The following is a 57,671-nucleotide window of genomic DNA, read 5'->3' on the forward strand; positions in this document are numbered from 1 at the left end:
CCCAGTACTCACAGAAAGAAGGCAAAATAGGAGCCATGACTACCCCCTCCCAGGAAGGCGATCTGATGAGCGCTGAGGAAGAGAAAGTTCGTATTGGTGTACTGACCAGCGGCGGTGACGCTCAAGGCATGAACGCCGCTGTTCGTGCAGTCGTGCGTACCGCATTAAGGCTGGGGGCTCAACCCTACGCTGTTATGGAAGGCTGGGCAGGAGCCGTAGCCGGAGGAGATGGAATCCGCCCTCTCGAATGGGACAGTGTGGGAAACGTGCTATCCAAGGGGGGAACCGTCATCGGTACCGCACGTTCCAAGGAATTCCGTGAACGTGATGGCATGCGTACCGCAGCACGCAATCTCCTCGAACACGGCATCGACCGCCTCGTAGTCATTGGCGGTGATGGTTCACTGACCGGAACCAACGAATTCCGCCAACTCTGGCCAGAATTAGTAAGCGAACTCGTTGAACGCGGAGAAATTACCCAAGACGTAGCTAATGCTCACCCCGCGCTGATGATTGCCGGCCTAGTGGGCTCCATTGATAATGATCTCGTCGGTACTGACATGACTATCGGTGCAGACTCCGCTTTGCATCGTATCGTCGAAGCCATTGATGACATCTCCTCCACCGCAGCATCTCATCAGCGTACCTTCGTCGTAGAAGTAATGGGGCGCCATTGCGGTTACCTCGCTCTCATGGCCGCTGTAGCCGGTGGTTGTGACTATGTGCTTGTTCCCGAACTTCCTCCCACGGATGGTTGGGAAGATGAAATGTGCGCCAAACTCACCGCAGGCCGTAAAGCAGGACGCCGCGAATCCATGGTCATTGTGGCTGAGGGTGCTACCGACCGTGATGGAAACCCCATCACTGTCAATGATGTCAAGGACATTCTTGCCGAACGTATGGGTGAAGACGCCCGCGTGACGATTCTTGGTCACGTCCAACGTGGCGGTAAACCCAGTGCTTACGACCGTTGGATGAGCACCCTGCTCGGTTATGCAGCTGTCCGCGAGCTTCTTGAAGCCGATCCCGAAAGCGAACCGCACATTATTGGTGTGCGTCATAACCGCATTGCCCGCCTTCCCCTCATGGAACATGTCCGCGCTACCCGGGCCGTGTCAGATTTCATTAAAGCCAAAGATTTTGAAGCAGCCGTCCAAGCTCGCGGAACATCCTTCGGAGAAATGCTCAACATCTTTGATGCGATGAGCACTCCCCCACAGTGTGACTGTGCCTGGGAAGAAGCCGACGAAGTGACAACAGAAAGTTTTGAAGATCCCACTCGTCACCTCCACGAAGGTGCTCGCGTTGCCCTCATTCATGCTGGAGGATTAGCACCTGGCATGAATACCGCTGCTCGCGCCGCGGTGCGCTTAGGTATCGATCGCGGCTACACCATGCTCGGCGTTGATGGTGGATTCCCTGGTTTACTTGATGGCAACGTCAAACCACTGACCTGGGGTGACGTTGAAGGATGGGAAGACGATGGTGGCGCCGAACTCGGTACCCGCCGTGAAATCCCCACCGTAGAGCAGTTGTACGCGCTAGGTCGTTCCATTGAAAAGCATGAAATTGATGCTCTACTCGTCATTGGCGGTTTCAATGCCTACCTCGCCGCTCATGAGTTGGTCAAAGAACGCGACCGTTACCCTGCATTCAACATTCCGATCGTGTGCGTACCCGCATCGATTGATAACAACCTGCCCGGCTCTGAGTTAAGCATCGGTACTGATACTGCACTGAACTCCGCCGTAACTGCGCTTGATGCCATCAAACAGTCTGCTTCGGCATCAAAGCGTTGCTTTGTCGCTGAAATCATGGGACGCCGTTGCGGCTATCTTTCTCTCATATCCGGTATCGCTGCTGGTGCCGAGCGAATCTACCTCAATGAAGACGGCATTAGTTTAGAGGCTCTCGCCCATGACACTGCACGAATGGTCGAATCCTTCGAAGAAGGCCGTCGCCTTTACCTGGTAATCCGCAACGAACGTGCCTCCGATCTCTACACAACGGACTTCCTGGGCCGCATCTTCGCTGAGGAGGGGCACGGCCTATACGACGTGCGACAGAACGTCATCGGCCACCTCCAGCAGGGTGGAGACCCCACTCCCTTCGACCGTCTCATGGCAACCAAGTTGGTTAAAGAAGCCATTGATGTGCTCGCTTGTGAAATCGACAGCGGTACTCACGGTGGCCACTACGTGGGCATCGTCGAAGGCAAGATGAGTTGCCGCCCGCTCGAACGGATGACCGACGAACTTGATCTGGTCAACCGCCGTCCAAAAGAACAGTGGTGGTACGCCCTGCGCGGTGTCAACGCTGTCCTGGGGCAAGAAGGTGATGAGTTGGATCCGGATTTGCTTCCTCAGTTGCGTATTAACTGATCAGTAGCTCGTAATGTTGGGGGCGGCCAGGTATTCACCTGGCCGCCCCCCCAAGTCTTTCTGTGCACACTCCCCTGTTGTCTTTTCTCCCTAAGCACACACCTTCAGCCTCCTCTTTTCCCCTGGGTCCACTCCCCCATTCTCCTTCTCCTTATTTCCCCAACGCGCACTCCGCCACTCTCATCATTTCCTCCAGGTCTTCCATTCTCGCCACTTCCTCAGCACACACCTTCAGCCTCCTCTTTTCCCCTGGGTCCACTCCCCCATCATCTTTTCCCCTGGGTCCACTCCCCCATTCTCCTTCTCCTTATTTCCCCAACGCGACTCCGCCACCTTCACCATATCCTCAGCGCACACTCCGCTACCCTCACCATTTCCTCCGGTCTTCCATTCTCGCCACTTCCTCAGCACACACCTTCAGCCTCCTCTTTTCCCCTGGGTCCACTCCCCCATCCTCCTTCTCCTTATTTCCCCAACGCGCACTCCGGAGCCCTCACCATTTCCTCCAGGTCTTCCATTCTCGCCACTTCCTCAGCGCACACTCCGCCGCCCTCATCTTTCACTCATCCTCCGCTCTCACCCTTTCCTTTGGGTAGCCCCCCTACCTCTGGGGACTTTCTCCCCCTACCCGTCTCTCCACTGCAACTGGGGGAGCTTCAGCCGCACATCCTCCTCACAGCAGTTTTGCTAAAGTTGGAGGACTAATTATGGGCCTCATCAACGACGATCAAGGAGCCCGGGATGTCCCCTCATTCTGTGACTGATTCCTCTGTTCTCCGCATGGCTAGAGCACCAGAAAGCAGCAGTATCACCATTGGTAATGCGCGATTTACCGTCCTGACAAGTCGACTTATTCGCCTCGAATACTCCCCCGACACCCAGTTCACTGATGCAGCCACACAGATCGTCATCAATCGTGACTTCCCCACCCCAAAATTCACGGTGAGTGAAGGTCCAGACCGTCTCGACATCCTCACCGAACATCTCAGCATTACCTACATCCCGTCCCTTGGATTCACGTCCGCAGGTCTGACTGTCTCTCTACGTCAAGCAGCACTGAATCCTCACGGTTCCACCTGGCACTGGGGCGATACATGGGATCCAGAAGAAAACTTCGCTACCAATCTTGGTGGCACTACCCGCACCCTCGACGAAGTCGACGGACGCACACAAGTTGAACCCGGACTCCTCTCTCGCACGGGAATCAGCACACTTGATGACAGCAACTCACTGCTTCTACGCAGCGACGGCCAAGCTCCTGGAGTTCTTCCGCGCCGTGATGGCGAAACGGGCACCCGCGGCGTCAAGCACCATGCAGAAACGAGAGAAAATCGAAAAGAAGAACACGACGTCGGCACAAAGCAGGAGCACAACGTCGACCAGAAAGACAAGCGCGTCCTCGGGCACAGTGAATACCACGACGTCTACGTCTTCGGTTACGGACTGGACTACATGCAGGCTCTCCGTGATTTCTTCACTCTCACTGGTCCCACGCCCCTTATTCCGCGAGCGCTGCTAGGCACATGGTGGTCGCGGTACCACCCCTACAGCGCGGATGAATATCGCGCACTCATGGACCGTTTCGATAGCGAGGACATTCCGATTTCGGTAGCCGTCCTGGACATGGACTGGCACCTGGTAGACATCGACCCGTCACTGGGTACGGGGTGGACCGGATACACCTGGAACCGTGAACTATTTCCCGACCCGCCGGCTTTCTTAACAGAATTGCACGAGCGCGGCATGCAAGTGGCCCTCAACGTTCACCCTGCCAGCGGCATTCGCGCGCACGAAGAGTGCTTCGAAAATGTCTGCGAAGCAATGGGTATCAACCCCGATTCCACAACAGCCATCCCGTGTGATCTGACTAATCCTGACTTTGTTCGCGCCTATCTCGAACAGGTCCATCATCCACTTGAAGATCAGGGCGTAGATCTGTGGTGGTTAGACTGGCAACAAGGCACTCACACCACCATGACGGGCCTCGATCCCCTGTGGGCGTTGAACGAGATTCACTTCAAGGACTCGGGCCGCAATGACCGACGCCAAGTAACTTTCTCGCGCTATGCCGATCCTTCAAGTCACCGCACGCCCATTGGGTTCAGTGGTGATACGTATGCGACTTGGGAGTCACTAGACTTCCAGTCGGAGTTCACGGCGATGGCTGCGAACATTGGTTACTACTGGTGGTCGCATGATGTGGGCGGACACATGTTCGGCCGGCGCGACGATGCCATGGCTGCACGCTGGGTGCAGTTGGGCTGCTTCAGCCCCATCACGCGCCTGCACTCCACGCTCAGTGAATTCAATTCCAAGGAACCGTGGCGCTATGGCCGCCAGGCTCATGACGTGATGGCACAGTTCTTGCGTTTCCGTCACCGGATGGTGCCCAGCATTTACACGTGGTCACGCCGCTGCCACGAAGAAGGTGTAGGGCTGGTCCGCCCGGTGTATCACGACCATCCTGCACAGTTGCCGGCCTACGAGTGGCCGAACACGGTAATGTTCGGTGACCTCCTCGTGGTGCCCTTTACCCATCCACTCGATCCTGAGAGTGGACTGGGCCGTGAATGCGTGTGGCTGCCCGGCGGCCAGTGGTGGGATTTAGCTACCTCTCGCCAATACTCCTCCCCCAGCGCTGATGCTCGCGTTCCCGGAAGCGGTGCAGCATTCGGCGTGAATCAGGGTGATGGACGGAGCATTGAAATGTTCCGCCCGCTTGAGCAGATCGGCGTGCTGGCCAAGGCTGGGCAGATTCTTGTTCTTGCTAGCGATCTTCATGAGGCTGCTGGTGAGAATCCGCGTGCGTTGACTGTGCTCTTGGTTCCTGGCGAAGAAGGGAGCGTTAGCGAGTTTGTTCTCGCTGAGGACGACGGCGGGCCAGACGGCAGCGCTGCTGTGTTCACTACTCTGCGCGCTTACTGGGGCAGTGATAAGGTGCGCCTCGATTGGAGGGGCGAGGGCGCAGACGGCGTGGTGCCAGAAAACCGTGACCTCACCATCGAGGTCCTTGGACATATGCCAGGCGATGTATTGATCGATTCACTGGCGAATATCGACGACTCGGACTCAAAGGCAAGTACTGACGCTAATGAGGGACTGGGACGGGCACAACACAGCACTGACACGCATCAAAGCGCTCAAGCATTCAGGACACCGAGTGATAGTAACGACTTTGTGATGGCTGCTCAGGCAACTGTGACGCGGATCGATGGCGATGGATATGTGCTTGGAGCGCGCGGCAGGGTGGAGTTCGGCTCTGTCAGCATGTTGCCTGGCGAGGGTGGAAGCATCATCCTGTCAGGGCTTACTTCGTGCGCACCAAAGCCTCTTGAGCACATTCATGACATTCTTGAGCGTGCTCAAATCGATTACCTGCTCAAGGATCGTATCTGGGCCACCTGCACCAAGGGCTTATCCCCTCTAGAAACTATCGCCGATCTGCGAACGATGGACATCCAGCCCGATCTCCTTGGCGCAATCGTGGAGGTTCTTGGCTGACCATTTCTCAAGCGAAGAATGACTTCCTTCTGGGACAAAAGATGACACCAAAAAAGGGCTAAGCGACTTATGAATGAGTCGTCACTAACTCTGTTTCGACCCCCATCTAGTTTACTGCTACTGGCGGCGGACCGGGTGGGCACCGTAGACGCCTAGAATGTGCACGTAGTCGCTGAAGAAGTCCAGTTCTTCAAGGGCACGGGCGACGGCAGCGTCGTGGGGGTGCCCGTCAATTTCAGCTAGGAACTGGGTAGAGGCAAATGCACCTTCCACCATGTAACTCTCCAGTTTGGTCATGTTCACGCCGTTAGTGGCGAATCCGCCCAATGCCTTGTAGAGGGCTGAGGGGATGTTGCGGACCTTAAATACGAAGGTGGTCACGGGATCGGGGTGATCGTCATCGACCCAACTCTGGGTAGGGCTGAGAACTACGAAACGTGTGGTGTTCGCGCTAGAGTCCTCGACGCTCTTTTCCAGCACGTTCAAGCCGTACAACTCTGCGGCTGCCGGCGGGGCAATCGCTGCCATAGTAGGCGCGCCCATCTGAGCCACTTCACGGGCTGCTCCTGCCGTATCGGCGCACACGTGAGAACGTAAGTGACGGGAGGTAATGAGGTTCTGGCACTGGCCCAGCGCATGAACGTGAGAACGTACGTCCGTAATCTCATCAATACACACACCGGGTAGTGCCATAAGGTCGAAAGTGATGGGGTGGAAGTATTCGCTGATGATGTGCATGCCGCTACCAGGCAGTAACTGATGAATATCAGCGACGCGACCGGCAAGAGAGTTATCAATGGGGATCACGGCCATATCAGCATCCCCGTTATTCACAGCAAAAAAGACGTCAGCGAAAGACACACAAGGCACGTAGGTAGCCTCAGGATAGAGGCGAGTACAAACATAATGGGAGTTGGATGCTTCCTCACCCTGGTAAGCAATACGTAGCGTCTTCTCGCTCATGGGTCCCTCTCGTGCTGGTGGCTCTTCGCCACCTACGCGATTCTCCTCGTCTCCCATTCTCGTCACGTTCTCATGAGTGACGGCGCCACACCATCCAGTCAGATGAGGCAGTACAAGAACACGACCGTGCGGCGTCGTAGAGGAGAAAACACGACGGTGGTGGTGCCGTGTTAACGTGCTACACCCTACGCCACTTGGCAAGGCGACTACACTGGCCTAGGACGTTTCGTCGCTATTCTCACCACACCATTACGGATGACTTCTTCATGACTATCGCGATTATTGCCAGCATCATTGCCCTAGGGGCTGTGATTCAGCGCGTCGCGGGCACAGGCTTTGGCCTCATTGCCGTGCCGGTTCTGGCCCTCTTTATGGGGCCGAAGGTGGCGATCCCGTTTGCCATCATTATTGGCACGGTGAATGTGCTTATCGTATTGGCTCAAACATGGCGCTACACCTCAGTTAAACGTGCGGCCATCATGTCGATTGCCTCGCTGATTGGCATTATTCCGGGTGTCATGCTGGTGCATGCCGTGTCGTCGGCGATTCTTAATATATGGATCGGTGCGCTCATTCTTCTGGCGCTGACCATCACCATGTCCACACCGAAGGCGCAATTACCTGACACTCCTCCCCTGTGGGGCATCACTGGCGTACTCATGGGCCTAACGAACTCCACCGCGGGTATGGGCGGGCCAGCCATCATCGTATATTCAGCAGCAGCTCGTTGGCCTCACAAAATGTTCGTGGCCACTAGTCAGGTTATTTTTACTGTCGCTGGCTTGGCTTCTCTTGCTGGTCTCGGTGTGCAGGGGGTCCACAGTTCTGAGCTCATTGCTGGCTTTAGTGGTTTGGCTGTGGGCGCGTGGCTTGGAGCTCGACTAGCAAAGAAAATACCGGATCATTGGGGTCGGAAAGCGACTATTACTTTGGCCGCATTGGGTGCTGTAAGCACAATTATTCGCGGCGTCATATCCCTATAGATTCTGAGAAGTAAGGGCCCATTGCATCCCAAAGAGGATCAGGTGCCCCCGTTTTCATTCCTCTGCAATAACAGAGTTTTTAGTTCACAAGAGCAATATATACATCGATCAATACCCATCTTTTCCATAGCAATTTTTCCTAGACGGCTTCCCCTATAAGTTCTCAATCACTACTGTGCCGCCACAAATTTAAGTAAGTATTCCCCTTGATTAAGTTCATACCTTTGCATTTGTTACATGAGAATACTTCTCATGAGTTGTTCATTCCTCTTTTCTTCATGTCATCAGCCATTAATTCGTTAAGAATTAAATCCGTCCCAACCGCAAATGCCACATTGCCATACACCTTGTTTCTATCCGTGAGGACAGATACTCTCAACAGTGATCACCATCACCAGTCCACCTATACGTCAGGACACCCATGAAACGATCACTGTCCCAATCCATGCTGGGAATTGGCGCTCTAGCAGCACTGATTTTCTCCCCGATTTCCGCCGCAGCCTTCGCCACTGACAATGCGGCTGAGGCTCAGCCCACCGAATCTGCTCAGGCCACTGCTCCAGAAGGAACTGGCGAAGCAGCCACCGAGGATGACCAAAATCTTGTCACCTTGAATCTTTACAACCTCACCGACGTTCACGGCCACATTTCTCAGGTCACTGATCGCAAGGACAAGACCAAAATTAAGGAAGCCGGCCTTGCCGCAGTGGGCTGCTACCTCAATGAAGCACGTAAGGCGAACCCGAACTCTGCGTTCACCCTCCTGGGTGACAACGTGGGAGCCTCCCCCTACACCTCTGGGGTTCTTTACGACAACCCCACCATTGCCGCCCTAAATCTGCTCAATCCTGTGGCATCCACCCTAGGTAACCATGAGTTAGATCTTGGCCAAGATGCATTCAAGGCACGTATTGACGGCACGTCCACAACAATCAATGGACAAGAAGTACAGTTCACCAAGGTAGGTTTCCCCTATCTTGCAGCAAACGTCACCGGGATGGGTGATTATCTCAAGTCTGACGTGATCTGGACCTCTCCCAGCGGCGTCAAGGTCGCCTACATTGGAGCTATCGCCCAAGATGTTCCCTACAAGCTCAGCCCCGGCACCACGGCAGGTCTAGAGTTCCTTAATCCCATCGCGATTGCTGATGAACGCGCTAAGGAACTAAAAGAAAGCGGTCAGGCTGACGTTGTCATTCTCATGCTTGATGATGATGTGAAGAACAATTATCCCCTCGTTGGCCCTCACATCGATGGCCTCATGGGCGGTGACACCCACGTTCCTTACTCCTTCTCTTGGGTCCAGGGCGCTGCAGGTACCTACCTATCAGCTGATGCTTCTGGCTCTTACACGGATAACCTGGCCAACCTCGTCATTACCTATGACCGTATTGCCAAGAAAGTTGTTCATTCTGAGGTCCAGTTGATTCCTGCTGGAACCGTCGCTGAGTGTGGTCAAGATCCAGCAATCGCCAAGATTGTTGCTGATGCAGAAGAAGAAGCCAAAATTGCCGGTGAAAAGGTTGTGGCCACCGGCTATGACCAGCCCTTCAACCGCGGTATCTTCGGCGATGCTGGCCCTGGTTCTAACCGTGGTACCGAATCCACCCTAGGCGATCTTGCTGCTGATGCCATGCGCGCCAGGATTCTTGGCCCCGATCACCAGCCCGTGGACATCGGCGTCATCAATGCTGGTGGTCTACGTGAGGATTTGATTCCTAACACTGATGGTTCCCTTACCTACGCCCAGACCTACCAGGTTATGCCTTTCTCCAACGAACTGGGCTATGTGAGCATCACCGGTTCCCAGTTCAAGGAAGCTCTCGAACAGCAGTGGAAGACTGATCTGAACTCTCAGAACTCCCGCCCTATGCTCAAGTTGGGCCTGTCCTCGAATGTTCGTTACACCTACGATCCTGCCCTGCCCCTGGGTGAGCGTATTACCTCCGTCATGGTCAACGATGAGCCTCTGGATATGGATCGCACCTACACCGTCGGTTCTGTCACCTTCCTGCTTGATGGTGGCGATGGTTTCACTGCGCTGACCGCTAATGGTCCTGCCGTCACCAACGGCGATCTGGACCGCGATGCTTTCAATGCTTACCTGGCTACCTTAGATAATCACGAGCCTCGCACCCTCAAGGCTTCTGTGGGCGTCACCTTGCCTGAGGGCACTGTTCCTACCGACGGCGAGTTCGCCGTTGCTCTGCGCGGCCTGTCCTTCACTGAAGGGCCCGGTCAGGCAGAAACAGTAACCCTGACTCTGGGCAACGCCATCACGAAGGCTGATGTGGACAACTCCATTGCTGACGATAATGCCAACAATGAGAACGCCATCATCACCACCGATGGCGCCGGTCAGGCTCAGTTCACCCTGAATACGAGGCAGGTTTGTGGCACGGATACCGGTAGTCAGACCTACAAGGTTCACGTCGCCAACAAGTTTGGTGAACTGGTGACCGCTGATCAGGGTTTGACTGTCACGGTCGAATGTCCCGCCCCGCTTTCTGGGCCCATCGCTGCTCCGACCGCTGAACCCACTCAGAGCGCTGCTCCTGCCCCTGGCGACAACGGGAAAGATAGCAAGAGTGACAAGAATAAGAAGAAGACTAGTAGGGGCTCTCAGAATCTCGCCACCACTGGTGCTCCGGCGGACACAGCATTGCTGCTCAGCCTGTCCATTCTCAGCGTAGGTGGCACGATAATTGCTGTTTCTCGCAAGTGCAGCAGCGTCTGATGCGCTGTATGCACTCGTCAGTCACAGCGCCCATTTGGGCACTCCTCCTCAATAGTTAATGAGGTAAGCAAACACTGACGGCAGTGACTATAAGAGGGGGAGAAGATCCGCAAGATCTTCTCCCCCCTCTTAGGCTCGTGTCAACTTGCGGGCGCTTCGTCACTCGCAGCATTCCGCCATGGCGCCCCTGCGTTCGCGCTGCGACCTAGATGCGTACTTTGGTCTCTTAATGTTCGGGCCGTCATGCTGATGCCTCGCTATTAACGGTGTCAATCACCATGCCCCTGTACTCCCACTGCGATCTCATTGCTCGCGCATCGCACGGCCATCTCGCATTTAAAGTTTAGGAAACCTTGGAAACTGGGGCGTAACGCAGCATGATGCGTTTGACTGAGCCATCATCGAATTGAATCTTGGAAATGGTGGAAGCCCCACTTCCTTCAAGGTCCACCACTGTGCCTTGGCCGTAGGTCTCGTGCTTAATGCGGTCACCGATGTGGAGGGCAACAGCATTCTTGCCTTGGCCGATGGTGGGGCCTGCGCCATTATCCCTCTTGACCCCAAGCTTCTTGGGGACTGAGGTGTTCTTGTCACCAAGTTTGGTGGGTTTCCCTGAGCGGTGGCCACCACCGATGGGCGTGCCAAAGTCATCGTCATCGTGGGAGCGGCGGTTTCCACCTGAGCCGTATGAGCCACCGGAACCGTATCCGCGGTTGCTTCGGCTAGTGGCCCCAGAGTAGTTACCCCATCCGTCATTGTCGATGGAATCGTCGTATCCGCGATAAGAATCCATAGCGGAGAATTCACGTTCCCAACGCATGGTCTCTTTTGGAATATCACTGAGGAATCGTGAGGCTCCCATTGAGTTGGGGGCACCGTAGAGGTTACGGACGGCTGCCCGAGTCACGTAGAGGCGTTCACGAGCACGCGTGAGTGCCACATAGGCCAGGCGGCGTTCTTCAGCCATTTCCTGTTCATCGCTCATGGAACGTGAGTGGGGGAAAGTGCCATCTTCCATGCCGGTGACGAATACGACCGGGAATTCCAAGCCCTTGGCCGTGTGCACAGTCATCAGAGTAATTTGCCCCTGCGCACGTGCTTCTGCGGCTTCCTGGGCAATCATTGCTTGCTGACTCTGACCAGACGCTTGCGCTCCGTCCGTTCCAGCGCTCTCAGCCTCATCACCGACAGGAAAACCTGCTGCGGCACTCCCCTGCCCAGAACCCACGATCTGAGGTTTGGAGGGTGGTAACTGGTCAGAGTCGGCCACAAGGCTGACGCGTTCAAGAAAGTCCATGAGGGTGGCATCAGGTGCAGTGGCGTTGAAGTCCGCTGCCACGGAGTGCAGTTCGGCAAGGTTTTCCACGCGGGTGGCATCCTGCGGATCGTCACTGGCTTGGAGGGATGCCACGTAGCCGGATTCGTCCAGGACCGTATCGAGAATTCCAGCGACTGATTCGCCTTCATCACGCATGGTGCGCAGACGAACGAGCATGTCCCAGAAGTTGGCGATCTTCTTTTTGGCTGCCGCCGTGATCCCCACGACTTCTCGCTCATCGGTGAAGCAGTCTTCGAGGGCTTGACCGAACGAGATGTTATACGCGGCAGCGTGATTGACGAGCGCTTCTTCAGCTTTGTCTCCGATTCCGCGCTTAGGGGTGTTGAGAATACGGCGCAGGCTCACTGCGTCATCGGGGTTGTCGATAGCGCGGAGATAGGCCAGCGCATCCTTGATTTCTTTGCGCTCATAGAAGCGGGTTCCGCCCACCACGCGATAGGGCTGGCCTGCCATGATAAGTGCTTCTTCAAGGGCACGCGATTGAGCGTTAGTGCGGTAGAAGATGGCTACGTCACCGGGGGTCACGCCGTGTTCGTCGATGAGTCGATCGATTTCTGTGTTGATCCAGCGTGCTTCATCTCGATCGGAATCGGCGACATAGCCGACGATTTGTTCACCGTCCCCACTATCCGTCCAGAGGTTCTTGGGGCGGCGACCACCATTACGCGAAATGACGGCATTCGCGGCGGACAGGATATTCTGAGTAGAGCGGTAGTTTTGCTCCAGCACAATGGTGCGCGCTTGAGGGTAGTCCTGTTCAAATTCTTCGATATTACGAATGGTTGCGCCACGGAATGCGTAGATGGACTGGTCCGAGTCACCCACTACCGTAAGTTCCCCCATCGGAAGTTTTCCGGATCCGACGCCGGATGCCTGGCTTCCAGCAGCCCCTCCCGCAGTGCTGTCCCAACTATTGGCGACGCCTGCGGGTGCTGCTCCAACGAGTTCGCGAACTAAAACATACTGGGCATGGTTGGTGTCCTGGTATTCATCCACGAGGATGTGGCGAAAGCGCCTCTGATACATCTCCGCAATATCCGGGTGGCGGCGGAGAAGCTGAACGGTCCGCATGATGATGTCATCAAAGTCCAAGGCGTTGGCCTGTTCGAGGCGCTGCTGGTAGAGGCGATAGACCTCCACACAGTGGCGTTCCACGGGGTTTGCGGTTTGGGCAGTTTCAGCGAACTCTTCTGGGGTAATGAGTTCATTTTTCAAGTCACTGATACGCCGGGCGAAGGTCTTGGGGCTAAAGCGTTTGTGATCAATACCGAGTTCTTTGACCACCAGGGTGATCAAACGCGAAGAATCCTGTGCGTCATAGATCGAGAAGGTGGAGCGAAGGCCCGCTGCCTGGTACTCGCGGCGCAAGATACGCACACATGCGGAGTGGAAAGTAAACACCCACATGTTTTTAGCTTGAGCATGCCCCACCAATGCGGCCACACGTTCACGCATTTCTGCTGCTGCTTTATTGGTGAAGGTGATAGCAAGGATCTGACTGGAATGTGCCCGCCCTGTGGCTAGGAGAAATGCGATGCGGTGGGTCAGGACGCGGGTTTTTCCTGAACCTGCACCAGCGATGATGAGCAGCGGTGCGCCATGGTGAACCACTGCAGCATGCTGAGCCTCATTGAGGCCTTCGAGGAGAGCCTCAGGATCCAGAGGTTCATGGTCCCAGGTATTAATGATGGCGGCGCTGAAGCGACCAGAGGATTGCCACTCCCCTTCCCCTTGAGGAACGCGAGCCTCGAAAGTCTCTGGAATCTGGGCGGGCGCACCATCAATTTTCGCAGCAGTACCACCAAAGTTGGCAAAGAGATCATCACCACCGCCGCTGCCTCCGGCTGCCGGATCGATGAATGCGTCATACATATCGCCGGGAATGCTTTCCACGGCAGCGTACGGGTCATCAGCAGGCTCGGCTTGTCCAACCTGCGCCATCATGGCATCAAACCAGCCATCATCAGCGATGGATGAGACACCAGTGAGCAGACTATGTGCGCTGACCGATTGAGAATCGGAGCCTACTGAGGAGGAATATGGGGCGGAGGGCTGGCTGAATGTATTCATGGCCCCACCAGAGTACGTGAGAGCGCTGACATTAACATCCAGCCAGCACGTTCCCTCAGACTAGACCGTCAAGAACAGCCTGAGAAGCACTCAGTCCCAGACGGTTTGCGCCTGCCTCGATCATGGCGGTAGCAGTTGCAGCATCACGGATACCACCGGAAGCCTTTACACCGAGACGATCACCCACAGTAGCGCGCATGAGTTCTACAGCATGGACGCTGGCTCCTCCAGCAGGGTGGAATCCAGTGGAAGTTTTAACAAAATCGGCACCTGCGGCTTCAGAAGCCTTGCAGCAGGCCACGATTTCTTCATCGGTCAGGGCAGCAGACTCGATAATAACCTTGAGAAGTTTATCTCCACAGGCTTCCTTAACAGCACGGATGTCAGCCTCCACGGCGTCATAATCGCCTTCCTTAACGAGTTTGAGGTTGACGACCATGTCCACTTCGTCAGCGCCGTTGGCCACAGCGGTACGGGCTTCTTCAGCCTTAACGTTTGAGGCGTGAGCACCGGAGGGAAAACCGCAGACGGTGGCAACGGCCAGGCCTTCAGGAACCTCAACGGGCAACTGGTTGGGGCTGACACATACGGAGAAGGTTCCCAGTTTTTCTGCCTGAGCGATGAGTGCGCGCACATCATCAGCAGTGGCCTCAGGCTTAAGAAGAGTGTGGTCAATCATCTGAGCAACATCAGTACGGTTCATAATGGTCCTTTCGTCTGTTATTTTCCGGCTGGGTCAGGGTAAATGACCCAGTGAATACGCTGCCAGTTTCCTAATGCGGCAACCGGTAAGTCCGATTGCTCAAGGAGGTTGTGGCGATGAATCCTGCCAGTGGATGGGTCATAAATAGTGACCCATGCACACTGGGATGAGGCCCCATCGTTGAAGGGGGTAGGGACGCAGCCTAATATGGCCGATTCCTTGGTAGTGGTGGTCTCGTCCTCACCGTCCACGGTGTACTTATCGAGGCGTTCAGGTTTGAGCCAGCCATCAGGGATCGTCATCACGTAATGACGGGGCACAGCACTAGATAATCCCGATCCCGACTCACCACCCACACCCACCACCAGGGGCACACTAGTCGCTGCTTGAGCAAGCAAATGCGCTAGGTGCGGCCAAGTCTCAGAGCGATCATCAATGGGCCGAGACAGGGCGCCACCAGTGATGGATTCCATTGTTTGGGCAATCGTCCACGGAGGTGTTCCTACCTGTGTGGGCCAGGAAGCAATACCCAGGGCGCTGCGATTGAGATGCCTGTGAAACGAGGTGACCATGTGAGCGTAACGGTCCGGTTCGGCGTCGAGAAGACGAGCAAGTCCGCGAGCGCGCTGAGGGTCCGCGTTGAGGGTGCCCACGAGTGCACACATGACTCCACAAGTAGTCTCATCGGGTTGGCGCATACGCTGGCCGGCCAGCGTCAGATAGCCCTCACGTACTTCCAGCCCTGGGGGTAATGGAAGTGCGTACTGGCACAGGGTGACGATGGCATTATCGTCCTCCTGCGGTGCATCGGTAAAAGAAGGATCATCGATGACTATGCTGGTCAGGCTATGGCTGGTGCATAAGGCACGGAAGGAGCGGTTGAGTGCTCTTTCTTTGTCCCACATCCAGCTAAGTGCTGTGGAGAGGGTAGCGTGTTCAGGAAGTTTCACGCTGTAATCCGCTCCAGCACCACGCCGCGTTGCGCCTTATCACGAGCGCTCTGCCCTTCCTCACTATCCGTATCAACAAGGCTCCAGGCTCCCTCAAGGGCTTCGATGGCACGGTCGAAACGTTCGGGGGTGGCGGTGTGGAGAGTAAGTAGGGGTGCTCCTGCGGACACTTCATCACCGGGCTTGACGTGCATCTGCACGCCGGCCACGGCCTGGACGGGATCTTCTTTGCGTGCGCGACCTGCACCCAAACGCCATGCGGCTACGCCTACGGCTAAGGCGTCGAGACTTCCAAGAGTGCCTGCACGGGGTGCGGTGATGGTGTGCTGGTGTTCAGCAACGGGCAGGGGTGCATCCGGGTCACCGTTCTGTGCGCTGATCATGCGGCGCCACACATCCATGGCTCGGCCATCCTTAAGGGCTGCTTCCACGTCGCAGTCCGTCTTACCTGCTGCATCGAGCATTTCGCGGGCCAGTGCCACGGTGAGGTCCACGACGTCCTTGGGGCCACCACCAGCAAGTACGTCAAGGCTTTCTTGGACTTCCAGGGCGTTGCCGGCGGTCAGGCCCAGCGGGGTGGACATGTCAGTCAGCAAAGCGCGGGTTTCAACACCCGCGTCAGTACCGAGAGCAACCATAGTCTGTGCCAGTTCGGTGGCTTGGTCGAAGGTCTTCATGAAAGCGCCGCTGCCAACCTTCACATCGAGAACTAAGGCGCTGGTTCCTTCAGCAATTTTTTTGCTCATGATGGAAGAAGCAATGAGCGGAACGCAACTGACGGTGGAGGTAATGTCACGTAACGCGTAAAGCTTTTTATCGGCGGGGGCCAAGCCACTGCCTGCTGCGCAGATGACTGCCCCGGGGCCTTCACTACCGAGCATGTCGAGAATCTGTTGGTTCGAGATATTGGCCTGCCAGCCGGGAATAGCTTCGAGTTTATCCAGGGTGCCGCCGGTATGACCCAGTCCACGGCCGGACAGCTGGGGAACACTGACGCCAAACACTGCTACAAGAGGGGCCAAGGGGAGAGTAATTTTGTCTCCCACACCGCCGGTGGAGTGTTTGTCCGCAGTGGGGCGGTCAATGGAAGAAAAGTCCATACGTTCGCCGGAACGAATCATGGCATCAGTCCAGCGTGCTATCTCTCGACGGTTCATTCCGTTGAGGTAGATCGCCATGGCCAGGGCACTCATTTGTTCATCAGCGACGACGCCGCGAGTGTAGGCATCGATGACCCAGTCGATTTGTGCGTCGGTAAGTTCTTCACGGTCGCGTTTGGTGGCGATAATGTCTACGGCATCGAACTGTTCTGACATCTGGTGGGGTCCTTTCGTTGCTTGCGGTCTATCTGGGCGTCGGGACGTCAGTGTCCGTTAGCCAGTTGCGCTGAAGCATTAACGGCCAGTGGGGTGGTCATATGGCTTCGCTGAGGCTTGAGCAGTGATGAACGCCAGGTGTGCCGTGTCACCACTACAAGCACAGTTATTCGGTTGTATTGATTACAGATTGGCTATCCACCACGTCATGAATATTAGAGGCGCCGAATCGTCCGGGAAGGACCTCATCGATACTCATGTGTCCTGCTGGCATCGCCAGAATCAGGCGATCATCTGCGTGTTCACTGAGTAATTGGCGGCAACGCCCACAGGGGGCGAGTGCTTCTCCTCGTCCATTCACGCAGGCAAAGGCGAGGAGTTTACCTCCACCGGTTGCGAACAGTTGAGAAATCAGTGAGCATTCGGCGCACAACGTGGCACCGTAGGCGGCATTCTCGACATTGCAGCCACTGATGATGCGACCATCGGTAGTGATGGCAGCTGCTCCCACAGGGAAGCGAGAGTAGGGAGCGTAGGCTCGCTGCATGGCAGCAACAGCTTCATCGTGCAGTTGCTGCCATACAGTCTCTTCAATGAGTGCACCTGTCTCCCCCAGGCCAGCCTCACTCGAAGGCGAGGTGGCGCTGGGGGTAGAAGGCACGGCGTCAGATGCGTGGATCACGGGTAAGGCACACCTTCTGCGGCCGGAGGACGGACCTTACCTACGAAGCCTGCAATAGCCAGGATAGTGACCACATAGGGGATCATGAGCACAATCTGGCTGGGCATCGGGGAGCCGATGATGGACAGGGTGTAGCCGAGGTTCATGGCGAAGCCGAACAGGAGTGCTGCGGCGACACCGCCAATCGGGCTCCATCCACCCAGGATCATGGCAGCCAAGGCGATGTAGCCGTTACCGGAAGCCATGTCCTTGGAGAATGCCAGGCCATGGCCGATAGTGAAGAAAGCTCCACCCATACCGGCTAGTGCTCCACCGAGGAGGGCGTTGTTGATACGGGTACGCATGACGTTGATGCCCACTGTGTCCGCGGCCTGAGGGTGTTCACCACAGGCGCGCATACGCAGTCCCCAACGGGAGCGGAACAGCATGTACTGCAGTGCTGCAACCACGACGTACATGATGTAGACGAGGATGGTCTGGCGGAAGAAGACGGGGCCGATCACTGGAATCTGAGCGAGCACGGGGATTTCAATGATGGGCAAGGAGATGCCGGAGTTGAAGTGTGCACGCGACTCGGTGGAAGCGTTGAGGACCGTGGAGTAGAAGAAACTCGTCAGGCCCAGCACCAGCACGTTGAGCACCACACCAACGATGATCTGGTCTACGCGATACTTCAAGCCAAAGAGCACCAGCAACAAAGACACGGCCATACCAGCCAGAGGTGCCACAAGCAGGCCTAGCCAGGCGTTACCAACCACGGATGCAATGACAGCGCCAAGAAATGCGCCAAAGAGGAGTTGACCTTCAATGGCAATGTTAATGGTGCCGCTTCGTTCGCCCACGCATCCGGCCATCGAACCGAAAATAAGGGGAACGGACAGACTTAGTGCTCCAGCGAGCAAGGTGACCATGGGGATGACGGTCTGATCGCGTCCAGCACCAGCCCACGTGAGGAAGCTCAGCACGAAGGCGATGCCTACAAGCACGCTGACCCACACGCTAGGGGTACGGCGCTGACTACGCAGGAACCATGCCCAGCCTGCGGCGCCGAGGAGCACCAGGGTGAGCAGGGTGCCGGCTACGGTGGCGTTAACCGTCAGGCTCGGGATCTGCACAAAATCCTTAGAAGTGGCGAATTGGAAAACAGTATCTCCGTGGGAGAAGAGCGTCAGCACAGCGGAGAGCACTGCTGCCACAGCGTAGGAGGCGAATGCCTTCATGGGCACAGGCTTGACCAGGACTGGAGTTGCTGTGCTCATGGTCTTTTCTACGGTTGCGGAACTCATACCTGGGCCTCCTGACGTGCGACGCCTTCAGCGACCTGAGCGCGGGACTTGCGCTTCTTCTTGTTCTTGCTCTTCTTGCCCGGTTCAGGCAGGTGGAACATGGCACGCACCAACGGAGGTGCAGCGATGAAGAGGACGATGGTGGACTGGATTACCAACACAATATCGATGGGCGTTTGGGTGGCGGTCTGCATGAGGGTGCCACCTGCGTTGAGGGCACCGAAGAGTAAGCCTGCTAGCACAGTTCCGCCGGGGCGAGATTTACCCAGCAAAGCCACGGTAATGGCATCGAAGCCATATGACGCCGCAACGCCGCTAGTCAGGTAGCGTTCCGTTCCCAATACCGGTGCGCTACCGGCCAGGCCACAAAGGAATCCAGAAACGAGCATGACGAGGATAGTTACCTTAGCCACCGAAATACCGGCAGTCTGTGCTGCTTCAGGATTCATGCCGGTTGCACGGAATTCAAAACCGAGGGTAGAGCGTTCAAGCAGCCACCACACGGCAGCAGCGGCGAGCAGCGCGACGATGAAACCTGCGTGGATACGGAAAGGTGCGCCCAGCAGGAGGGGGTAGGCCGCGGAGTCCAGTACGTGGCGAGACTTGGGGTTGGTGTTACCTTGTCCAATTACAGGGCTGAGCGTGAGCACATAAGCGATCAGGAGTGCAGCGATGGAGTTGAGCATGATCGTGACGATCACTTCGTTAGCGCCAGTCTTAGCCTTAAGGACACCTGCGATTCCTGCCCACAGGGCTCCACCGATACCGGCTGCTACCACGGCCACCAACAGGTGCAGGCCGATAGGTAGATTGAAAGCAAAGCCCACGTAAGAGCCAAAGATGGCCCCGAGAATAACCTGGCCTTGGGCACCAATATTAAACAGACCTGCACGGAAGCCGACTGCTACACCGAGACCTGCCAGGATGAGGGGCACAGAGTTGGTCAGCGTTTCTGTCAACGGACGGATCATGCGGACGGTGGAGGTTGCCTTCCAGTCCAGGATAGATCCGCGCAGCATAGCCAGGTAGGCACCAGAGACAGCGTTCCAGGCTGCACTGAAGAAGTCAGTGGGGCGGGCGAAGAAGTAGGTAGCGGTGCGTTGAACATCCGAATCACTCATGATGATAAGGACAGCGCCCACGAGGAGTGCGACGAATACGGCCAGGACGCTCACCAGCCAGGAGCCGGACAGGAGTCGATAAGCCAGTGATGGCTTCTCCTGTTCAACGGTGGTGGCAGCATCCACGGCACGCGTAGCGCGCATGGTGGATTTAGAACTATTGGGGGTGGTCACTGCTGCTCCTTCACCATCGGGGCGGGGCTGGTAGTTGCTGAGGTCTGTGCTTGGGCTCGTGCTTCATCAAGTGGCACTCCGGCCATCATGAGTCCGAGCACATCACGGGAGGTATTCGGTTCGACGATGCCCACAACCTTGCCGCGATACATGACGGCGATGCGGTCAGCGAGGGCCACAACCTCATCTAGTTCGGAGGAGATGATAAGGACGCCTGCGCCCTTGTCCCGTTCGGCGATAATGCGCTTGTGAACGAATTCAATAGATCCCACATCCAAGCCACGGGTGGGCTGGCTAGCAACAAGCAAGTCCAGGTCACGGGAAAGTTCACGTGCCAAAACAACCTTCTGCTGATTACCGCCAGAGAGGGTGGAGATAGGGTCGGAAACGTCACTGACACGAATGTCGTATTCGTCGACCTTATCCAGGGCATTGGCACGGACCTTGCTGGGGCTTAGCGACATTCCCGAACCGAAACGGGGATCATCGGCCATGTCAAGAATGAGGTTTTCAGCGATAGAGAAACCTGCCACCATGCCGTCCGTAGAACGGTCCTCCGGAACGAAGCCCAGACCATTGTGGAGGCGCTCGCGCACGGACATGTTTTTCACGTCGCGTCCAGCGATGGTGATGCTGCCTGCATCGGGAGTATTAATGCCTAACAGGCAGTTCGCTAATTCAGTTTGTCCGTTACCTTGGACACCGGCAACGGCCATGACTTCACCACGGCGAATCTGAAGACTCACATCGTCAAGGACAACGGCTCCTGCAGCATCCACCATAGAGACGTCAGCAACATCAAGTGCTACATCCCCAGGATTGGGGGCGTCTTTATCTACGGTGAGGTTGACGGCGCGGCCCACCATCAGGGAAGCGAGTTCCGTTTCGGTCGAGGTAGGTGATGCTTCACCTACCACTTTGCCGCGACGGATTACGGTGATCTTGTCTGCGATAGCGCGTACTTCACGCAATTTGTGAGTAATGAATACGATGGAGGTCCCTGATTCCTTCAGGCCACGCATAATGGCGATGAGTTCGTCAGTTTCCTGGGGTGTGAGCACAGCGGTGGGCTCGTCGAGGATAAGAACCTTGGCATCACGTGAGAGAGCCTTAATGATTTCCACACGCTGTTGGACCCCCACGGGGAGGTCTCCGACGGTGGCTTGGGGATCCACGTCGAAGCCGAATCGGCTAGAGATTTCTTCGACCTTCATCGCAGCTTTGCCTGCGTCGATCACGCCGAACTTGCCGGTAGGTTCGTAGCCCAATGCAACGGATTCAGCCACCGTGAAAACCGGAACAAGCATGAAGTGCTGGTGGACCATACCGATTCCAGCAGCTACGGCGTCACCGGGGCCGGAGAAATTGACGGGCTGATCGTCGATGAGGATTTCACCCCCGTCCGGCTGATACAGGCCGTAAAGGACGTTCATGAGAGTGGATTTGCCTGCGCCGTTTTCTCCGAGGAGGGCGTGAATTTGGCCGGGCTCCACGGTGAGATCAATATGATCGTTGGCCACGAGCGACCCGAAGATCTTGGTGATGCCTCGTAATTCGAGCTTCACAATGGGGCTCCCTTGACTGGTGGGGCGTGTGGTTGTCTACCACGAGCAAGAATATGTGGTCATGAGAAAAGCCGCCGCATCGTGGATGCGACGGCGCTTCGATAGCAGAGCGTTGGCTCACCGCAATCACTGGTGATTAGCAGGGCGCCGTTGCCCGGGTGTCACGCGCCGTGGATCGGGTCTGGCCGCTGGTGGGGGCCATCAGCGGCCAGACCACGATTCACATGTGACGGTTGGGGATCGCCATGGCCGATCAGCCAATGACTATCCGGTGCTCACGCTAGTCGTGAGCAGTGACCTCACTTGGTGGGGTCGTATTCAGTGTGAACGTCGAGGGATCCGTCAGCGATCTGCTTCTGCAGTTCGGTGATCTTCTCCTTCAGTTCTGCGGGAACCTGAGTTTCGTAATCGTGGAAGGGTGCCAGGGCAACGCCGTCATTAGCCAAAGTGCCGATGTAAGGCTCAGAGGTGAACTTACCTTCGGAGGCATCCTTGACGGTATCAAAAACGGAGTTACCAATTTCCTTGACCACGGAGGACAGAATGTGGCTATCTCCAGTAGAGACGTAGCCATCCTGGTCAACCCAGATGACCTTGAGGGCATCAGCATTGGAGGCTGCCTTCACGGCCGAGAGGGTGCCTGCACCCACGGGGCCGGCGACGGGCATGATCACGTCAGCACCCTGGGAGATGAAGCCTTCGGTGATGGCCTGGCCCTTATCGGTGGAGGAGAAATCACCCACGAAGGAACCGGTGTGGTCCTTGGCGCTCCAGCCTAGAACCTGGACAGAGGTGCCATTGTCTTCGTTGTACTTCTCAACGCCCTTGGCGTAGCCCTCCATGAAGATCTGCACGGTGGGGATCTCCATACCGCCGTAGGTGGCAACCTTTCCAGTGGAACTCATGCCTGCTGCCAAATAGCCAGCGAGGTATGCGGCCTCAGCGGTGTTAAAGATCAGGGGGCGTCCGTTATCAACAGTAATAGGAGCACCATCAGCGTTGGTAAAGACAGAGTCAACGAGGGCGAATTCAACGTCGGGGTTGGCCTGTGCAGCAACAGTGAGGACATTGGCGAGTTTGAAGCCTACGCCGATAATGAGGTTGCAGCCATCCTGGACCATGGCATCAACGTTCGTCTGGTAGTCACCATCAGACTTGGATTCTGCATAGTTCACCTGCACTCCCAGTTCGGAAGCGGCGCGCTCCATGCCGTCTTTACCGGACTGGTTGAAGGACTGGTCATCAAAGCCACCTTCGTCGGAAACCATGCAGGCTTTGAAGTTGGAGGATGCGCCAGATGTGGAGGCGCTCTTGGAGCTATCGTCACCGGGGGCTGCGCCGCAGGCGGCCAAAGTCATTGAGGCTGCCAGGCCGAGTGCCAGAGCAGGGAAGAGTTTCTTCTTCAACACAGAGTTCTCCATTGTCAGAAAGCATTGGTGGGCGCGAACACCTGAGATGCACGCGCGACGCTCCCCACACTACCGTGTCTTGAGCCTCGTTACCTACCGTTTACTTAATTCGAGACCCTTTTGTCATCTAGGACCCTAGTCTCACGCACATCTGTGCGCTGACACATGGTTATGGGCGGCACCAATCTAAGTTTCTCGACACCGCCCATAACCATGATGTTGTCATGTTAACGCCCTGCTCATGCAGGTAGCGTTATCAAGTAAGAGACTCAGATGGGGTGGTTTTTAGGTAGTCCACGATGCCCTTGACATCCTGGGCACGTTCAGGAGTGGTCACGAGGAGCGCGTCGGAAGTATCAACCACAACGATTCCCGGGACCCCTAACAATGCCACGGCACGATCAGTTGAGGTGGCAATCAACGCATCATCACTGTCAGCGGCAATGATATGGGCATTAGTTGCGGCATTGGTGGCGCGTAGAACCTTGGCTCCCTTAGCACTGTCCTCATCAGTAACGCAGAGAAGTTCGTGGAGAGCATCAAAACCACCCACGTCTTCCCAACCGAGGTTAGCAGGAACCACGGCTACTCCTCCGTTAGCAGCAACGGGTTCAGCAATGGCATGGTCGATGGCAATCTTTTCTAAGCCAGGCCAGATAGATGCCAGAACCTCTTCACGTTCGGATGTGTCCCAAGCGGCGGCGATGGTTTCGATACCTGCGGCCAGTTCGGGTTTGGTGATTGCTAGGTGTTCAAGGAGGACCCCTGCACGGACCACAAACATGCCGGCGTTCCAGCGGTAATTACCCTGGGCAAGGTAGGTAGCTGCGGTTTCAGCGTCCGGCTTTTCAGTAAAGCCATTGACCTTGCACCCATCGGGTGCACCTTCGACGCCAAGGTTGTCACCACACTGAATATAGCCAAATGCAGTGGAGGGACCAGTGGCTTCGATGCCGATGGTTACTACCCATCCTTCACGGGCCAAGGCTGCTGCCTGCTCAACAGCATTGTGGAAAGCAGGGACATGAGAAATGGTCTGGTCCGCAGCGAAGGAGCCCACTACAGCATCACGCCCATACCGGTGGGCAATAACTGCTGCGGCCAAGCCGATGGCGGCCATGGAATCACGGGGTAAGGGCTCAGCCAAGATATTGTCGCGATCCACACTGGGCAGTTGATCAGCTACAGCGGCTACGTGCGCGGTGCCGGTGACCACGGTGATGCTTTGGCTCACTGCGTCAAGACGATCGACTGTTCCCTGGATGAGTGTCATGCCTTGACCTGTCAGGTCAAGAAGGAACTTGGGGTAAGTACGGCGGGACAGAGGCCACAGACGTGTTCCTGCTCCACCGGCTGGGATAATGGCATGGATGGGCTTACTCATACCCCCAGGCTACCGTCTGTTGTCAGGACTGACCGTAGTAGCGCATACGAACCTTCTCGACTCGCTGTTGTGCGCGGGCAAGTTTGCGGCGCAGGATCCATCCACGGACACCCTTGATATGAGGCTCACGTTCTACTGATTCCACCACAGGTGGAATGTAATCCGGATGCCGTGTGGGGTCAGGGTTCAGTGCCCCAGTAATCCGCTGATGAGGCCATGCCAAAGTGGCGGGAACAGAAACCGTCACATAGTTGGGACGCTCGGTCATGTGGACTTCCTGAGGGTGGTCCACTTTCACCGGCGCAGGCGGGTTAGCAATCCAAGCAGCCACAATCAAGAGAACACGTGCAGCCAGATGAAGCCAGAGAAGAAGCACCACAATTGCTGCGAAAGAAGCAAGGAGAGGGTTGGATGAGGCACTCACCGCCCGAGTGCCCACGATACGCAGAATCCCAAATGCAATGGCACCCAAACAGGCGCCCTGAATGAGGTCCTTCTTAGGGGCTCGAATACCAGCGACACGAATCATCATGGCCAGCACCCCGGCGTCGATGAGGAAGGAGGCGAGAATAACGCCGATTTGACTTCCATATCCACCCACCCATCCGGGGATGTCCCATCGCGCGGCAAGAGTACTGTTAATCATCGAAGTCGCAGCCCCTGCTACTGCAGTGGCAAGTACTCCCACGCCCACCACAATGAATGCGCCCAAATCACGCAGACGACCAATCACCGGATTCTCTGCCACGGCCACGATGCCAAAAATAGAACGTAATGCCTTTTTAATTGCCCCCATCACACCAAGGGCAGAAAAAAATAAGGCGATCAAACCCGTGATGGAGCCGACGTTCAATGCGCTGGAAACGGTGAGATCATCAATATCGACCAGACCACCCACACCTCCGACGCCCTCGGAACTGCCGTCATATAGCAGACCAGGGATAGCGCCGTTGACAGCATCCACCAATGCGGTGCGCATGGTGGAATCTTTACCCACCACAGACATGATGACGCTAATACCAATGGCCAGGCCAGCAAAGAGGGAAAATAGCCCCGAATAGGCGATTCCTCCGCTCATGATGGTGCCACCTACGTTGAGGAAGCGAAAAAGTGCTCGGCCTAGGCGCGACTGTTTAAATCGCTCCATAGTGGTGGTGAAGAAGGTCGTCGTGACGCCAACAGCATTACTCACGGCGGGGGGCATATATGTGTCCTACAAGGTTGTACGGGCGGCATAGGCTTGGCGCGTGAGATTCATCAGCAGATCAGTTGCTGTAGCGCGAACATCCCTCCCTTCAGAAAGAGCGGTCACTGCTGCACCGTCAACAATGGCGATCACCATGTCTGCGTTTAATGGTGAATCCATCGCCACCAAGACTCGAGTCACGGCAGAGTTTAGCCTAAGGCGCCCATCACGGTAAGCCCTCCCCACTGGAGCGGAGGTTCCTGCGCTGAGTAGTTGGGCGTAATGACCAAAGTAAGGTCCTTCAGCCGGAAGTGTGGCAGCAAGGACTAATTCAACACGTCCTGGGAGGTCTGGAAGTGCGCTAAGTTGTTCGACGCGTTCAGCTACTGCTTCAGCCCGTGAGGCCCACATGCCAATATTGACTTGGCCTGCCTGGTAGAGAAGATCATCCAGACCGTTGAAGTAGTAGGTGGTCGCAGACAGGGAACAGGCGGCCCGTTTGGCCACTGCACGATGAGAGACGGCTGCGGGACCTAATTCGCGAATGATTTCTGCGGCAGCATTAACCAGGGCTTGTTTGCGATCTATCCCTCGGCCGGTGTTGCCGGTGGTGGCATATTCAGGGGATGTCATCACGGCGTGGTGAGAGGTGTCGCGAATGGCGAGAGATGTATTGGAAACAGCACCAACATCTTTGCCAACAGAGGCACTCTCGGTAGCGTGAGTGAGATGAGGATCAGCGTCGGAAGAAAGGGTGTCACGATACCCCGGGAATGAAGGTATGGTCTCCTGGCGTGGTGTTGATGCCATGGGGGTCCTTCCTCCTTATTTCCGGGACATCATGACAGGTCTTTGGCCATGTTACTGCGCAGGCTTGGGATCGTCAGCCGTTAAAGACCCATGACGGATATTGCGCGAGAAAAGAATGGCAATCATGGCCAAGATGGCGATACCCGTGAGGTAATAGGCCGGGGCCAAGGAATTACCCGTCACGCGAATAAGCCAGGTGGCGATGAAGGGCGCCGTACCGCCGAGGAGAGCATTAGCTCCGTTAAAGGAGAGAGCAAATCCTGAGTAACGCACATTCGTGGGGAAGGATTCAGCTAAGAATGTAGGCAGGGTTCCATCGTTGGCGGTAAGAATAAGTGCGAAGGCAATTTCACAGAGGACCACACCAAGGAACCCGGATGTGGTCATCACCTTAAACAAAGGAACAGTAAGGATGATGAAGGCGACGCAGGCAACGATGAGCATGGTGCGGCGTCCGAAATAATCGGAAAGGTGGCCCATACCAAAAATGGCCAGGATGTAGACAGCCAGGGTGATGGAAGTTGCTAGAGTCGCTTGTGTTTTTTCCATGCCAACTACTTCATGAATATAGGTAGGCATGTAGGACAGGAGCAGATAGAAAGCTACAGCATTCAGGCAGGCCACACCGAACGTAATAATGGTGGCACGCTGATGGTGCTTCAGGAGATCTTTCAGTGGTGCGCTCCACTTGGTTTTTTCCACCTTTTTCGTGGGCAGATTTTCCATCATCTGTGAGTAGGCGGGAGTGTCTTCAAGGTGGACACGAATATAACGACCGATGAGACCCAGGGGACCCGCCAGGAGGAAAGGAATACGCCAGCCCCACGATTCCATAGCAGCATCAGAAAGAGCAGTGTTCAAGCCGCTGACCATCAGTGAACCCATGAGCAAGCCGGTAGCTGTGGAAGCGGGAACGAGCGAGGTGAAAATGCCACGCTGTTTGGGGGGAGCGTATTCGGCAAGGAAGGTGGCAGCACCGGCGTATTCGCCCGAGGCACTAAAGCCCTGAGCCATCCGAAGGATAAGCAAAAGAATAGGAGCTGCTACACCGATGGTGCGATGTCCGGGCAGGCATCCAATAAGGAATGTCGAACCTGCCATGATGAGGATGGACCAGCTCAACGCCCAACGCCGACCCCAGCGATCACCCCATGTCCCCCACAGGACTGCGCCTACGGGACGCAAGATAAAGGACATGGCGAACACAGCGAAAGTGAGCATCGTACGCACAAGTTCGTCACTTTGGGGGAAGAACACTGCACCGATAACGATGGCGAGGTATCCATACGAGGCGTAGTCGAACCATTCGATGAAATTACCGATAAAACTGGCGCGGGCCGCACGGTGGAGAGCAACTCGCTTTTCATGCTCAGTTTGTTCTGGTTCCTCAGCATGCACTTGTGAAGCGGTTGTCATGATTCCTCCAGTGACGGTGTAATTCTCGAGTTTCGTGTGTGGTCTAGTTACGTGAAGGCCACATGCTACCGGGCTAGGTGAGGCCACCGGGTGGGTTTGAGTGGATGACCCACCCGGTGACTAGGCCGTTATTACTGCACGACCAGGCGCTTCTTTCGAGAGTTGTTGGCAGCATTCGCGGTGTCCAAAATGATGGGGGCTAGGCCACCTCCCACAATGAGCAGACCGCCGATTACGCCCACAATGGTGAGGTTTTCGTGCCAAACAAGCAGACCACAAACAATGGCCACAGGGCATTCCCAGTAGGCGATGGTGGAGTACTCCACGGCGGGCAAGTTGCGACCGGCAACCACAAGGAAGCCCAAGGCAAACAACCCGCAAACGAGGAACAGGGCGATAGCCCAGGCCCAGTTCGTCCCAGTAAATGAAGCCACTCCGTGCCAAGGCTTAAGAATGAAACTCATGACCAGAGTTGCCACAGCAGCCCAGAAGAAGTTCCAAACACCACGCACCACGGAGTCCACATCCTTGCGGTAACCGTAGAAGAACATGGCCAGGCCGTAGAACACACCGGACAGAAGTCCGAAAAGGTCACCTGTGCCCTTGTTGGGGAATTCGGGTGATGAGGTGGACAAGTCCAGACCGAAGTGGAATGAGCCATCAACCCAGTCAATGATGCCCATGGTCAGTAGCATGCCGACGAAGACCAGGAAGAGGAAAAAGCCGCTGAGGGGTTTGATGAGTTCTTTGCGGAAGATGCGCGCGAGCAGCGTACAGAACAGCGGGCCTGTATAAATAAGGAACACTGCGTTAGCGATGGAAGTCATCAGTGTCGAGGAGATGTAGAAACCTAGCGATAGGCCAATACAAATACCACCGAGAATGACGGATACGGACAGACGTGTGCTCTTAAACAGTCCGAGTTTTTTGGTGGCCATCATGATGATGATGAAGCCGATCATGCCGGTGGTCATGCGGCCAAAAGCGAGGAATGAACCGATGACTTGTTTGTCTGCTTGGTCTAGTCCCATGGTGGCGCCACGGGAGATGGTTCCCACCAGACCCATACCCGTTGCGGACAGGAGCATGGCGATGGCACCAAGCTTCTTATTCATGATGTAGTCGCTTGTTGCAGGGGTTGTTGACATCGTTGTCAGCCCTTCGTGGTGGCCGCGCGGCGCCCTTGCCGCGCGATGGTGAGGACAGAGGAGAAATAAGGGAGAAGCCAAGGCTTGCTAGTAGTGATGTACTGGTCGGTAACCAGCGGTGAGTTCATGTGCCGTTGTTACTGGGGTACACGCAGTTCACTGAGGGTGATCTCGCATCGTGAGCATTGTGCGTGTGGTGCAGTTTTCTGGTTGCTTCGTTTTCCAGGGGAACGATTTGGTGCTCGATTATTGGGCCATGACCGCTGAGGTACGGCGGTGAACGATGGTTGTCATCGAGAGTGCACAGGCAGTGAGTCGAAAAAAGGGCCTCGGCTCCCCCGCGCCAGGCATTGATGCCTGGCGCGGGGTTACCTGGCCCTCATAGTGATCACACGAGGGTGGGATCCTCAACCTGGTTGGGGAAGTAGTCCTCGCAGATACCTTCGCGGTAGACGTCTGCGGTTGCGCAGTGCAGAGCGCCACCGAATGGGTAGGCGTCACGGAATGGAACTGGGATAACGTTCATGCCGAGCTTATCCATCTGCTCCATCTGGTTGACCTCGCTGGCCTCGCAGATGACGGTCTTGTGATCCAGGACCAGGCAGTTCATGGACAGCCAGACGCTGGAGTAGCACAGCGGCGGCGGGTTCTTGTGTGCAGGCATTGCTGCGTCAACAATCTGCCAATCGTTTGCTTCGAAGATCTTGCGCTGTTCTTCGGGCAGGCGACGGTGGGGGTTGTTGATGATGAGACCTGGGCGCAGGGGCACGAAGGTTGCATCAATGTGAATCGGGTAGGGGTCACCGGGGAAGTTCACGGCGTGAACACGATGCTCGGGGTAGTAGCGCTTGAACCATTCCATAGCAGCACGGTTGGTGGTCAGGCCATGCTGAATGAAGAGGTCCTTGCCCAGACGGAGAACATCGGCTGCATCCCACATAGGTTCTACTTCAGTGGTGACGAAGTCCTTGTTAGCGGTGCGCTCAAGGCGCTCTTCGAGGCTGATCCTCTCGTCGTAGTAGTTGTGCTTGTAGGAAGCATCCGTCAAGCGAGGACGGGGAGCCTGGGTCCACTTAAATTCAGGATCCTCATCGAAGTACTGCTTCATGAGGGGCCAGTAAGCCAGGTATTCGAAGTAGCGGCAGCGGAAGGAGTTGGCGGAAGCCATGATCTCATTGCCCATTGTGAGCAGGATGTCACGAGGAGGCATGCAGGTCATCATGGAGTCGGTACGGAAGTCCGGGGTGATGACAGGCTGGTTCCACTGCAGGGGTGTAGGACGGTCGACTGTAACGCCATTTTCCTCGAGGACCTTGACCAAGTAGTCAAGCTGAGCGTTAGCCTTTTCGACGGTTTCAGTGGGACGGGGACCCCACATGCCGCGCATTTCAGAGTCGACGGGCACCTTTTCACTGGTGGCGGGCTCTTCTGGGGGGATCACTGAGTTGTCTGCACGGCCGACGATCACGCGCTTGAGCGGATCAAAGTCGTTCCACGAGTTGACGATCTTCGCCATCGTAATCACTCCTATGTGATTGGTGTTGTGTATTTTTCCGGCTAGTGCACCCGTACTAGTTTCGCGATCGCGCTGCATCTTCACGATAGTGCGAAACGTTAGTACGAATGTACTTTGCCGCCCATTACCGAAGTAATGGAAGGGGTTACTAGAGACCTCACTGTCTTGAGCAACCGTCGTAGTACGACCGTACCACCCAAAGGAGACTGAGACCACAATTTTTATTTTTGGGGAGAAAGAACTTTCCAGTACGGATGTACCAAATTTTGTTTTCCAACGCCTCGCGAGGACTTTAGTCCTGTACGTGCGCGACTATGTTTTAACCCACTCACACACCCCTAGGGCTGACCAGGCCCCTATTTCCTGCCGCAGCACACAACGCCCACTCACCACTTCCTGGCCGTTTTCCTCGAAGCCACTTTCCCGCTGACAGAACTACCGACCGCTCCATGTGTGATTCTGAGCGAAATTGTGGGGACCGTGGCAAACTATGACGCGTGACCGACAACACCGCAGCCCCCATGCTGGCGCGCCAACGCCAGGAGTACATCCTGGACCTGGTCAGTGCGAATGGAGGTGTCCGTGTCGCCGAAGTAGTCGAGGCTCTGGGCATCTCTGAAATGACTGTGCGCCGAGACATCACCGAACTTGTCAGCCAAGGATTAGTCGAACGCGTCCACGGTGGTGCCGTAGCCGCAGGCCCCACCACCCTGGAACCCCGGTTCGCTACAAAGTCCACCCTGCGTCAAGAGGACAAACAAAAAATCGGTACAGCCGCCGCTTCCCTGGTGCGCCCCCACGACTCTCTAGCCCTATCCGCAGGAAGCACCACGCTGGCCGTGGCCGAAGCACTTACGCGACTGCCCCATTTTGGCTCCCTCACCATCATCACCAACTCTCTACCAGCGGCTATCACCCTGTTCGATGCCGCAGACGCCGCCCGCGAAGAAGGCAAGAGCGCCCCCACTGTGGTTCTCACGGGAGGCGAGCGCACGCCGTCGGACGCACTGGTGGGATTGCAGGCGACAGACGCACTGTCCTCTTTGAAGGTGGAGTGGGTGTTCCTCGGTGCTCACGGATGCGATCCGTCTATTGGCCTAATGACCCCGAACCTCGCCGAAGCCGCCACCAACCAGGCACTGCTGGCTGCGGCGCGTACACCCGTAGCCGTAGTGGACTCCAGCAAGTGGGGTGTGCTTGGCCTGCGCACCTTCTGCCCGATGAACGCCATTGAAGTGTTCGTTACCGACAAACGACCTGACGATGATGCTGTGCGAATCCTGGAAGATCAGGGCGTGAGCATCATGGTGGCTTCCTAACATCAGTTTTAACCGGCTGCACGTATGCCAGCGTCGCAACGGCATAGTCCAGCCCGATAGTCTTAAGCCCAACACGATTCATCCGTGACCCCAACGAAGTGAGAAACCTATGAGCGAGCCCGTCTTTTCCCCCGCACTGACCAGTGATGAGGGAGTCCAGTTAGCAACTGAGCTTTTCCGCGATACTTTCGGCACTAACCCACAGGGGGTGTGGTACGCCCCTGGACGCGTCAATGTCATCGGCGAGCACACTGACTACAACGGTGGCCTCGCTCTTCCTATTGCTCTGCCTCATCGCGCTCACCTGGCATTGAGCGTGCGCGATGACCGTACGATCCGCTTAGTTTCCCCCCAGACTCGTGAGGCCGTTGATGAGTTGAATCTCGATGAAATCGGCCCCAAGGGCAGCGCAGGTGAAGTCAAGGGCTGGGCCGCTTACATCGCTGGTGTGGCATGGGCTATGGAACAGGCTGGTCTTGGCCCGCTTCCCGGTTTCGATGCTGCTCTCTACTCATGTGTGCCACTGGGTGGCGGCCTGTCTTCCTCTGCCGCACTCGAATGCTCCGTTGCCGTAGCACTGGCTGACATGGCAGGCCTAGAACTTGACGGCCAGCCTATGGCGGGTAGTGCCCATGCTCCCAATGATGAAGGCCGCGCTCAGTTGGTTACGTACTGCGTGCGTGCGGAGAACGACGTCGCGGGGGCTCCTACCGGCGGAATGGACCAGGCCGCTTCACTGCGCTGCCACGAAGGTCACGCCTTGAAACTTAACTGCCGCGACGGCAGCGTCGAGCATGTCCCCTTCGATTTGGCGGCTTCCGGCTTGGCCCTGCTTGTCATTGACACCAAGGCACCACACTCCTTGGTTGATGGCCAGTACGCCGCTCGCCGTGCTGCTTGCGAGCGTGCCGCAGCCCTCATGGGTGTTGATCTCCTTGCTGATCTTGATCCGGCAAACCTCGCTGAAGACATGGGGCACCTACGCCACCTGGCTCTCGACGATCAGACTGCCACATGCGCTGACGCTGCCAGCGAGATCGCTGATGACGCTGACATGCTCGTACGCCGCACCCGCCATGTAGTCACGGAGATTGCTCGTACCGCTGAGTTGGTGGAACTTCTCAAGAACAACGAGCGTCTGGAAGGCGATGTGCTGGCGAGCGTGGGTGAACTGATGAATGCTTCCCACGATTCTTTGCGCAACGATTACGAAGTGACCTGCCCTGAGTTGGATGTGACTGTGGAGGCTGCACGTAACGCTGGTGCGCATGGCGCTCGCATGACAGGTGGTGGCTTCGGCGGTAGCGCCATTGCCCTGGTTGATGCTGATGCCGTGGATACTGTGGCCCAGGCTGTGGTGAAGGCTTATGAGGAGAATGGCTTCAATCCTCCGGCATTCCTTAAGGCTGCTCCTAGCGCACCTGCCGGTCGACTACAGTAAAGCGCTCTGCTGGCCACCTGAAGTCACACATGCCTGGTGAGCGCGTATCTGTTGACTTTGTGTGGCAATTGGCTGGCGCATTCCTAGAACTTGACCAGGAGGAACGCTGAAGCGTTCACAAGGTTTGGCCTGGTTCGACTTGAGTGGGGGCCCCGCGCATGCGCGGGGCCCCCACCTCTTTTTCTCGGGGATGTCCCTGATTCATCCCTGAAAATGACGCAGCACTATAGCCAGATCTTTTTTCATCCTTAAGAATGAGAGCGTTTCGGAGTATCACACCGTAATGTTGCCCTGATACTCGCCACTTCTGCGTGCCACTATGCCAAGCAGATTAGCCAAGGATGTTCACCGTGAAAAAGCGTTACGTGTTCTCCGCGTTTAAGGTTCTGATCGCTCTGATCATTGCCATTGCCCTGACGAAAATTGCATTCTTCCCTGATCAAAAGGAAAATGCCGGCCCGGAACTCACTCCCGATTTTTTGGTTACTACCCCCACTGTCACCGTGGAGAAGGGCGATATTTCCAATACGGTCGATGTCTCTGGTCTCATTGTTGAAGATTCTGCTGTGACCGCTCCTGCCACGCTGAACGGCACGGTGAATCAGTTGTGGTACAACAATGGCGATCATGTGGAGGCCGGTGAGCCAATTCTGACGATTAAGAACGTCAAGCCTCAAGATCCCATCGAAGGTGAGGATGACGAGGGTAACCCCACCATCATTAAGCGTGATGACATTGTTACCTGGCAGGACGTGAAGGCCCCTATTTCTGGCACGGTTCACTTCATGGTGATTAAAGACCAAGAGACCTCTGTGGGGACCACCGTGGCCACGGTCTCCCCCGGCACTTACTCCGCTAAGGGCACACTGACTCCTGCTCAGCAGTACCGCCTGACGAACGCCCCCACCCAAGCCACGATTACTGTCGAGGGTGGCCCTGCACCGTTTACTTGTCCTGATTTAACCATCGGCACGAACAACAACAGCACGAAGAAGGCTCCGGCAGAGTCCACGGATTCTGTTCCTGCCGGCGGCGATTCCACTTCAGTTGAGGTTCGTTGTTCTGTTCCTTTGGACCAGAAGGTCTTCCCCGGCCTGAAGGCCACTATCTCCATTGATTCTGGTAGTGCTACTGACGCTCTTCTTCTCCCGGTGTCTGCTGTTGAAGGTTCCTTTGCCACCGGTGACGTATGGGTTGTTCCCAATCCTGATGATCCGTCAGTCAATGAAAAGCGCTCCGTGACACTGGGGCTGACAGACGGCGTCAACGTCCAGATCACTGATGGCCTTGCCGAAGGGGACACAGTGTTGAAATTCGTCCCTGGTAAGGATGTGAAGCGTAAGGGTAAACCCAACACCTGTGAAGACGATTACTCCGTGTGCTACGACGAGAACGGTGATGAGATCGTATGAGTTTGCTGGAATTATCCGGCGTAGTTCGTACTTTCCAAGTACCCGATTCTCCGCCGTTAGAAATTTTGAAAGATGTGAACCTGAGTGTTGAGCCCGGTGAGCATGTGGCTATCGTGGGCCGCTCCGGTACTGGTAAATCGACACTGCTTAACCTTCTCGGTTTGCTAGATCAGCCCACTGCTGGTTCCTATGTCCTTGATGGCAAGGAAACCACGAAGATGGGTGAGAGTAAGCGCGCACATATTCGTGGCAATACCTTCGGCTTTGTGTTTCAGTCTTTCAATCTCATTCCCGGGTTGAACACCACGGAAAATGTGGCCATGCCGCTGCTCTATGCATCGGGTACGCAGTTTTTTACGCGTACTGCTCGCGCTGAGGAATTACTTAAGGCCGTAGGCCTTGAAGAGAAAATTGGCATGCCGATTAGTCGTCTGAGTGGCGGTGAGCAACAGCGGGTGGCCATTGCTCGGTCTCTCGCTCGTGGGCCTCGCATCATTTTGGCTGACGAGCCCACAGGGGCATTAGATGTAGATACCGGTAACTCTGTGATGAATCTGCTGGAATCTCAGTGTCGTGAATACGGCGCTGCATTAATCATGATCACCCACGATTTGGCTGTTGCTGCTCGCGCAAAGACTCAGTATCGACTCGATCATGGTGTGCTTACGCGTATCCATGTGGAGTCTCATCAGGCTGGCTCTTTAGAGGAGTTTGCTGAAGTTCCTCTTGAGGAGTTGGCATCATGACAGGATTCTTGGGTGCTCTTGTTGAAGCTTGGGCCCAACTACGTATCGGTAAATTACGCGTGCTACTCAGTCTTGTCGGCGTGGCTGTAGCCGTTGCTGCGATGACCTTTGTTGTGGCGCTTGGCCAGATCTCCGTGAAAGTTCTCAGTGACATTAACGAGCAGTACACGGGCCGCCCTGGCACCGTGACTGTGGAGATTGCGCCGAAGGCAAATGGAGATTCATCCTCAGATGGGTCTGCTGACACTGATGCTTCGTCACTATCGGACGGTACTGATCCTAATGATCAGCATGCAAAAGTCGAGCGTGTTCAGCAAGCAATGAATGCATTTGTTGAGCGTTACCACGTGAATTTGTCTGACACGTTCTACAACACGAATCTGCGTTTGTCGTTCCCGGAAGGGGCGTCCACTGTTAATGCCACGGTAGTTTCTGGCCAGTACGGTATGTTGCACCGCACCGAGGTTGAGCAGGGCCGCTGGTTCCGTCCTGACGACGCCGATGACCTCTCTCCCAGTATCGTGGTCAGTCAGAGTGTGCTCACTCAACTGGGAATGAGTGAGTTGACCGGTCCGGTCACAATTGATGGCTTCTCTCCTGCTCGGGTGACTTACACAATCGTGGGTGTGCTTCCGGAGGATAAGACTTCACAGCGGATGTGCGAGGGGCCAGATGGTAATTTTATTGATTGTGGAACCGAGCCGCTGACTGCGTATGTCCTTGCCGATTCTTTTAACCACTGGTTACCTCGAGACTTTGAGATGCCCATGCCTACGCTGGAGTTGTGGGCTGGTAAAGATGGCGCCAAGCAAATCGAATCACTGGCAAAGAAGGATTTTGATGCTACCTTCGGCTCTCAAGCTACCACGGCTCGTGACAACCTCATGGGTAGCGAGTTGGATGGTTTTGCCACCTTCTTCAAAGTGGTGATTTCTTCTGGTGTGGCCATCATGCTGCTGGGTGCGTTGGGCCTGGTCAACATTTCTATGGTGACGGTACGCCAGAGAATTCATGAGATCGGTGTACGCCGTTCCTTTGGTGCCACGAATAAACGCATCTTTTTCTCCATCATGTTGGAGTCCGTGGTGGCAACGGTTGTCGCAGGCCTGGTGGGTATTGCGATTGCCATTATCGGGGTGAGGGTTATGGATTTGAGCGTGATCTTTGGTGAAGGTTTTGCCCCGAAGGTCACTCCTCCCTTCCCCATGATGGCAGCCTTTGTTGGCTTGGCTAGTGCCACTGTGGTGGGCGCGTTGGCAGGTATCATTCCGGCTATCGTGGCGGTGAAGATCAAACCGATTGATGCCATCCGGTACTGATTGCTACTGCCGAGGTTTTCTAACCATCGATTATCACGTACCTCGATGATTCATCGGAACATGGATCATTCACTGATTTACCTGCACGCCGATGATTCGCTGAGTTACCGGCATGTCATTGATTCACCGGTTCACCAGCACTCAAAGTTTGGATGGATCTCTCCCTATTGTTGATGACGATATGGATGACACATCACCCTTGATGGTGGGCACTCGCTAACGCGAGTGCCCACCATGTTTGTTCATGACATACACCCCCATCACTAAAAGTGAAAATAGCAAGCAATGTGAAGACGAAAGGCCCCCACCCGCCCACTCACTCACTCACAATGACACGCACTTATCCATCTCCTCAGCACTGAGAGCCACAAAACAACAAAAATAGTTGCGCACGCAACTATCTAAGTTTTATTGTTCCTTCATGACAGCAACCACCCCGCACGAGATTCAACGTTCCACCATCTCCCCCATTCAATGGGAGACCTGGAAAAACTTCATTTACACCTCGTCCCACATCCTGGCTGCTGCCGATTCTGACCTCCAGCACAGCAAGGATCCAGCAATAACAATGAGTTTGTCGGATTTTGATGTACTGGCCACACTCAAGTCAGCACCCGATCACGCCTTACCTATGGCCGAACTGCGAGCCACCGTCCTTGTCACCACCTCAGGTTTTTCCCGTTCTATCCGCCGCCTGATCGAACGGAAGTGGATTGTCAAAATTCAGTCCGAAACAGATCGGCGATGTTATTCACTACAGTTAACTTCAGCCGGACTGAACGCACTCGCCTGCGTTCGAGATCGCCACCACGCCCTGGTCAGCCAATCATTTATGGACGTTTTTTCCGACGAGGAAATGGCAACTCTTTCCACGCTACTGAAGAAACTCAGCACGCACCTCCACGAACTCGACTCCTAAGGTTGCCAGAAAGCTCCTTCACGAACCCGAGCCCTAAGGTTGCCAGAAAATTCCTTCACGAATCCGAACCCTAAGGTTGCCAGAAAGCTCCTTCACGAACCCAAGCCCTAAGGTTGCCGGAAGACTCCTTCACGAACCCAAGTTCCGAGAACGCCACAAGAACCCTTCGAGAACTCAACTCCTAAAACACCCCAAACCCCCTCCGCCTCAAGAGCCAGTTCCTCAAGGCAGGGAAGCACAGCCCTCCCAACAACACACCCCATCACAGCCCCTCCATCACAGCAATACTCCCCATCACAGAAGCCCGACCTCAGTAAAGCCCCATACAACGCACAGGGCACCACACACCCTATTCACCCCTAAGCCACTCCACACCCACATTGATAGGAAAAAACTATGCAAATCGGCATTTTTTCAGTCTCTGACATCACCGAAGATCCCACCACCAGCCAAACCCCCACCGAGAACGAACGCATCTCAGCAGTCCTGTCCTACGCCGCAACCGCTGAAGAAGTGGGGTTAGACGTCTTTGGAATCGGCGAGCACCATAACCCGCCTTTCTTCTCCTCCTCCCCCACCACCTTGCTCGGTTATCTAGCCGCACGCACGTCTACTCTCCAGCTCACCACGGCAACCACGCTCATCACTACAAACGATCCAGTGAAAATTGCTGAGGACTATTCCATGCTTCAGCACCTCAGCGACGGCCGCATGGACCTCACCCTGGGACGCGGCAACACTGGGCCGGTCTACCCCTGGTTCGGGAAAGACATCACCAAAGGCATCGACTTATCCATTGAGAACTACCACCTACTGCACCGCCTCTGGAGAGAAGACGTGGTGGATTGGGAAGGACAATTCCGCACTCCCCTGCAGTCTTTCACCTCAACTCCCCGCCCGCTTCACGATGTGGCACCTTTCGTCTGGCACGGCGCAATCCGCTCTGTTCAGACCACCGAGCAGGCAGCGTTCTACGGTGATGGATTCTTCGCTAACAACCTGTTCTGGCCTCAACGTCACACCCACTCAATGATTTCCATGTACCGCCAGCGGTGGAACCACTACCAGGCGGACAGCCAGCACACCGGATTCGTGGGCATTGGCGGGCATGCCTTCATGAATAAGGACGCAGACAAAGCCATCGAGCAGTTCCGTCCCTATTTCAATAACGCCCCGGTCTATGGCCACGGCCCCTCACTTGAGGACTTCATGAACTCCACACCCCTCGTGGTGGGAACCGCAGACCAGGTAGTGAACGCCTACACGCGGATGATTCAGGCCTATGGATTCCCCCAGCGCCTAATGTTCCTGATTGACCATGCAGGCCTGTCCCAGTCCATGGTGATAGACCAGATCGGTATCCTTGGTGAGCAGGTAGCACCTCGACTACGCGAGTTCTGGCATGAGAATAAGCCAGAAAACGTTGCTCTTCCTCCCACTCACGAACGCCTCGTTAAGCAGCGCGATCGTGCCTTAATGCAGCAGAACGCAGGCCAATGGGCAGACTCTTACCGCTTCGAAACGGGCGATAACTGGACTGGTCTCCGGGCGGAGGATGCACGATGAGCCTGACTACTCAGCACCCAGATACTGACCCCACTGTGAAGATAGCAGTCATCAATGCGGGGATGTCCACGCCGTCGAGCACACAACTGCTGGCTCAGCGCGTGACCCGAGCCCTGCAGGAACGTGCCCATGAATTCAGTATCTCACTGCATATCGAGGACATTAGTCTTCGCCCCCTGGCGATGGATATAACTGCGGTTCATCTCAACCACATTCCGTTAGCGTCCGTAGATCATGCTCTGGAAGTGCTTGAAGGGGCAGACGCCGTGGTGGCACTTTCTCCGGTTTACGCTGGTTCGTATTCGGGCGTGTTCAAGATGTTTGCTGACCTCATTGGCAACGAGCGTCTCATGGGCACCCCCGTGCTCATCGGTGCTACCGGTGGTAGCGCGCGGCATTCACTCATGCTTGATTACGCCATGCGTCCACTCATGACTGCGCTACGCGCGAGCGTAGTGCCTACGGGAATTTTTGCTGCTACCGCCGACTTTGGTGACTCTTACGGCACGGAACTGACGGAGCGAATTTCCCGGGCAACCTACCAATTGCTGACAGCCACTATGACGCGAGTCGACGCAGTTCCTGGGCTTGCTCCTGCTAGCGCACAAGTTACTACGGTTTCTGCGAATGATCCTACAGCTGTTACCCGCACTCCAATGCTCTGCGCTCATAGCCAGGCAGCGCCTACTCACGGGCCAGCAGCCAATACCCCTAATTCAACAGTTATTGTTCACCTCCCCGATGCCTCTTCCCCTGCGCCGGCGCTCACTGAGGGAAGTAGTCAGTCTTCTAGCGCCGATGAGGTTCTCCGACAGACTGGTTCCCTCACCTCAGGAAACCGTGGGCAGATACCGATTCTTAAAGCCAATGGCGCATCAGGACGCTTTGCCCCGGACCTGGACGATTACGTGCCGATGGACCAACTCCTGCCCCAATGAGACAACTCTTGCCCATGAAGTCCTAAGCAGCACCTTTCACATCGAACACAGCGGAGTGCTCGCAGACTCAGTTCACGAGACTGCGAGCACTCCGTATCGCACGATCGGTTTCTGACTAATTGTGTTCAGTGCTTGTTCTCAGCACCTTTCTTAGCCACTTTTCACGCGCCACCTAATCCTCAGACGCATGGGTCACGCTATCGAGAACGGAAGCAATGACGGCAGGAGGCTCTGTGCGGTCAAGAAGGTGCACGTCGTCGGCCACCTCATCACCAGAATCAGCCTGAGGGCCGGCGGACTGGGCTACCCACTGGCCACCACCGACGTTTTCCACTCCGCGCATCACACCGAAGGTGTGGTTAGAGAAGTTCGAGCCCTTGGGGAAGCGCTAGGACATGCTTAAGTTTTTCAGAATCTGCACCATATTCCTCAAGTTTTACCAGTAATGCGTCCACGAATTCCCTCCGGGCGCTGCCCACATACAGCACCCGCTCAGTGGACTGTTCTCCCAGTTGATAGCAGTTCACCCAGGCGGCAGCCACCTTCAGCAAAGCCTCTTGGGAAGGCAACCACTGACCGGACTCATTGAGATCGCGAAGTGCCTGCACAAATACGCTAGAGGAGTCAGTTACCTGGTAAGGACTGAGGTGCGTGTGAAACACGAAATCTTTGTGTGCCTCGTCAAAACTGGCCGAGCCACCAAGCGCCTCATTCCACAAGGGCACCAAATATTGAGCACTGGAGCCTTCCGCCCCGTAGTACATCTCCTTGTAGTAGCCCTCGGTTTCTTCCCAGGGCACGTACTTGTACTCGTCGGCTTCAATATCTCCCAAGAGCCGACGGCCGTTGCGGTACTGGTCAAAGCAGGCTTGGGCGAATTGTTCGGAAGTCCACCCTGGTGCGGAAGGAATGAAGCGCTGGTCGTAAGCAGGACTGGTGAGGATAACGAAGAGTTTGGCTTTCTCCGGGCTGCCATAAAATGGCTGGGGCAAGACAGGCAAAAGAGGCCAGAAGATCGCTGTCACATCATTACCAGCCGCCGGGTCAATCTGAGTGTAGAGATAATAGGCAAGGTCAGCCATGAGGCCACCGTAGGTGCCGTGGTCAGATTTTTTCACCAGTTTCTTGAGGAACTTCCGGTCTTTACGGTGGACCACCATACTGAGGTAGGTCTCCACAGTTTCCGGGTCTCCGGCGAGGAGTTTTTCGTGTTCACCGAATGCTTCCCCGGTTTCATCCATGGGCCAGGTTAGGGTCATGGGCCTACCCACGGGGCGTTGCCATCGCGCCCAGAATCGCTGATATTTTTTCCAGGCTTTCATCAGCCCGTCAAAGGACGGGTCAACGAAGTGGGAGTGAGTGAACTTATTCTTCCCCATGACAGTAGGATATCGAAGGATGTGTTGGCCCTCCATCTGATTCAGTGTTCGTTGACTACGGCGCCTAACGTGGTGCTCATCCTTCCATCACAGTGATATCTCCACACGCGCAACAGCACCATCACACACTGGTATTCGGGAAGCACATTTCCCTTCTCACCACCGTATTCTTAGATCAGCAGTATTCGGCGCTGACGTATGCGTTCCTTTCACAAATGAATGGTTCATACGGTGTGATTCAAGGAAGAAACTGACAATGTCACAGCAGTACGCATGGATCCCCTTCTACGAGGAACTGGCTGACAAACTCCTCCCCTACAAGGATGACCGCCAAGCGCTCATGAAGAAGATCCAGGAGATCTTCGCTGCGACCGGCCTCAAGTTGCCTAAACTTGATAGCCATCCGCTTCCGATTGATATCGATCCTTTCAGTGTGTACGCGCTGTTCAACAAACACACAACACTCGAAAACCGAATTAAGCTTGTAACTGCTTTCAAGGATTCATTCAGTATCGATGCCCCTGTCCCGCAGGAGTTCAATGGAATTCCGCTGGTCAATAACATGGCAGCCACTTTCTACGCCTTTGATGGTGATCCGCGGCGAAAACCTGACGATATCGACAATCTTTGGGCTCTGTTCGAGATAGCCCTATTCCATGCAGATCGGCCTACCGACAAGACACGCGAAGATTTCATTCGTATCTTCAACAACACCTATCGTCAATTTGGACTGCGGTGGATGCTGTCATTCGGTCTGTACTGGATTCGTCCACATACGTACATGAATTTGGATTCAAATACACGTGAATTTCTTAGCGATCCTTCACATACTTCGCCCGACATTGTCGCCACTTTAAAACGCTTGAGCCGCATGCCCGATGCTGAACGCTACCTTTCGATTTGTGAATCGCTTAAAGAAACCGCGCTGAGTAAGGCCTACTCGTACAGCAGTTTTCCCGAATTATCTGAATCTACGTGGAACGTGCCAAAACCAGCCCCGGTACAAACATCTACTGACAGCACAAACGTCCTTGGCGATCCGGATATTGCGTCTGTTCGCTATTGGTTACTCGCACCTGGAAAAAATGCCTCAGAGTGGAGCAAATTTCAGCAGACGAATACAGCTGCAATCTCATGGGCAGACTTGGGAAATCTCGACGACTATCCATCAAAAGATGACATCCAAGATGCCCTTATTCACTCTCGTGGTGGCGAAACCTCTCACAACAATGCGGCACTAGCTTGCTGGCAATTTGCCCATGAAATGAAACCAGGTGACATCATCTGGGCGAAACGAGGACGACAAGAAATTATCGGCCGTGGTGTTGTATCCGGAGCCTATGAATTCGATGAATCGAAGGGCGATTATCCGCATTTCCGTTCAGTCGACTGGACCGATAACACCATATTCCGTACTGATGATCTCCTGAGTATGAAGACGTTGACTGATCTGACGACGAATACCGAACTCGTCAGTCGCATCGAGGGTTTTTACAATGCTGAGAAACTCGATGAAGTCGATGATGAACCTGTCATCGACTATCCCGAGTATTCGCCTGAAGACTTCCTCAGTGAAGTGTTCATGAGTCCAGACAAGTACGAATCCCTCACGAACATCCTGCAGGTCAAGAAAAACATCATTCTTCAAGGAGCACCTGGCGTTGGTAAAACCTTCGCAGCAAAACGTCTCGCGTACTCGTTAATGGGCGAGAAAGATGTCAGCCGCGTGATGATGGTGCAGTTCCATCAGAGTTATTCGTATGAGGATTTCATTGAGGGTTATCGTCCTTCTGCGAACGGTTTTGAGCTGACGAAGGGCGCTTTCTACTCATTCTGCAAGAAGGCTGCTGACGATTCTGAGAACGACTATTTCTTCATCATTGATGAGATTAACCGTGGCAATTTGTCGAAGATTTTCGGCGAGTTGTTCATGTTAATTGAGAACGATAAGCGCGGCTCTAAGAACACTTTGCAACTGTTGTATTCACATGAGTTGTTCTATGTTCCGTCCAATGTCTACCTCATCGGCATGATGAACACGGCGGACCGGTCCTTGGCCATGTTGGATTATGCGTTGCGGCGTCGTTTCGCCTTCTTTGATCTCACGCCTGGCTTCCAGACGGAGAAGTTCATTGAGTACCGCGACAGTCTTGGGGAGCCAAAGTTCAATGCTTTGCTCCGTCAGGTGGAGTTACTCAATGAGGTGATTGCTCAGGATGATTCTCTGGGTGATGGCTTTTGCATTGGGCACAGTTACTTCTGCAATTTACGTCCCGGTTCTACCGATGACGCCGCGCTGGTGCCTATCGTCGAATACGAACTGATTCCGTTACTCAAGGAATATTGGTTTGATGATCCTTCCCGCATTGCTGACTGGTCCGATCGCTTGAGGGGCGCAATCAGGTGATTCTGCTTCAGAACGTCTACTACATGCTGTCGTATGCGTTTTCTGTGCTTCGGGAAGATGGATACAAGAGCATTGCGACTGAAGAGTTCGAGCATATTGACGAGTTGTACGCGGCAATTCTCGAACGCGGAATCACGTCTCAAATCAAGCAGGGGCTTGGGCGTGATTATGTGGAACATCATGAGAAGTTGTCTTCCCTGCGGGGGAAAATTGATATCAGTGATTCGCTGAAGTCTCAGAGTTTGCTGCGCCATCGTCTGGTGTGTTCTTTCGATGAGTTTTCGGTGGATACACCGATGAACCGCATCGTGAAGTCGACAGTGGAGTTACTGCTTCGCTCTGGGATTTCGAAGAAGCGTAAAAAGACTCTTCGAAAATTGCTGATGTATTTCAGTGAGGTGCAGACGGTTGATTTACGCCGGGTGAATTGGCGCGTGCGCTATGACAGAAACAATCAGACCTATCGCATGCTGATTGCGATCTGTTACATGGCCAGCAAGCGTTTACTTCAGAGCCGCCGTGAGGGCAGTTTCCGGGCCATGGATTTCTTCCAGACCGATGAGGATATGCCACGCCTGTATGAGAAGTTCATTCTTGAGTATTTCCGCCAGGAGCACCCTGAGCTCAAGGCCCATGCGCCCATGGTGGAGTGGACTCTTGATGATGGTTTCTCTGACATGTTGCCCACGATGAGAACTGACATCACTCTTGAAGCGGAAGATACGGTGCTCATCATTGATGCGAAGTACTACACGAATAACACCCAGCAGCGTTTTGATTCGCACACGATCCACTCGGGAAATCTGTATCAAGTCTTTACGTATGTGAAGAACAAGCAGGTCAAGGTGGGGTCGGAAACGAAAGTGTCAGGCATGCTGCTGTATGCGAAGACTGATTCAGATATTCAGCCCGACGCCACGTACTCCATGAGCGGCAACAGCATTGCTGTGCGCACGCTGGATCTTAATCAGCCGTTCCCAGAGATTCGCGCTCAACTTGATGGGATCGCAGACCTCTATTTCCCTATGTCCAGCGCGCTTCCCCCGCTACCAATGAGTCAATGAGCAACCCATGAGCACCGAACACAGTTTTGATTTTTCGTACGCATTCAACACTCCTCAACGCTTGGAATTCCAAGGCCACTCGGTGGTGAGTTTCAACGGCGATAACCCGAGTCGTACGGAACTGACGTACACGCTCCACTCCCCCGCCATTCCCTGCAGGGACATCATTTTCATCGGATTCAATCCGGGAACAGCAGGTGTGCCTTTCATAGGAAAGACTCCTGATGCTCAGGGGACTACGAAACTCTCCGACCCAACGGTCAGGCGAGTGCTGTCCATGCTGGGTAGCGACCTAGGAGATTTCCGGACTGACACGCCTCGGCATCCTCGAGTGACGTTCTGTAATCTCTTCGCTTTTGCCAAGCCCTCGTTGAATCGTGGTCACAGCGACGTTTTGGATCCTGTGCCGGCGAGAATCGGGTTAGAGAAACGACTCAACGAATTCCCTAACGCTCTCATCATCTGCGGCTGGGGGATGAAAACGTCCTGGGCGAGTAAAGGCTTTGGCGATGCCATGGCGCAGCAGATTGACGCAATCACTCCTCTGCTCTCGGAACGCCCATGTTATCGCGCTCGTCCAGTTAACCCAGTTATCACCGACGCACCTCACGATGCCCGCTCCTGGAGCCCACTGGCACGCTTGTCAGAAAACCAACGCACTTTCGCTCATCTAGAACGCTACCGTCCGAAATCTACGGATTGATGAGCCCCTGTATTCCACACGCATGCGCGTATCTGGCCCTCTGATTCGCCACTACGCGCCTCGGGATCCGTATCCTCATTCCCTGGTTAAGAACGAAGGTGTTCCGGAGAAAATAAAAACTTGGGAAAAATCCTTCTTTTCTCTGATGACGTTCTGAAATTAGTTCTCGAAAACTTCCCTGAAGTATCACCTCGATCTCTGGAAATCAGGGCATAATTCTCCTGACAGACACGTGACCTACCCTAAATGTCAGAGGCCTTTCGAGATGGAGTCCCCAGTGACTGACGAGTCGAATGAAGTTGAAACCATGACTGATGATGTCGAGATTCTCGAGGATGTCTCTGATTTTGTTGATGAAAAAACTCTCAACGAAATGACCGCTGAACAGGATGCGGAGGCGGTTCAGTTCGCGGAAGACTTCTTAAAAGTAGTTATTCGTCTACGCGGAGTAAGGATCGAACGTGAAAAATTCCTCCGTCAGGAACTGCGCAAATATGCGCTCTCAGATCTGCAGATTGACCAAGCAATTAATGAAACTCCAGTCGAAGCGGGTATTTCTCCCAAGATTCTTGACGAAATTGCTGGACGGTCAATCGGTTTTGAGACTAAAAAGTCCGCATCAATGTCTTTCGCGGCAGGTATCCCTGGCGGTATTGGTTTAGCCGCAACGATTCCCGGTGATATCACTCAGTACTACGTCCACGCTTTCCGAATCATGCAGAAACTTGCGTACTTGTACGGCTGGAAAGCGTTCCTGTCAGACCTCGAAGATATTGACGATGAAACATTAGGCCTTCTCGCTTCATTCTTAGGCATCATGCTCGGAGTTGCCGGAGCGGCAAACTCGGTAAGTGCGTTCGCTACAACTGTTGCTCGTCCAGCCCTTCAAAAACAGATCTCCAAACAAGCCTTAACAAAAACTGTTTGGTATAACCCAGTCAAGCAAACATTGAAATTCGTCGGCGTAAAGGTGACAAAAGACAGCCTCGCCAAAGGTGTGACAAAGGCAGTTCCTGTTCTCGGCGGTGTAGTTTCGGGTGGCCTGACTTTGGTCTCCCTTAACAAACAATCACATCGCCTGCAGCGCCATCTTCGTAGGAATCCCCCGCCTACTCCGGGTGCCGACCGTTACTTAAAAATGCTTGCTGAACTCGATGCACAGCATGCTGCTGAGGCAAAAGAGCCTGGCAAAGCCAAGCAGGTCGTGGCTCAAACCTTTGAGGCTGGTAATGCTGCCCTTAACGGCGCAACAAAGATGGTTTTGACGGCAGGTTCAGGCATTGGTTCAGCCAAGCATCGGCTGCTGAAGAAACTGACCCGTGCAGACGAATCCGTTGATGAGACAAACACTGAAGAGGGAATTAACGAGTAAACCGGGTATAGATTTTCTGTGCTTTAAGTTGTAGGAAGTACCGCCCACTGCTCGTATCGGGGAGTGATGAAACCTGCAATGACCTACGCCTTATTTACGGCGACGCCTTCATCGCATCTATGAGGTATGACGGAGATCGAAAGCAGTCGCTAAAAAACTCTACCTGTCATTCATAATGACTGTTCTCAAAGTGCACAGTTTCCAAAGCAAAATATCCAGAGAAACAGTACCGAACTGGGCCAAAAACTAAAGTATTCGTATAACGTTGGGGCCGAGGGCAGCAGCCATAATGGCCCTTGCAAAGCAAACGCATTCAATGATGAAAGAGCCTGCCAATGTCTGAGAAAATTAACGAAGTTCCAGCAACCACACCAAACTTCACCACCGAGGCCGCCGCCAAACTCGCCCAACTCTTCCCCGAGATCGTCGCTGACGGCAAAATCAACCTCAATACGTTACGTGCCCTCATCGACGAGGACGCTGAGGATCCCCGCGAACGCTTCGGACTGACGTGGCCGGGCAAGACCCAAGCGATCCGCGCCGCTCAGACACCCACCACCGCTACTTTATTGCCAGACAAAGAAAACTCGGTTAACTGGGATACCACCCAAAACATCTTCATTGAAGGTGACAACCTCGAAGTGCTCAAAGTTCTACAAAAGCACTACTACAGCAAGATCAAAATGATCTACATCGACCCGCCATACAACACCGGAAACGACTTCGTCTACCAAGACAACTACATCGACGGTATCGGCTCCTACCTCGAGATGAGCGGGCAGTCCGATGATGAAGGAAAGCTCTCCACCAACTCGGAGTCAGCCGGACGATTCCACTCCAACTGGCTCAACATGATGTACCCGCGACTCAAACTTGCTAGGAATCTACTCACAAATGACGGAGCAATCTTTATTTCTGTTGACGATCATGAACAATCTAACCTAAAGGACTTGTGTGATCAGATTTTCGGTGAGAGCAATTTTATTGCTTCAATTTGTGTAGTCAACAACCTGAAAGGTAGGTCCGACGAACAATACGTGGCCACATCTCACGAATATCTTTTGATATACGGTAAATCGGAGTTTGTGACAAATGGCGTTCCCGCCCCCGATGAATACGAAAAAGATTATAAGCATGAAGATGAGGCTGGAAGGTATCGACTGCTCGGCTTACGTAAACGCGGTAGCAATTCACGCCGTGAAGATCGACCGAATATGTTTTATCCAATCTTCTTCAATAAGACGAACGGACACATTGGACTAGAGCGATCGTCTGACGAAGACTATGAAATTTATCCACATTTATCAGATGGGTCTGACGGTTGCTGGCGCTGGGGGCGTGAGACTTTTACAAATAGATTGCCTGAAATTGCGGTTCAACTCGTTTCTGGGCGAAATGAATTTGACGTATTTCAAAAAGACTATTTGCCAGATGATGGGAAACGTCGAGTAAAACCAAAGTCAGTTTGGCTTGGCCCGGAATTCTCTGCAGAGCGAGGAACTCTCCAAATAAAAGCTCTCTTTGGATCCCGGGTGTTCGACACGCCTAAATCGACCAATTTAGTAGAATATTGCCTTCATCAAGCAGCCTCTGAGCCTGACTCAACTGTCCTTGATTTTTTCGCTGGTTCGGGAACTACTGCTCATGCTGTGATGGCGTTGAATGCTGAGGATGGTGGGAGTCGCAAGTGTATTTCGGTTCAGTTGCCGGAGCCTACGCCTGAGAGGTCTGTGGCGCGCGAGCAGGGGCATGAGACAATTGCGGATATTTCGCGAGAGCGTATTCGGCGCGCGGGAGCAAAGATTTTGGCTGATGAGGCTGAAAAGCTGGATGGTCGTGCAGATGCTCTAGATGTGGGATTCCGCGCTTACAAACTGGTGGACACTAATTTCTCAAAATGGAAGGCCACCTCTGCTTTACCTGAAGAAGAACTGACTGGTTTGCTGGCGGGGATGGCTGAGTCTGCTGACGATAACGCACGCCCAGAAGCACTGCTAACTGAGGTCCTACTCAAGCTGGGATTGTCCCTAACCGAACAGATTGAGACCAAGACTGTTGCTGGGCTCGAGGTGTTTAGTGTGGCAAGCGGGTTGGTGCTTACGTATTTGAATGAGCATGTGACGCCCACATTGGATCAGTTACGTGCGTTGGTGGCGTTGGAGCCGGCCCGTTTGGTGATTTTGGAGGATGCTTTCAAGGGTGGCGATGAGTTGAAAACGAATCTGGTGCAGGAGTGCCGGACTCACAACGTTGATTTGTGGACGGCGTGAGTCTGGGAGGGAAACAAGGTTATGCGTTTTCAGTTTGACCCACGCCAGCCCTATCAGGCCAGTGCCATCAATGCTGTTACCTCACTGTTTGACGGCCAGCCTTTAGATGCGGATCAATTGGTGACTGGTTTGCGGTACCTGCCTGCCCAACAACAGCTTGATTTTGAAGTGAGCGAACTTCAAAGCGCATTGGATATTTCCGATGAAGTCGGAGCTTACGGTAACAACTTGCTGTTGGATGAGGACACGATTCTCGCGAATTTGCAGCGGGTCCAGGATGCGAACGGTTTGGAGATCAGTAGTGGTCTGGTTGATGGTTTGCAGTTCGATATTGAGATGGAAACCGGTACCGGAAAAACCTACGTGTATCTACGTACGGCGTTTGAGTTGGCCAAGAAGTATCAGTTTACGAAGTTCATCATTTTGGTGCCTTCGGTGGCTATTCGTGAGGGTGTGAAAACCAGTATTGAACTAATGCGGGAGCACTTCCGTCACCTTTACCCAGGTGAAAACATGAACTACACGGTTTACTCAGGTGACCGGGCAGAAGACGTGCGTGATTTCGCGACCGCCACTAGTCTGCAGTTTTTGGTGATGACGATTGACTCCCTGCGTGGGGATAAGAACACGCGCATCATCCACCAGAGCCGGGACAAGCTCTCCGGGCTGCGCCCACTAGATTTCTTAAAGGCAACCCATCCGATTGTGATTATGGATGAACCGCAGAGCATGGAGTCCATGCTTGCCCAATCAGCTGTAGCTGATTTGAACCCCATGTGCACACTGCGCTACTCGGCAACCCACCGCACCACACGCAATGTGGTGTACCGGTTGGATCCTTTGGATGCTCACCGCCTGGAGTTGGTGAAGAAGATTGTGGTGGCTGACGCTCAGGAACTCGGTGGATCAGCTAAACCGTATGTGCGCTTACTTGAGGTGCGGCGTGATCCGTTCAAAGCCAAACTCGAACTGGTGTGCAAGAAAAAAGACGGCAGTTACGTCAAAAAAGCCGTGCTGGGAACGCAAGGTTCGGACTTAGAGCGACTCTCAGGTGGTAACCCAGCCTATGAGGCGAATTGGCGAATCAGCGAGATTAGTGTCCAGCCCGAACAGATCGAGCTAACCAATCATGGAATTCTGCAAGTCGGTGAGGCTATCGGTAGCGATCAAGACTCAGTCTTCCGAGAAATGATCCGTGAGACCATCCGCGAACACATCCGCAAAGAAGCACAAGTCAACGCCCAAGGGATTAAGGTGCTCTCCTTGTTCTTCATTGACAAGGTCGCCTCATATTTGGGTGATGGAGTGAATAACTTAGACGCCAACGGCCAGTTCGCTAGCTGGTTCGACGAGATCTACCGCGAAGAGCGAGCCAAACGCTCTGATTCTCACCGTTTCCTTCCCGTAGACCCCCTCCAGGTGCGCTCAGGTTATTTTGCGCAAATGAAAAAGGGAAAGGCCAAGTCCGCGACCGTCACCTTCAAAGATTCCAGCGGTAAAACCAAGGCTGATGATGATGCCTACGAGTTGATTATGCGCGATAAGGCCAGGTTATTGGATTTGGACGAACCTGTGCGTTTCATTTTCTCTCACTCAGCACTGCGTGAGGGGTGGGATAACCCGAACGTGTTCCAGATCTGCACGCTACGTGACATGGCCAGTGAGACTGAGCGGCGTCAGACCATCGGGCGTGGCCTGCGCTTGCCGGTCAACCAGGCCGGTGAGCGGGTAAAGGATGCTGGAGTTGCCCAGTTGACGGTGGTAGCTAATGAGCCCTATAGGGCGTTCGCTTCTGCTTTACAAGATGAATACCGCAAGGCAGGCGTGGAAATCGGGTATGTGCGTAAAACAGAGTTTGCTGGTCTACCAGTGGTGGTCGATGGTAAGGAAACCTGTCTGGGCACTCGACGCTCTCATGAGATTTGGCAGTTGCTGCACGAGCGCGGTTTCCTCAACAATGCCGGTGAGGTCATGGGCACCTGGGTTCCCAACCAGCTCGGCTTCACTTTGAACCTTCCCGAGGAATATGCGGGGTATGAGGAAGAAGTCATCAAGATTGTTGATAGTTGCAAGGTAGAAGCAGTTATCAAACCCAAGCGTAAGCGTGTGAACCGTAAGCTCAACAAGCAGGTTTATGCCGCACCTGAGTTTGAAGAGTTTTGGGAGAAGATCACGGCCCGCACTACCTACCGGGTTAGCCTGGATCGCCACCAGTTGGTGGAAAAGTGCATCGAGCGAATTAAACAGGCTCCCTCGATTCAGCCGATCCGTATTCAGGTAACCCGTACCGGCCTGGAGATTACTCGTGGTGGGCCCAAAGGCTCCGAACTTGGCAGCCGAGCAGCCAAACTCAGTGGTGCTTACCCATTGCCAGATATTGTTGCTCAGCTTCAGGAATCAACATCGCTAACTCGTAAGACCATTATCGACATTTTGTTGGGTTCTGAACGGATTGGTGAATTCTTGGATAATCCCAATGATTTCATCAAGATGGTTACCACTTGTATCGAGGAAGAACTCTCCCAGGTCCTCATCGAGGGTATCCAGTATGAGCCTATTGGTGGCAGTATCTATGAGTTACGCGAGTTGCAAGCTGATGGACTTGAGGAGAAAGACCGGTTTAGGGATCAGCTCTATAAGGTGACGAACAAGGACAAAACTGATTTCGATTACGTCGTGTTTGACTCTGCAATAGAAGAACGGTTCGCTGAGTATCTTGACAACCGTGAGGACATTAAGTTGTTCATGAAGTTGCCTGATAAGTTCCGTATCCCTACCCCGGTGGGTGATTACAACCCGGACTGGGCGATCATCAAAGTTGAAGATAGCCTTGAGCACTTGTATTTGATTCGGGAAACCAAATCGTCTCAGGATCCGACCAAGCGTCGTCCTACGGAGAATGCGAAGATCAACGCCGCAATCAAGCACTTTAAGGCTATTGGTGTTGATTACAGGGTCAGTGCACCCGACCGGTGGGAAATCTGAACACAGAGGGGGATGAGTGGGGTTTGCAGCGTCTTTGTGACTATCAGGCAAAGTTCTACGCCCATGAGTTGGACCGTTCTTACGCTTCTGACCATGTCGGTAGGCTCGCGGGGCTCTTGTTTGATGCCAAGGTGGAACCCAAGCCGCATCAAGTCGATGCGGCGCTGTTTGCGTTGCAAACCCCATTCCTCGATGGCGTGATTCTGGCTGACGAGGTGGGGCTGGGAAAAACCATTGAGGCGGGCATTGTGATCAGCCAGTTCTGGGCACAGCGTCAGCGTCGTATCCTCATCATTGCTCCCTCGTCTTTGCGTCAGCAGTGGAAGCAGGAGTTGGATGAAAAGTTTGCTCTACCTGCCTCGCTGGTGGATCGAAAGAATGTCGATAAGTTGACTGGTCCGGGCGGGCGGGAACAGATCCTGATCTGCTCCTATGAGTTCGCGAATTCTCAGGTTACAAAGTTGACTCAGAAGTGGGATGTTGTGGTGTGCGATGAAGCCCACCGTCTGCGCTCGTATTGGACTGGGCAGGCCAAAATCGCAAAGAACGTAGCCAAAATCTGTCGCATGGCAGACAAGACAGTCATGCTCACAGCCACCCCTTTACAAAATCGACTGGAAGAACTCTATGGGTTGGTGAGCATTTTTGCTCCTGACTATTTCCACTCCTTAGATGCGTTTAAGGAACGCTACATCGATAACCCTCACGGGGTCGGTAACGATGATTTAGCAGGCCGTGTTGCCCAGATAGCCAAACGAACCTTACGGAAAGATGCCGACAAGTACATTCGCTTCACCCAGCGTATGCCGCTTACGGTCGCTTTCACGCCCAATGATGACGAGATCGAACTCTATGAATTGATCAATGAATATTTGCAGCGGCCTTTCCTTTGGGCATTTGCTAAATCTCAGCGTCACCTTTCAGCTTTGATCATGCGTAAACGGCTGGGTTCTTCTTCATATGCGGTGGCCTCAACCCTGGAAAGAACAGCTGACCGGCTCGAGGCCGAAGCCCGTACTGGGCGGCGACGTAACGATGCTGGTGGTTTCGTTGACGACCCAGACTTGACCAGTGAAGTGCTTGAAGAAGCAGAAAGCACCGTCAGCGACGAGGGGGAAACGATTGATCCGGGTGACCGGGAAGAGATGCTGGCTGAGGTGCGTGAACTGCGCGAATACGCTGCGCTCGCAAGGTCGATCAGAGTGAATCAGAAAGCGGTCAAACTCGTCGACGCCCTAGAGCAAGGTTTTGACAAGCTCCGAGAAATCGGTGCGCCGGAGAAAGCCATTATTTTCACCGACTCCACCATCACCCAAGACTATTTGGCTCGTTCCCTTGCTGAGGCTGGGTGGGGTGAAGGAGTTGTCCTGTTCAACGGCTCCAACAACAGCCCGGAGGCCAACCGGATATACAAGGCGTGGCTTATAGAAAACAAGGGCTCAGACCTTATCACCGGAATCCCTGCCGCTGACCGTCGCAAGGCCCTCGTCGATGAGTTTCGGGAACGTGGGCGGATCATGATCGCTACCGAGGCTGCCGCTGAAGGTATCAACCTGCAGTTTTGTTCCATGCTGGTTAACTATGACCTACCCTGGAACCCCCAGCGCATCGAGCAGCGTATTGGGCGTGTGCACCGCTTTGGGCAGAAGCACAACGTGGTAGTCGTTAACTTCTCCAACAAGGGTAACTTGGCAGAAGAACGCATCCTTGAACTACTCACTGAGAAGTTCCAACTCTTTACTTCCGTCTTTGGGGCCTCCGATGAAGTACTCGGGCAAATCGAAGACGGTCTGGACTTTGAAAAGAATATTGCTGCCATCCTCGATCGCTGCAAGACTGCTGATCAGATTGATGCTGCGTTCAAAGAACTTGAAGCTCGCTATGCCAAACAGATCAACCGGGAGATGACAAAGACCCGTGCAAAGGTCTTTGACAATCTCGACCCCAAAGTCCGCGACAAACTCAAATCCTATGACGCTCAAACAGGGGTCGTACTCAACGCCTTCGAACGTCTGCTCATTAACGTTACCGGCCATGAGTTGGCTGATGTTGCCAGTTTCAATGACTCCGGCACCCAATTCACTCTGCATGTACCGCCCGAGCCGGGTATCTCAGGCGGGGAGTATTTCTTCAAATCTGAGCCTCGTAAAGGCGCCCACCAATACCGCTATGCCAGCAGCCTGTGTGCCTGGGTCATCGACAACGCAAAAAACCACGCCACCCCGCCGGCTACACTGGCCTTCCAAATCCGGGGCTCTGAGCGTGCCACCACAATTGCTAAACGCTTACGTAACAAAAGTGGCCGGCTGCGGATTGAGGAAGTGACCTTCACGATGAAGGCAGGCAAGCAAGACCTACAAGAGTCCTACCTGCTCACAGCCGGGTTCCTTAACGACGGTGTCCCTATGGATCATGAGCAGGTCCGGGACCTGCTTGACCTGCAATGCGTTCATATCGAAAGTTCACAAGTAGACACAGCCGGGTTTGCTAACCTCCTTGATGCCCAGATGGACGATTTAGGACAGGACGTTCAGGAAAGAAACGCCAGTTTCTTCCTCCAACAAGAGGCCCTCATTGACGCGACTCGTCTAGATCTCAAAGCCACCTTCGACGCGAAGATCCGTGAATACCAGGCTAAAGAGTCCACCGCCATCAAAGCTGCCCGCAAAGCCAACACCACTGCTGAAGAACTCAAATACAAACAAGAAGCACGTCAGTGGCGGAAAAAAGCGGACGAAGCTGACGACCAATATCGCATCGAACGCAACCGCCTAAGAGACGAGTCAGACGCCTACCTTGATAGTGCACGCGACTCACTCAACGCAGTCACAAGCCGTCGTGAGCTCTTCACCATCAACTGGGAAGTTCATTAAGGAGAATTCATGCCCGCTATTACCTGCGGTTGGTGCCAGGCATACACCAATGTCGAATTAGTTTCTAGTATTGCCTTAGTTAAAAGGGATCCCACCCATGACCTCTATGGATTAACCGCCGCATTTCTTTGTCTTTCATGCAGAAATCTCAACACAGCACAGTGGTTATCTAATGAGATGATTTCAGATGAGAGATTGGTTGATTGGGAAGATCTTAGTGAAAACAACCGAGTCTTTTGGCACCCACGTCCTGGTTCGAAGAAAGAATTTAAAGACGTCCCTAAAACTATCTCTTACGCAGCTTCAGAGGCTTGGACGTGTCACACCAATGACTGTTACAGAGCCGCCGTAATAATGGCTAGGTCAGTTGTCGAGGCCGCAGCAAAGATGCAAGGGCATGCTAAAGGAACACTGGCTCAAAAAATCGAAGAAATGAGTGAAGCAGGACTTATCCGCCCTGCACTAGCCGAACAAATTAATGAAATTCGGTACATGGGTAACGAAAGCGCCCATGGTGATTTAGACAGTGAAATTACCAGCGATGACGCTTCTGAGGTTTTGGGCCTTATGAACGAACTGTTGAATGAATTATGGCAAGCTCCCGCACGAGCAAGACGACTTCGCGAGAGACGTTTAGCGAAAAATAATTGAGATAGGAACACTGCAGCACATCGTTGCCCCTATATCGAGACAATCAGGCCAGTTAGCCTTATGAACAATGACCACGATCGTCGGCTTTCGAAAACGCAGAAATACTGCGTTCCGCCTTTCCCTACATCGAGTAGAGAAAAGTCATCGTCACATCAGTGAAGAGTTAGAAGAATAGATAGCGGCGCATGGTCGGACCAGCGCTCGGCGTAGGAATCTGCCCTGTGGATGCTGAATTCCGTGAGGTACTCAGCCAGGCTGGGGGTGACGTAGTGGTAATCAATACGCCACCCGGCGTCGTTATCAAATGCCTTGCCACGGTTTGACCACCATGTGTACGGGCCCTGAGTGTCTGGGCTGAGGCGACGCTGAGCGTCTACCCAGCCGTCTGCTTCCCACTTGTCCAAGTGAGCGATTTCTTCGTCGAGCACACCAGCCACCTTGTTGTGGTTGGGCTTCCAGTTCTTGATGTCTTTTTCCGTGTGGACGATGTTGAAGTCGCCGCATACAAGAGCCAACTCTTCATCAGCTATGAGACGCTTCATCGTCTGGTCAACGAGGGCCAAGTGAGCGTACTTCTGGTCCATTTTTTCTGTGCCCACGGTTCCTGAGTGGAGGTAGGCGCTGACTGCACGGAGTTTGCGTGCACCTAGTTCGCCGCCAGTGACCGTGGCTTCTAACCAACGGCCTGAGTCCACATCAGGCTCATCGGTTCCTGGAAGGGCAACGCCGCGGCTCACGTCAGAGATGGTGAGACCACTACCTTCACGCACAGCCATGGCCACGCCAGCACGTCCCTTAATACGGCAAGGCCATACCTCACAGGAATAACCTTCAAGAAGGCCCTCAGTGATCTCTTCATCTGCCCGTACTTCCTGCATAAGGAGGAGATCGGGCTGGACTTGAGCAAGCCACTCCCCCATTCCCTTGCGGTATGCGGCGCGGATTCCATTGACGTTCACTGTAGCGATCTGCATGTCTTGAGGATAGACCGGAAGGAATAAAAAGAGAAAAGGTCGTGAAGCAGGGAACGGAGGAGTGCAAACAACGTGAGAAAGGATTTGGCAAAGATTAGATAACCGATGTGCACCTCGTTGCGTTGGGAACACGACGATACACCGAGACGGACTAGAGAAGTTGCGGACGACAAACCTAAGTAGATTTCGTTGCAAAACAGCCGATACTCAGCAAGCCACGAGAACATCATTGCCGCATCGTTTCTGACATAATGCGGGCATTTTTCCTTCACGGTGTTCACATTGAGAGTGCCTACGTACTAAACCCATTTATCCGCGGCCAGCGCATCGAGTGGGAGTGTTTCATTTTCAACATCGCAATAACGGACGAAATGATTACGTAAATTTGACTTTAAACCAGAGTTAGGGACAGATTCTTCAAGAATTCTATATAGAATTATCACTTGTCATATTTGAGGAAGCCCTAATTTACAAGACCCTACTCCAAACCACCAAACCACAACACGTTTATAAACAGCAGAAAGTTGGTAAAAAAAGAAATACTACAGGTTGGTTTAAGGATGTTTCTCAGCACGATTATTTCCGATTAAATTCTTAAGTTGACACATATCTCGACGAAAAATTTATATCGAGTCGAAAAATAACGTAGGGTGTAAAGGCGACTAATTCGATTACCAAATGGGTTACACCTCG

Annotated in this window: 40 protein-coding genes; 20 read left to right on the forward strand and 20 right to left on the reverse strand. The window is 54.2% G+C overall.

Annotated features, from left to right (window positions below; all coding sequences use genetic code 11):
- Nucleotides 1–35 precede the first annotated feature (35 nt).
- Both A9753_RS00420 and A9753_RS00430 read left to right on the forward strand, forming a co-directional pair.
- Nucleotides 36–2,381, forward strand: coding sequence for a 6-phosphofructokinase (locus tag A9753_RS00420; protein WP_176702690.1), 2,346 nt, complete (start codon nucleotides 36–38; stop codon nucleotides 2,379–2,381).
- A 741-nt stretch (nucleotides 2,382–3,122) separates the two neighbouring features.
- On the forward strand, nucleotides 3,123–5,882 hold the full coding sequence (locus A9753_RS00430) for a glycoside hydrolase family 31 protein (RefSeq protein ID WP_067778615.1): 2,760 nt from the start codon (nucleotides 3,123–3,125) through the stop codon (nucleotides 5,880–5,882).
- Between the two features lie 117 nt (nucleotides 5,883–5,999).
- On the opposite strand, the gene A9753_RS00435 is transcribed toward A9753_RS00430, so the two are convergent.
- The gene (locus tag A9753_RS00435) at nucleotides 6,000–6,845 is read right to left on the reverse strand and encodes a prephenate dehydratase (protein WP_067780160.1); all 846 of its coding nucleotides are present in this window, start codon (nucleotides 6,843–6,845) and stop codon (nucleotides 6,000–6,002) included.
- Nucleotides 6,846–7,111: 266 nt separating this feature from the next.
- Between A9753_RS00435 and A9753_RS00440 the strand changes: the two genes are divergently transcribed.
- Complete coding sequence (locus A9753_RS00440; RefSeq protein ID WP_067778620.1) at nucleotides 7,112–7,828, forward strand: sulfite exporter TauE/SafE family protein; 717 nt, start codon at nucleotides 7,112–7,114, stop codon at nucleotides 7,826–7,828.
- Nucleotides 7,829–8,249: 421 nt separating this feature from the next.
- Nucleotides 8,250–10,565, forward strand: a complete 2,316-nt coding sequence (locus tag A9753_RS00445; RefSeq protein ID WP_067778623.1) for a bifunctional metallophosphatase/5'-nucleotidase — start codon at nucleotides 8,250–8,252, stop codon at nucleotides 10,563–10,565.
- A gap of 343 nt (nucleotides 10,566–10,908) precedes the next feature.
- Here A9753_RS00445 and A9753_RS00450 read toward each other — a convergent pair whose 3' ends face one another.
- From A9753_RS00450 to A9753_RS00520, 16 genes are all read right to left on the reverse strand, one after another.
- A complete protein-coding gene (locus A9753_RS00450) occupies nucleotides 10,909–13,974 on the reverse strand; it encodes an ATP-dependent helicase (protein ID WP_245637318.1) in 3,066 nt (1,021 codons plus the stop codon).
- Between the two features lie 55 nt (nucleotides 13,975–14,029).
- Nucleotides 14,030–14,677 carry a deoxyribose-phosphate aldolase gene (gene deoC / locus A9753_RS00455; protein ID WP_067778631.1) on the reverse strand — a complete coding sequence of 216 codons (648 nt, stop codon included), beginning with the start codon at nucleotides 14,675–14,677 and terminating at the stop codon, nucleotides 14,030–14,032.
- 17 nt (nucleotides 14,678–14,694) lie between these two features.
- A complete protein-coding gene (locus A9753_RS00460; RefSeq protein ID WP_067778634.1) occupies nucleotides 14,695–15,627 on the reverse strand; it encodes a hypothetical protein in 933 nt (310 codons plus the stop codon).
- On the reverse strand, nucleotides 15,624–16,943 hold the full coding sequence (locus A9753_RS00465; protein ID WP_067778639.1) for a thymidine phosphorylase: 1,320 nt from the start codon (nucleotides 16,941–16,943) through the stop codon (nucleotides 15,624–15,626). The genes A9753_RS00460 and A9753_RS00465 overlap by 4 nt, the downstream gene beginning before the upstream one ends.
- Nucleotides 16,944–17,109: 166 nt before the next feature.
- Nucleotides 17,110–17,538 (reverse strand): cytidine deaminase, encoded by a 429-nt coding sequence (locus A9753_RS00470; RefSeq protein WP_218056735.1) that lies wholly within the window; start codon nucleotides 17,536–17,538, stop codon nucleotides 17,110–17,112.
- Between the two features lie 83 nt (nucleotides 17,539–17,621).
- Nucleotides 17,622–18,911 (reverse strand): ABC transporter permease, encoded by a 1,290-nt coding sequence (locus A9753_RS00475; protein WP_067778642.1) that lies wholly within the window; start codon nucleotides 18,909–18,911, stop codon nucleotides 17,622–17,624.
- Nucleotides 18,908–20,206, reverse strand: coding sequence for an ABC transporter permease (locus A9753_RS00480; protein ID WP_067778645.1), 1,299 nt, complete (start codon nucleotides 20,204–20,206; stop codon nucleotides 18,908–18,910). The genes A9753_RS00475 and A9753_RS00480 overlap by 4 nt, the downstream gene beginning before the upstream one ends.
- Nucleotides 20,203–21,771 (reverse strand): ABC transporter ATP-binding protein, encoded by a 1,569-nt coding sequence (locus A9753_RS00485; protein ID WP_067778653.1) that lies wholly within the window; start codon nucleotides 21,769–21,771, stop codon nucleotides 20,203–20,205. Before A9753_RS00485 ends, A9753_RS00480 begins: the two co-directional genes overlap by 4 nt.
- Nucleotides 21,772–22,070: 299 nt before the next feature.
- Nucleotides 22,071–23,129 carry a BMP family lipoprotein gene (locus A9753_RS00490; RefSeq protein WP_245637341.1) on the reverse strand — a complete coding sequence of 353 codons (1,059 nt, stop codon included), beginning with the start codon at nucleotides 23,127–23,129 and terminating at the stop codon, nucleotides 22,071–22,073.
- 307 nt (nucleotides 23,130–23,436) lie between these two features.
- On the reverse strand, nucleotides 23,437–24,564 hold the full coding sequence (locus tag A9753_RS00495) for a mannose-1-phosphate guanylyltransferase (RefSeq protein ID WP_067778659.1): 1,128 nt from the start codon (nucleotides 24,562–24,564) through the stop codon (nucleotides 23,437–23,439).
- Between the two features lie 22 nt (nucleotides 24,565–24,586).
- A complete protein-coding gene (locus A9753_RS00500) occupies nucleotides 24,587–25,768 on the reverse strand; it encodes a YihY/virulence factor BrkB family protein (RefSeq protein ID WP_067778662.1) in 1,182 nt (393 codons plus the stop codon).
- A gap of 9 nt (nucleotides 25,769–25,777) precedes the next feature.
- Entirely contained in the window at nucleotides 25,778–26,560 is a 783-nt protein-coding gene (locus A9753_RS00505) for a TetR/AcrR family transcriptional regulator (RefSeq protein ID WP_245637319.1), read from the reverse strand.
- A gap of 51 nt (nucleotides 26,561–26,611) precedes the next feature.
- On the reverse strand, nucleotides 26,612–27,976 hold the full coding sequence (locus tag A9753_RS00510) for an MFS transporter (RefSeq protein WP_067778664.1): 1,365 nt from the start codon (nucleotides 27,974–27,976) through the stop codon (nucleotides 26,612–26,614).
- Between the two features lie 131 nt (nucleotides 27,977–28,107).
- Nucleotides 28,108–29,124: a DMT family transporter gene (locus A9753_RS00515; protein ID WP_245637320.1), complete on the reverse strand. Its 1,017-nt coding sequence runs from the start codon at nucleotides 29,122–29,124 to the stop codon at nucleotides 28,108–28,110.
- Between the two features lie 5 nt (nucleotides 29,125–29,129).
- Nucleotides 29,130–29,252: a hypothetical protein gene (locus A9753_RS10090; protein ID WP_281180950.1), complete on the reverse strand. Its 123-nt coding sequence runs from the start codon at nucleotides 29,250–29,252 to the stop codon at nucleotides 29,130–29,132.
- A 260-nt stretch (nucleotides 29,253–29,512) separates the two neighbouring features.
- On the reverse strand, nucleotides 29,513–30,640 hold the full coding sequence (locus A9753_RS00520) for a serine/threonine protein kinase (protein ID WP_067778667.1): 1,128 nt from the start codon (nucleotides 30,638–30,640) through the stop codon (nucleotides 29,513–29,515).
- A 497-nt stretch (nucleotides 30,641–31,137) separates the two neighbouring features.
- Here A9753_RS00520 and A9753_RS00525 point away from each other — a divergent pair, with 497 nt between their 5' ends.
- The 8 genes from A9753_RS00525 to A9753_RS00560 all read left to right on the forward strand — a co-directional run bounded on the left by A9753_RS00525 (nucleotide 31,138) and on the right by A9753_RS00560 (nucleotide 40,300).
- Complete coding sequence (locus tag A9753_RS00525; RefSeq protein ID WP_245637321.1) at nucleotides 31,138–31,959, forward strand: DeoR/GlpR family DNA-binding transcription regulator; 822 nt, start codon at nucleotides 31,138–31,140, stop codon at nucleotides 31,957–31,959.
- Between the two features lie 109 nt (nucleotides 31,960–32,068).
- On the forward strand, nucleotides 32,069–33,400 hold the full coding sequence (gene galK / locus A9753_RS00530) for a galactokinase (protein WP_067778670.1): 1,332 nt from the start codon (nucleotides 32,069–32,071) through the stop codon (nucleotides 33,398–33,400).
- Nucleotides 33,401–33,741: 341 nt separating this feature from the next.
- Nucleotides 33,742–34,812 (forward strand): efflux RND transporter periplasmic adaptor subunit, encoded by a 1,071-nt coding sequence (locus A9753_RS00535; protein ID WP_176702691.1) that lies wholly within the window; start codon nucleotides 33,742–33,744, stop codon nucleotides 34,810–34,812.
- A complete protein-coding gene (locus A9753_RS00540; protein ID WP_067778676.1) occupies nucleotides 34,809–35,558 on the forward strand; it encodes an ABC transporter ATP-binding protein in 750 nt (249 codons plus the stop codon). The genes A9753_RS00535 and A9753_RS00540 overlap by 4 nt, the downstream gene beginning before the upstream one ends.
- Nucleotides 35,555–36,877 carry an ABC transporter permease gene (locus A9753_RS00545; protein ID WP_067778679.1) on the forward strand — a complete coding sequence of 441 codons (1,323 nt, stop codon included), beginning with the start codon at nucleotides 35,555–35,557 and terminating at the stop codon, nucleotides 36,875–36,877. Before A9753_RS00540 ends, A9753_RS00545 begins: the two co-directional genes overlap by 4 nt.
- 421 nt (nucleotides 36,878–37,298) lie before the next feature.
- Nucleotides 37,299–37,796 carry a MarR family winged helix-turn-helix transcriptional regulator gene (locus A9753_RS00550; RefSeq protein WP_067778682.1) on the forward strand — a complete coding sequence of 166 codons (498 nt, stop codon included), beginning with the start codon at nucleotides 37,299–37,301 and terminating at the stop codon, nucleotides 37,794–37,796.
- Between the two features lie 396 nt (nucleotides 37,797–38,192).
- On the forward strand, nucleotides 38,193–39,362 hold the full coding sequence (locus tag A9753_RS00555) for a CE1758 family FMN-dependent luciferase-like monooxygenase (RefSeq protein ID WP_067778685.1): 1,170 nt from the start codon (nucleotides 38,193–38,195) through the stop codon (nucleotides 39,360–39,362).
- Nucleotides 39,359–40,300: a CE1759 family FMN reductase gene (locus A9753_RS00560; protein ID WP_067778688.1), complete on the forward strand. Its 942-nt coding sequence runs from the start codon at nucleotides 39,359–39,361 to the stop codon at nucleotides 40,298–40,300. The genes A9753_RS00555 and A9753_RS00560 overlap by 4 nt, the downstream gene beginning before the upstream one ends.
- Before the next feature lie 172 nt (nucleotides 40,301–40,472).
- On the opposite strand, the gene A9753_RS09725 is transcribed toward A9753_RS00560, so the two are convergent.
- Together A9753_RS09725 and A9753_RS00565 are read right to left on the reverse strand one after the other, a co-directional pair.
- A complete protein-coding gene (locus A9753_RS09725; protein WP_176702692.1) occupies nucleotides 40,473–40,634 on the reverse strand; it encodes a hypothetical protein in 162 nt (53 codons plus the stop codon).
- Nucleotides 40,635–40,659: 25 nt separating this feature from the next.
- Complete coding sequence (locus tag A9753_RS00565; protein WP_176702693.1) at nucleotides 40,660–41,559, reverse strand: hypothetical protein; 900 nt, start codon at nucleotides 41,557–41,559, stop codon at nucleotides 40,660–40,662.
- A gap of 460 nt (nucleotides 41,560–42,019) precedes the next feature.
- Between A9753_RS00565 and A9753_RS00570 the strand changes: the two genes are divergently transcribed.
- The 8 genes from A9753_RS00570 to A9753_RS09355 all read left to right on the forward strand — a co-directional run bounded on the left by A9753_RS00570 (nucleotide 42,020) and on the right by A9753_RS09355 (nucleotide 56,004).
- Entirely contained in the window at nucleotides 42,020–44,086 is a 2,067-nt protein-coding gene (locus tag A9753_RS00570) for an AAA family ATPase (protein ID WP_245637322.1), read from the forward strand.
- Nucleotides 44,083–45,150: a 5-methylcytosine-specific restriction endonuclease system specificity protein McrC gene (gene mcrC / locus A9753_RS00575; protein ID WP_067778698.1), complete on the forward strand. Its 1,068-nt coding sequence runs from the start codon at nucleotides 44,083–44,085 to the stop codon at nucleotides 45,148–45,150. Before A9753_RS00570 ends, mcrC begins: the two co-directional genes overlap by 4 nt.
- A 7-nt stretch (nucleotides 45,151–45,157) precedes the next feature.
- Nucleotides 45,158–45,853, forward strand: coding sequence for a hypothetical protein (locus A9753_RS00580; protein ID WP_067778700.1), 696 nt, complete (start codon nucleotides 45,158–45,160; stop codon nucleotides 45,851–45,853).
- Nucleotides 45,854–46,118: 265 nt separating this feature from the next.
- Nucleotides 46,119–47,225 (forward strand): hypothetical protein, encoded by a 1,107-nt coding sequence (locus A9753_RS00585; protein WP_176702694.1) that lies wholly within the window; start codon nucleotides 46,119–46,121, stop codon nucleotides 47,223–47,225.
- A gap of 335 nt (nucleotides 47,226–47,560) precedes the next feature.
- Complete coding sequence (locus A9753_RS00590; RefSeq protein ID WP_067778706.1) at nucleotides 47,561–49,495, forward strand: site-specific DNA-methyltransferase; 1,935 nt, start codon at nucleotides 47,561–47,563, stop codon at nucleotides 49,493–49,495.
- 21 nt (nucleotides 49,496–49,516) lie between these two features.
- Nucleotides 49,517–52,480 (forward strand): restriction endonuclease, encoded by a 2,964-nt coding sequence (locus A9753_RS00595; protein ID WP_067778709.1) that lies wholly within the window; start codon nucleotides 49,517–49,519, stop codon nucleotides 52,478–52,480.
- Between the two features lie 23 nt (nucleotides 52,481–52,503).
- Complete coding sequence (locus tag A9753_RS00600) at nucleotides 52,504–55,353, forward strand: SNF2-related protein (RefSeq protein ID WP_067778711.1); 2,850 nt, start codon at nucleotides 52,504–52,506, stop codon at nucleotides 55,351–55,353.
- A 9-nt stretch (nucleotides 55,354–55,362) separates the two neighbouring features.
- A complete protein-coding gene (locus A9753_RS09355) occupies nucleotides 55,363–56,004 on the forward strand; it encodes a DUF4145 domain-containing protein (protein ID WP_083090161.1) in 642 nt (213 codons plus the stop codon).
- 152 nt (nucleotides 56,005–56,156) lie between these two features.
- Here the strand turns inward: A9753_RS09355 and A9753_RS00610 are convergent, their stop codons facing one another.
- Nucleotides 56,157–56,978, reverse strand: coding sequence for an exodeoxyribonuclease III (locus A9753_RS00610; RefSeq protein WP_067778714.1), 822 nt, complete (start codon nucleotides 56,976–56,978; stop codon nucleotides 56,157–56,159).
- Between the last annotated feature and the right edge of the window lie 693 nt (nucleotides 56,979–57,671).

The sequence above is a fragment of the Actinomyces vulturis genome, assembly GCF_001687305.1.
Classification (GTDB): domain Bacteria; phylum Actinomycetota; class Actinomycetes; order Actinomycetales; family Actinomycetaceae; genus Actinomyces; species Actinomyces vulturis.

Coding starts and splice junctions, on each gene's coding strand:
- A9753_RS00550 (WP_067778682.1), top strand. CDS start 37,299: ATGACAGCAACCACCCCGCACGAGATTCAACGTTCCACCATCTCCCCC.
- galK (WP_067778670.1), top strand. CDS start 32,069: ATGAGCGAGCCCGTCTTTTCCCCCGCACTGACCAGTGATGAGGGAGTC.
- A9753_RS00500 (WP_067778662.1), bottom strand. CDS start 25,768: ATGCCCCCCGCCGTGAGTAATGCTGTTGGCGTCACGACGACCTTCTTC.
- A9753_RS00610 (WP_067778714.1), bottom strand. CDS start 56,978: ATGCAGATCGCTACAGTGAACGTCAATGGAATCCGCGCCGCATACCGC.
- A9753_RS00555 (WP_067778685.1), top strand. CDS start 38,193: ATGCAAATCGGCATTTTTTCAGTCTCTGACATCACCGAAGATCCCACC.
- A9753_RS00565 (WP_176702693.1), bottom strand. CDS start 41,559: ATGACCCTAACCTGGCCCATGGATGAAACCGGGGAAGCATTCGGTGAA.
- A9753_RS00560 (WP_067778688.1), top strand. CDS start 39,359: ATGAGCCTGACTACTCAGCACCCAGATACTGACCCCACTGTGAAGATA.
- A9753_RS00495 (WP_067778659.1), bottom strand. CDS start 24,564: ATGAGTAAGCCCATCCATGCCATTATCCCAGCCGGTGGAGCAGGAACA.
- A9753_RS00515 (WP_245637320.1), bottom strand. CDS start 29,124: ATGTCAACAACCCCTGCAACAAGCGACTACATCATGAATAAGAAGCTT.
- A9753_RS00520 (WP_067778667.1), bottom strand. CDS start 30,640: ATGGCGAAGATCGTCAACTCGTGGAACGACTTTGATCCGCTCAAGCGC.
- A9753_RS00420 (WP_176702690.1), top strand. CDS start 36: ATGACTACCCCCTCCCAGGAAGGCGATCTGATGAGCGCTGAGGAAGAG.
- A9753_RS00585 (WP_176702694.1), top strand. CDS start 46,119: ATGGAGTCCCCAGTGACTGACGAGTCGAATGAAGTTGAAACCATGACT.
- A9753_RS00510 (WP_067778664.1), bottom strand. CDS start 27,976: ATGACAACCGCTTCACAAGTGCATGCTGAGGAACCAGAACAAACTGAG.
- A9753_RS09355 (WP_083090161.1), top strand. CDS start 55,363: ATGCCCGCTATTACCTGCGGTTGGTGCCAGGCATACACCAATGTCGAA.
- A9753_RS00450 (WP_245637318.1), bottom strand. CDS start 13,974: ATGAATACATTCAGCCAGCCCTCCGCCCCATATTCCTCCTCAGTAGGC.
- A9753_RS00580 (WP_067778700.1), top strand. CDS start 45,158: ATGAGCACCGAACACAGTTTTGATTTTTCGTACGCATTCAACACTCCT.
- A9753_RS10090 (WP_281180950.1), bottom strand. CDS start 29,252: ATGAACTCACCGCTGGTTACCGACCAGTACATCACTACTAGCAAGCCT.
- A9753_RS00445 (WP_067778623.1), top strand. CDS start 8,250: ATGAAACGATCACTGTCCCAATCCATGCTGGGAATTGGCGCTCTAGCA.
- A9753_RS00465 (WP_067778639.1), bottom strand. CDS start 16,943: ATGTCAGAACAGTTCGATGCCGTAGACATTATCGCCACCAAACGCGAC.
- A9753_RS00545 (WP_067778679.1), top strand. CDS start 35,555: ATGACAGGATTCTTGGGTGCTCTTGTTGAAGCTTGGGCCCAACTACGT.
- A9753_RS00595 (WP_067778709.1), top strand. CDS start 49,517: ATGCGTTTTCAGTTTGACCCACGCCAGCCCTATCAGGCCAGTGCCATC.
- deoC (WP_067778631.1), bottom strand. CDS start 14,677: ATGAACCGTACTGATGTTGCTCAGATGATTGACCACACTCTTCTTAAG.
- A9753_RS00505 (WP_245637319.1), bottom strand. CDS start 26,560: ATGGCATCAACACCACGCCAGGAGACCATACCTTCATTCCCGGGGTAT.
- A9753_RS00570 (WP_245637322.1), top strand. CDS start 42,020: ATGAAGAAGATCCAGGAGATCTTCGCTGCGACCGGCCTCAAGTTGCCT.
- A9753_RS00540 (WP_067778676.1), top strand. CDS start 34,809: ATGAGTTTGCTGGAATTATCCGGCGTAGTTCGTACTTTCCAAGTACCC.
- A9753_RS00440 (WP_067778620.1), top strand. CDS start 7,112: ATGACTATCGCGATTATTGCCAGCATCATTGCCCTAGGGGCTGTGATT.
- A9753_RS00535 (WP_176702691.1), top strand. CDS start 33,742: ATGTTCACCGTGAAAAAGCGTTACGTGTTCTCCGCGTTTAAGGTTCTG.
- A9753_RS00475 (WP_067778642.1), bottom strand. CDS start 18,911: ATGAGTTCCGCAACCGTAGAAAAGACCATGAGCACAGCAACTCCAGTC.
- A9753_RS00430 (WP_067778615.1), top strand. CDS start 3,123: ATGTCCCCTCATTCTGTGACTGATTCCTCTGTTCTCCGCATGGCTAGA.
- A9753_RS00490 (WP_245637341.1), bottom strand. CDS start 23,129: ATGACTTTGGCCGCCTGCGGCGCAGCCCCCGGTGACGATAGCTCCAAG.
- A9753_RS00435 (WP_067780160.1), bottom strand. CDS start 6,845: ATGAGCGAGAAGACGCTACGTATTGCTTACCAGGGTGAGGAAGCATCC.
- A9753_RS00590 (WP_067778706.1), top strand. CDS start 47,561: ATGTCTGAGAAAATTAACGAAGTTCCAGCAACCACACCAAACTTCACC.